This is a genomic window from Microbacterium sp. NPDC058345 (assembly GCF_042723855.1).
Classification (GTDB): domain Bacteria; phylum Actinomycetota; class Actinomycetes; order Actinomycetales; family Microbacteriaceae; genus Microbacterium.
The window spans coordinates 447,370-505,040 of the sequence record NZ_JBHXIG010000001.1 but is presented as its reverse complement, the minus strand read 5'-3'; the positions used below and the strand labels follow the sequence as shown (position 1 = coordinate 505,040).

The window sequence follows — 57,671 nt, the reverse complement described above, 5'->3', positions numbered from 1 at the left end:
ACATCGAGGAGTACGAGGTCGACGCCCGCGACACCAAGCTGGGCAAGGAGGAGATCACCCGTGACCTCCCCAACGTCAGCCCCGAGCTGCTGAAGGACCTCGACGAGCGCGGCATCATCCGCATCGGCGCCGAGGTCCGCCCCGGCGACATCCTGGTCGGCAAGGTCACCCCGAAGGGTGAGACCGAGCTGAGCGCCGAGGAGCGTCTGCTCCGCGCGATCTTCAATGAGAAGAGCCGCGAGGTGCGCGACACGTCGCTGAAGGTTCCACACGGTGAGCAGGGCACGATCATCGCCGTCAAGGAGTTCAACGCCGAGGAGGGCGACGACGAGCTGGGCTCGGGCGTCAACCGCCGCGTCGTGGTCTACATCGCCCAGAAGCGCAAGATCACCGAGGGCGACAAGCTCGCCGGCCGTCACGGCAACAAGGGCGTCATCGCGAAGATCCTGCCGGTCGAGGACATGCCGTTCCTCGCGGACGGCACCCCGGTCGACGTGGTGCTCAACCCGCTCGGCATCCCCGGCCGCATGAACTTCGGTCAGGTGCTGGAGACCCACCTCGGGTGGATCGCCAAGCAGGGCTGGAAGGTCGAGGGCAACCCGGAGTGGGCTGTGAAGCTCCCCGAGGAGGCCCGCGACGTCGCCCCGGACACCAAGGTCGCGACCCCGGTGTTCGACGGTGCCAGCGAGCAGGAGATCTCGGGTCTGCTCGACTCCACCCTGCCGACCCGCGACGGCGTGCGCCTGATCGACTCGTCGGGCAAGACGCAGCTGTTCGACGGCCGTTCGGGTGAGCCGTTCCCGGCGCCGATCTCGGTGGGCTACATGTACATCCTGAAGCTGCACCACCTCGTCGACGACAAGATCCACGCGCGTTCGACCGGCCCGTACTCGATGATCACCCAGCAGCCGCTCGGTGGTAAGGCGCAGTTCGGTGGCCAGCGCTTCGGTGAGATGGAGGTGTGGGCCCTCGAGGCCTACGGCGCCGCATACGCCCTCCAGGAGCTCCTCACGATCAAGTCCGACGACATCCTCGGCCGCGTCAAGGTGTACGAGGCGATCGTCAAGGGCGAGAACATCCAGGAGCCCGGCATCCCCGAGTCGTTCAAGGTGCTCATGAAGGAGATGCAGTCGCTCTGCCTGAACGTCGAGGTCCTCTCGGCCGACGGCACCGCGGTCAACCTCCGCGACACCGATGACGAGGCCTTCCGCGCAGCGGAGGAGCTCGGCATCAACATCTCCAGCCGTTTCGAAGCCGCATCGATCGACGAGATCTGATCCGGCACCATTCGACTAGCGACAGATTTTCTACACAGGAGAACTAGTGCTCGACGCAACTACTTTCGATGAGCTTCGAATCGGCCTCGCGACCGCTGACGACATCCGCGGATGGTCCTACGGTGAGGTCAAGAAGCCTGAGACGATCAACTACCGCACGCTGAAGCCCGAGAAGGACGGGCTCTTCGGCGAGCAGATCTTCGGCCCCTCCCGCGACTGGGAGTGCGCCTGTGGCAAGTACAAGCGGGTCCGCTTCAAGGGCATCGTGTGCGAGCGATGCGGCGTGGAGGTCACCAAGAGCTCCGTCCGCCGTGAGCGCATGGGCCACATCGAGCTCGCCGCGCCCGTGACGCACATCTGGTACTTCAAGGGCGTGCCCTCGCGCCTCGGGTACCTGCTCGACATGGCGCCGAAGGACCTCGAGAAGGTCATCTACTTCGCCGCCTACATGGTGATCTCGGTCGACGAGGATGCGCGTCACCGCGACCTCGCCACGCAGGAGAACAACATCCGCCTCGAGCTGAAGACGCTCGGCGACCGTCGCGACGCGAAGATCGCGGAGCGCATGGCCAAGCTGGAGGATGAGCTCGCCGCTCTCGAGGCGGAGGGTGCCAAGGCCGACGCCAAGAAGAAGGTCAAGGACGCCGCCGAGAAGGAGATGTCCCAGATCCGCAAGGGCGCCGACGACGCGATCGCCAAGCTCGAGCGCGTGTGGGAGGACTTCCGCACGCTCGAGGTCGGCGCGCTGCGCCCCGAGGACGACGTCTTCCACGAGCTGCAGGACCGGTTCGGTCAGTACTTCGAGGCCCACATGGGCGCCGAGTCGATCAAGCGTCGCCTGGAGACCTTCGACCTGACCGCCGAGGCCGAGAACCTGCGCCTGCAGATCTCGGAGGGCAAGGGCCAGCGCAAGATCCGCGCGATCAAGCGCCTCAAGGTCGTCAGCTCGTTCCTGGAGACGGGCATGAGCCCGGCCGCCATGGTACTCGACGTCGTGCCGGTGATCCCGCCGGAGCTGCGCCCGATGGTGCAGCTGGACGGTGGCCGCTTCGCGACCTCCGACCTCAACGACCTGTACCGCCGTGTGATCAACCGCAACAACCGTCTTCGTCGTCTGATCGACCTCGGCGCCCCCGAGATCATCGTCAACAACGAGAAGCGGATGCTGCAGGAGGCCGTCGACGCGCTGTTCGACAACGGCCGCCGCGGACGCCCCGTCACCGGTACCGGCAACCGCGCCCTGAAGTCCCTCAGCGACATGCTGAAGGGCAAGCAGGGTCGCTTCCGCCAGAACCTGCTCGGAAAGCGCGTCGACTACTCGGGCCGTTCGGTCATCGTGGTCGGCCCGCAGCTGAAGCTCCACCAGTGCGGTCTGCCCAAGCAGATGGCTCTGGAGCTGTTCAAGCCGTTCGTCATCAAGCGCCTGATCGACCTCGGTCACTCGCAGAACATCAAGGCCGCCAAGCGCGCCGTCGAGCGCACCCGCCCCGAGGTGTGGGACGTGCTCGAGGAGATCATCCGCGAGCGCCCGGTGCTGCTGAACCGTGCCCCCACCCTGCACCGCCTCGGTATCCAGGCGTTCGAGCCGCAGCTCGTCGAGGGCAAGGCCATCCAGCTGCACCCGCTCGTCTGCGCCGCGTTCAACGCGGACTTCGACGGTGACCAGATGGCTGTGCACCTGCCGCTGTCGGTCGAGGCTCAGGCCGAGGCCCGCGTGCTGATGCTCGCGTCGAACAACATCCTCAAGCCGTCGGACGGCCGTCCGGTCACCCTGCCCTCGCAGGACATGATCATCGGTCTGCACCACCTGACCACGGTCAAGGAGGGCGCTGCCGGTGAGGGTCGTGCATTCGGCTCGGTGTCGGAGGCGATCCTGGCGAAGGACGAGGGCACCCTCGACCTGCAGGCGAAGGTCCGCATCCGCATCCCGGGTCTCACCTTCCTCGAGGGCGAGGCGCCCGAGGGCTACGAGAAGCACGGTCTCGTCGACGCGTCGCTGGGTCAGGCGATCTTCAATGACGCGCTGCCGAAGGGCTACCCGTTCGTGCGCGAGGTCGCCGACAAGGGCAAGCTGTCGCAGATCGTGAACAAGCTGGCCGAGGAGTACCCCAAGGTCGAGACGGCCGCCACCCTGGACCGCATCAAGGATGCCGGTTTCCACTGGGCGACCCGTTCGGGTGTGACCGTCGCGCTGAGCGACATCCTCACCCCGCCGAACAAGGCCGAGATCGTCGCGGGCTACGAGAAGCAGGCCGCGAAGGTCCAGTCGCAGTACGACAAGGGTCTGACCACCGACGCCGAGCGCCGTCAGGAGCTCATCAAGATCTGGACCGAGGCGACCGACGAGGTCCAGTCCGCGATGAAGGCGCACTTCCCGGCGGACAACACCATCAACCGCATGGTGTCGTCGGGTGCTCGTGGTAACTGGCTGCAGATCCGCAACATCGCGGGTATGCGCGGTCTGGTGAACAACCCCAAGGGTGAGATCATCCCGCGTCCGATCATCTCCTCGTACCGCGAGGGACTGTCGGTGGCGGAGTACTTCATCGCGACGCACGGTACCCGTAAGGGTCTGGCCGACACCGCTCTGCGTACCGCCGACTCGGGTTACCTGACCCGTCGTCTGGTGGACGTCTCGCAGGACGTCATCATCCGCGAGCAGGACTGCGGCACGTCGAAGGGCCTCGAGCTCCCGATCGCCGCGCCGAACTCGCAGGGCGTGCTGGTGCGCGACGCGAACGTCGAGAACTCGGTGTTCGCCCGTACCCTGGCCGCCGATGTCGTGAGCGAGTCGGGCGAGGTCCTCGCCGCGGCGGGCGACGACGTGGGCGACGTGCTCATCGACCGTCTGGTCACCGCGGGCGTCGAGACCATCAAGGTTCGCTCGGTGCTCACCTGCGACTCGGCTGTCGGTGTCTGCGCGCAGTGCTACGGCCGTTCGCTCGCGACCGGCAAGACCGTCGACATCGGCGAGGCCGTCGGCATCATCGCGGCCCAGTCGATCGGTGAGCCCGGTACCCAGCTGACGATGCGTACCTTCCACACCGGTGGATCGGCATCCGCCGACGACATCACCCAGGGTCTGCCCCGTGTGCAGGAGCTCTTCGAGGCGCGTACCCCGAAGGGTGCCTCCCCGATCGCCGAGGCCGACGGCCGCATCACGATCGAGGAGACCGAGAAGGCCAAGAAGGTCATCCTCACACCCGACAACGGCGATGAAGAGGTGGTCTACCCGGTGCTGAAGCGTGCGACGCTTCTCGTCGAGGACGGCCAGCACGTCTCGGTCGGCCAGCCGCTGCAGGTGGGAACGCTCGACCCCAAGGAGGTCATGCGCGTGCAGGGTGCCCGCGAGGTGCAGCGGTACCTCGTCGGCGGCGTGCAGGGCGTGTACCGCTCGCAGGGTGTGCCGATCCACGACAAGCACATCGAGGTCATCGTGCGCCAGATGCTTCGCAAGGTCACGGTCGTCGACCACGGCGACACGACCCTGCTGCCGGGTGAGATGGTCGACCTGAAGCGCTACCAGATGATCAACCGCGAGGCCGTGTCGGAGGGCAAGCGTCCCGCGTCGGGCCGTCCGGAGCTGATGGGTATCACGAAGGCGTCGCTCGCGACCGAGTCGTGGCTGTCGGCGGCATCCTTCCAGGAGACGACCCGCGTGCTCACGCAGGCCGCTATGGAGGGCAAGCGCGACCCGCTGGTCGGTCTCAAGGAGAACGTCATCATCGGTAAGCTCATCCCGGCCGGAACCGGTCTCTCCAAGTACCGCAACATCACGGTGGAGGCGACCGAGGAGGCCAAGAGCGAGCGCTACCCGAACCGGATCTTCGCATCCGACGGGGCGTACGCCGACGGCGACTTCGGCTACGTCGACTTCGACGCGTTCTCGACCGACGACATCACCCCCGGCACCTATAACTGAGTGCTGACGTGATTCAGGCCCCGGCCCTCTTCGGAGGGTCGGGGCCTTCGTCGTCGCGGCCGCGCGACCCCGCGAGACTTCTTCTTCGGCATGAGAAGCCACGCTCTGGCCCGTGTCTCGTGTCGCGAGGGAAGTCTCGCGCCCGGCGCCGCGATAGTCTCTCGAGATGAGCACTCAGAGCCCCCGCGCCGTCGTCATCGGAGACGCCCTGATCGACGAGATCCGCGACGAGAACGGCGTGCGCGAGCTCGTCGGGGGAGCGGCGCTGAACGTCGCCGTGGGGCTGCGCCGGCTGGGCGTGCCGGCCACGCTGATCGCCATGGTCGGCGACGACGAGCCCGGCGATCACATCCGCGAGTACCTCTCGGACCACGACGTCGCGCTCATCTCCAGCCCCGCGCCGCACGGGTCGTCGCGCGCGGTGGTGACACGGTCGGGCAGCGGGGAGCCCGAGTACGTCTTCAACGAGGCCGCGCAGCGGCGCAGCATCCGGTACGGCGCCGAGGCGCGTGCGGCGATCGCAACCGCGGATGTCGTGGCGATCAGCTGCTTTCCGTTCGACGTGCCGGCCGAGGTCGATGCGGTGGCGGATGCTCTCGGCGACGCCAGGCTGGTGATCGACCCGAATCCGCGGTCGGGCATGCTCAGCGACCGTGAGGAGTTCGTGCGCGGGTTCGAGCGGCTCGCGGCTCGCTCGGCGCTGATCAAAGTGGGCGCGGATGACGCCGCGCTGCTCTACGACGGGGACCTCGACGCTCTTCGCCGACGCCTGCGGAACCTGGGGGTGTCGGCGGTGCTCGCCACGGCGGGTGCGGCGGGAGCGGTCGTGGAGGCGGATGCCGGCGTCTTCCGAGCGCCGATCGCATCGCTGCCCGGTACGATCGTCGACACCGTGGGTGCGGGCGACGCGACGCTCGCGGCCGTCGTCGCAGGCCTCGCCGCCGGCGACCCGGCCTCGCACGGGAATTGGCAGGCGCTGCTCGATGATGCCATGGCGGTGGCCGCCGCGACGTGCCGTGCCGAGGGCGGGCTGCTTCGCACGCCCGAGTCGCTGGAGGCGGCTCAGCGCGGTGTCCATGGCAGCTGAGCGTCGGATTTCTCGTGCCCGGCCCGGGCGGGTATGCTTGATCTTCGCGCCCCCGGTTGGCTGATCAAGCCGGACGGGTGTGCACTGGCAAGTTGCCCGAGCGGCCAAAGGGAGCTGACTGTAAATCAGCCGCGTAAGCTTCGGGGGTTCGAATCCCTCACTTGCCACCAGACGTCGGAAGGCCCTCGCGAAGCGGGGGCCTTCCGACGTCTATCGAGCGATGCGGGATTCGAACCGGCGGGACGGAGTCCCGCGTGGGTCCGGTCGCGCGGAGGCTCGGCTCGTAGCGCAGCGGCGAGCGGAGAGCGCGACGGCCCCTCACTGCCAACGAAGAGCGTCGACGCGATCCCGGCGACGCGTCGGAAGACGCGGAAGGGGTCCCACGCTCCGGAACGTGAGACCCCATCCCCGAAACTGCGTGTCTGAGCACGCGCCCGCGGCGAGGAGTTGGGGGACAGCTCGGCCGCGGATTACCCGAATCGGGGGATGGCCGATAGGAGGGGATTCGTCTCGGCCTCTCGGAGGCTACGCTCATCCCCGCTGAAACTCAAGTTTCAGATTTCAGTCGGAAAGCACCGGCGGTTGCGACGCCATGCTGGATAATCGGGGCACGGGGACGGGACATGCACACGCGGACGGGGGCAGGATGCCGATACCGAAGACGGAGATCCAGGACGGCGCGCCGCGTCAGCTCGCGCGCGAGCGGGTTCTCACCGAGATCCGCGACGCCATCCTCCGCGGGATCCTGCTGCCGGGTGAGCGCCTCGACGAGGCGTCGCTGCGCGCGTGGCTCGGAGTGTCAGCGACGCCCATTCGGCAGGCGCTGCACGCGCTGGTCCTCGAGGGTCTGGTCGAGTCCGTTCCGCAGTCGCATACGATCGTCGCCGCTCCGCGGCCCGATCGTGTGGTCGCCAACATGCAGACCGTCGGGGTGCTGATGATCGGCATCGCCACGCTCGCCCTTCCCGAGCTCGCTGACGACGAGCGCGCGCGGCTCGCGACGGAGGCCGGCGGGGTCGCGGAGCTGCTCGACGAGCGGCAGGTCACGCTGGCGTCCAGCGCGGCAGGTGAGCTGTTCCTCGCGCTGATCGAGCGCTGCCCGAACGACGTGCTCGTGGGAGTCGTACGCAAGGTCGGCACCTCGCTCGGCTACCAGGTCTTCACCGCGCACAGTGCGCTCGACGGCGCCCTCGAAGCGGTCGCCGATGCGTTCCGGGCGCTGCGGCCGGCTCTGCAGGCGGGCGATGCGGCGGGGGTGCAGACGGCGCTTCGTCGAGCGTTTCTCATCGATCGGCCGGTTTGACGCGTCCGGTTCGTAGACTGAATCGATGCGACCACTCACCGAGGCACAGGTCCGCGAGGCGATCCGGAACGCGGATGCCGAGGAGATCGCGCAGATCGGGATGCCGCACGACTTCATCATCACTGACTGGGACTACCTCGACTTCCTCGCGTGGCGTGACCCGGTCTCGAGCAGGCGCGGGGTCGTGGCCGTCGAGCACCAGGGGCGCGCGACCGGCATTCTGCTGCGATCCACCGATCCCGGTCGCACCCGCTCGGGAATGTGCAACATCTGCCGCACCCTGCAGCCGGGCAATCAAGTGGCGCTGTTCACGGCCCGCCGCGGCGGGGCGAAGGGTGCCAGGGGCGACAGCGCGGGTACGTACATCTGCGCCGACCTCTCGTGCCATGAGAACGTCCGTCTCGCGCATCCGCTCGCGCCGAACGAGGTGCGCTCGCCCGGGCAGGCCGATATGCGTCTCGACGGCACGCGTCTGCGGATGGAGGCGTTCGTCGATCGCGTGCTCAGCGAGGAGTGAGCGGCGAAAGGGCGCGGATGCCGGGCGTGGTTAGTCTGAGAGGCACTGCGGCGACAGTTCGCCGTAGTGCAGGAAGCGCTTCGAAGGAGACGCCATGAGTGATCCCATCCTGTTCAGCGTCGATGCGGGTCTCGCACGGCTGACGCTGAACCGCCCCGCCAGCCTGAACGCGTTCGACGGCGATCTCGCTCATGCCTGGCGCGAGCGCACCGCGGAGGCGGTGGCGCGCGACGACGTGCAGGTGATCCTGATCGACGCAGCGGGGCGCTCGTTCTGCGCGGGCGGCGACGTGCTCGCGATGTCGAAGGGCATGAGCGGCGGCGAGGACATCACCGCCTTCGCCGAGGTGATCAACGACGGCATCCGCTCGCTGACCTCGTCAGCGGTGCCCGTCGTCGCGGCCGCGCACGGCACGACGGCCGGGGGCGGCCTCGGCATCCTGATGTGCAGTGACTACGCGGTCGTCGGCGGGCGGTCGAAGATCGGCAGTCTGTACGCGAACATCGGTCTCACCCCCGACCTGTCGGTGTCGGCGCAGCTGGCGCGGGCGGTCGGTGAGCGGCGTGCGCTGCAGCTGGTGCTGCAGGACCGCATGCTCACGGCAGAAGAAGCCAGGGAGTGGGGACTGATCGCCGAGGTGATCGAGGGGCCGGATGCGGAGAGCGAGGCGGATGCCGTGCGCGAGCGCGCCGGGCAGGTCGCGCGCTTCTGGATCGAGGGTGCCGCCGGCGCCTACGGTCAGGCGAAGCGCCTGGTGCGCTCGCAGCCGTCGCGGACGTTCGCCGAGCAGCTGGCCGAAGAGGCGCGCTCGATCGGCGCCGCGTTCGACACCGCAGAGGCGCAGGCGCGGATCGCCGCGTTCGCCGCAGCATCCGCCAGATCCCCGCGCTGAGCGGACCGTCTTCGCGGCCCGCGGGCGGGCGTTGTCCACAGCGCACCAATGCCGCCGCGAGCCGCGTGGCAGGATGGGGGAAACGCCGAGGGAGGAACCCCATGTCTGACGTCCCAGCGCCTGTCGAACGAGCGGGCATGTCGAAGCTGCTGCGTGGTGCGATCTGGATCGCGATCGGCGCGCTCATCGCCGCCGCGCTCGTCTGCGTCATCTGGGTGCTGATCGGCGACCAGGCGGGCATCATCGGCCGCGCGTTCCTGACGATCCTGCTCCTGGCGGCGTTCGCCGGCATCGCGATCGCCGAATCCCACCTCGCCGCGCGGCGTCCGGAATGGCTGGCGCTGGCGAGCATGGTGACCTGGATCATCGCGCTGCTCGTGGGCGCCGTGAAGATCTGGCTCCCGCAGGACGACGAGTACTTCGGCTGGGCTTCGGAGAGGTTCTTCCAGCTGCTGCTCGTGATCGGCATCCTGCAACTCGCGCTGGTGCACCCGCGCCTGTTCGTCAAGGCCGCACAGCGCTACGTCACCACCTTCACCCGGGTGATCGTGATCGTCACCTTCGTGATGCTCACGGCCCTCGTCGCGCTGCTGGTGTTCTACCTGACCTTCCCCGACCTGTTCCGCTACGACGACCTCTACTGGCGCATCACCATCGCGGTGGGCATCATCGCCGCGGTCGGCACGATGCTGATTCCGCTGTTGAACGCCCTCTTCGCCCCGCGCGCGCGGACGGCTGACACCGCGCCGCACCCGTATGCCGCGGTGACCGGTGCGCCTTCCGCCGTCGCGGCGCCGGTGACGCAGGCCTGGCCGACGTACGCGGACGGCCGCACGCCGCTGCCCGTGATGCCCGACGGGTCGCCGGACTGGAACGCCTACTACACCGGATATCCGACCTACGCGCCGGCGCCGCAGGGCCAGCCGACGGCCCAGCAGGCGCCGCAGCCGCAGGCCTCGCCGCAGCCGGAGCCTCCTCGGCCTCCCGCCGCTGAGCAGCCGCAGCCGCCGCCGCAGCCGCAGGCCGCGCCGCAGCCGGCGCCTCCTCGGCCTCCCGCGCCTGAACAGCCGCAGCCGCCGCTTCCTCCGACTTCGCCGCAGCCGCCCGCGCCGTCGGCGGCGAGCACACCGCCCCCGCAGTTCGTTCCGGGCGATTTCCCGCAGCCGCCGCCGGCGGCTCCGGAGGCGCCTCGATGACCGCAGCGAACCTCGGCGACGGCGTCTCCGCCGCGGATCTCGGCGAGCTCGCCGCCGACATCGCGCGCGAGGCGGGCGATCTCGCACGCCGGCGCCGCGCCGAGGGGGTGGCGCTCGCGGCGACGAAATCGACCCTCGCCGACATCGTCACCGACGCCGACCGCGAGGTCGAGCAGCTCATCCGGGAGCGTCTGCACCGCGAGCGGCCCGACGACGGGTTCTTCGGCGAGGAGTCCGGCGCCGCGCGCGGCAGCAGCGGACTCACCTGGGTGGTGGATCCGATCGACGGAACGGTCAACTACGCCTACGGCATCGCCACCTACTCGGTGAGCATCGCGGTGGTGGAGGGCGAGCCCGATCCGCTCAGCTGGCAGGGTGTCGCCGCAGCCGTGTGCGCACCGGCGCTCGGTGAGCTGTTCACGGCCGCACGTGGCGAGGGCGCCTGGCTCGACGGCATCCGCCTCTCCGTCACCGAAGGCAACCCCGCCGGCGCGTTGCTGGGCACCGGGTTCGGCTACGACCCTGCGACCCACGAGGGTGACCTCGCGCTCGTGCGCCGGGTGATGCGGATGGCCCGTGATCTGCGTCGGATGGGCTCCGCCGCGATCGACCTGTCGTACGTCGCCGCGGGTCGCCTCGACGGGTTCTTCGAGCGCGGGCTCAACCCCTGGGACTTCGCCGCCGGCGCGCTGATCGTCGAAGAGGCAGGGGGAGCGGTCAGCCGCTTCGACGTGGATGCTCCGCGGCCGCTGCTGATCGCCGGTGGGCGGCGGGTTCACGATCGCCTGCGCGCCATCGTCGAAGGTGATGGATCCGCCTGAGATGATGGTGACGGACACATGGCTTTCCCAGTCGTGAGCCTGTAGTGTTTACCCGATCGTTACTTTCGTCCCCCCGGCTGCTGGTGCAGCTGCGAAAGTGACCAAGCCCTCCCCAGCTTGATACGAACCCGAGAGATCTGACTTTTGCTCGCTGAAAGCCCCCAGGTTGCCTCTGCGCCGACGCGCCGATCCAACCGACTTCGCGCCGCGCACGCGGTCGACGGCAGCTCGGCAACCTCGGACGCCACGGCCGCACAGGTCGAATCCGCCGCGACGAGTCGACGAGCCCGTCGTCTGGCCACCGCCGGTTCCCCCGCTGCGCAGCCCGCCACCGAGCCGGCTCCGCAGCCCGGAGCCGACGACGTTGTGACGGTCGCCGTCGCGACGTCGGCCGCGTCCGCACCCTCGGAGTCGCCCGTCGCGGAAGCGCGCACCACGTCTGCGGTCGAAGAGTCGGCGACGCCCGCCGCCGACACGCCCCGGATCGACGCGTTCCCCGCCGACACGCCCCGGGTCGATGCGTTCGCCGTCGCATCCGAGGCATTCGGCTTCGGTCCAGTCGCCGAGGTGACGGTCGCCCCGGAGGCGCGCGTCACCCGTGGTGCGGATGCCGACGACGCGGATGCCGACCCGCAGCGCGACGCCGACGTCGTCCCGGACGCCGCGATCGCACATGTCGCGCCGCGTCGCCCGCGCCCGCTCCGCAAGGTGCTCGCCGCCGGCGCGAGTTTCGGCGTGATGGGCATCGCAGGTCTCATCGCCGTGTCGATGACGCTTCCCGCGAATGCCGTCGCCGCAGTGCAGGGCGGAAGTGCCCCCCTCGCGTCGCTGGTCGCCGCGAAGGACAGCGTCTCGAGCCCCTCGGTCGAGAAGGACGACATCCAGGCCTTCGTCGCGTCGTCCGGCGTGCAGGACGAGGAACTCGCCCGGTCCGACTCATTCTCGGCCATCTCGCTCGCTGATGTGGCCGCCGAAGAGGGCATCAACTACTCCAGCGAGGTCTTCACGAACGACCCGGGCGCTGCGATCCAGTGGCCGTTCATGGTCGGCGTGGGCATGAGCTACGGCTATGGCATGCGCAGCGGCCGGCTGCACGAGGGCATCGACTTCGTGCCGGGCAGCGGCGCACCCGTGCAGGCGATCGCCGACGGCACCGTCCGCATCGCCACCGAGCAGGGCGGCGCCTACGGCGTGACCGTCTACATCGACCACGTCATCGACGGCGAGGTCATCACCAGCCACTACGCGCACATGCAGTACGGCTCGCTGCGCGTGCAGCCGGGCGAGAAGGTCACCGTCGGCACGGTGGTCGGAAAGACCGGCAACACCGGGCGCTCGTACGGTGCGCACATGCACTTCGAGCTCATCGTCAACGGCTCGACCATCGATCCGCTGCCGTGGCTGCGCGAGAACGCGGGGCGCTCCGACGGCGTCACCGCACCGTGATCGAGAGCGGCGGATGAGACGCTCCCGAGCGGCCGCCTCGATTTCGTGAGATCGCCCGAGAGGTGATAATCTCATCTGGTTGCCCGGAAGCGGGCGGCACGCCCCGATAGCTCAGTGGCAGAGCACTTCCATGGTAAGGAAGGGGTCGTCAGTTCAATCCTGACTCGGGGCTCGTAGCTTTCACTCGGCAGAGCGGAAGCCGTGCGGCGGAGTAGCTCAGATGGTGAGAGCGCACGACTCATAATCGTGAGGTCGCGGGTTCGAGTCCCGCCTCCGCTACAGCAGAAAGCCCCCGGCTTGCCCGGGGGTTTCTTCGTCTCCACGGCAGACGGGCGGCGGATGCCGTGCACGGGCAGCCCGGCATCCGTCACTCGGTCAGTCCGCGCGTGCTGTGCGCTGATCGGTACGTCGGCCGAGCAGGATCCCCAGACCGATCATGCCGACGCCGAGCACCAGGTGAAGCCAGTTGTCGGCGTTGTTGACGGGCACGAAGTTGGCCATGGAGTCGTGCGGCACGAGCAGGCCGTAGAGCCACAGCACCAGGTAGACGACCCCGCCCCAGACGAGGTAGTTGCGGGATCCCGAGAAGCTGCGCGCCAGCGCGATCCCCAGGACGCCGACCAGGACGGGGGGCCCTGGACGCCACGATCGCGGCGTATGGGTCACCGCTCGTCGCGCCCGGTGTCCAGCGCGGAGGGCAGCGCACTGACCGGGACGACCACGATGTCCTGCACCTTCCAGTCGAGGGCGGCGATGGCCCGCGCGGCGTCTTCGATCTCGTCCACAGACACCTTGGCTCGGCGAGGTACGACGAACGCCTCGATGTGGAAGACCTGTCCCTGATCGCGCATCCGCACTGCGGCGTCCTCGACCCAGCGTCGAGAGCGAAGCAGATCGACGGCACCCTGGGCCAGCGGATGCGGCGCCTTGTCGTCGAAGGTCCGCGCGCGCTGATCCATGAGGTCGAGCACCGCGCCCTTCGTGTTGCGGAAGCCGTCCCAGATGATTCCGAGCGAGATGAACAGCGCCGCCACGCCGTCGAGCCACCACACCCCGAGTCCGATTCCCAGCACGCCGACGATGGACGCCACATTGGTCTGCCAATCGGCTTTGGCCATGTCGGCGTCGGCATACAGCAGCTTGTTGTGCAGCACCGGGGCGAGCTTCGCCTTCGCGGGACCGTAGATGAAGACGGGTCCGACGACGATCACTGCCATCACGGCGATCATCAGCCAGCCGAGCCACACCGTCTGCCCGAACACTCGCACCGTGCCGATCGTGGGGTGATCGCCCGCGACGAGGCCGGTCACGGCCTCGATGGCGAGGTTCACTCCGACGGCGAGCAGCGCCACGCCGGCGACGAGGTGGCCGACGCCCATCGCGCGGTGCATGCCGTACGGATGCTTTTTGGTCGGCGACCGTCGCACGAACATGAGCGCGGTGAGGAACGCCAGCTGCGGCAGGAGCGACAGCATGTCCTCGATCCATGCCGTCCGCATGGCCTGGGAGTTGCCGACGACGAAGGCCACGACGAGGATCGTCACAGCCGTGTAGGCGATCGTGAAGCACTCCCACCAGGTGGCCTTGCGCAGGGCCGTGAACTGCTCGGGGGGCAGGTCGGTGCGTCCGAACTGATGGATATCGCTCACGGGTCCACCTCCTCGTCGAGGAATTGCTCGAGGTCGGAGAGGAAGGCGTTCTCGCCCGGCGGCACCAGCATGACCAGACTCCGATCGCCGGCGCCGTCGATGCCCTTGTAGCCGCGCGTCGCGCCGGCGTGCTCGACCCAGGGCGTCTCGTCGGTGAACCCGCCGATGACGAGGTCGAGGTCGCCCGTCTCGAGCATCCCGACCAGGGTCTCCTCGCTTCCCACGCTCCACATCGTGTCGGCGTCGAGGGTCTCGGCGAACGCCGTCGCGAGCTCAGGCAGCGACCCGGTCGGCGTCGGTGTGCTGACGTCGACCAGGCCGGGCTCCGAGGTCGCACCGACGCGCAGCTCACCACCGGTGACCGTGTCGAGGGTGCCGTCGGGATCGGCGGGCACCGTCAGCCCGCATCCGGAGAGCACGCCGGCGATCACGAGCGTGAGGGCGCCGGCGAGGAGCCGGCGGAAAGGGCGGACCGGATGCGGGTTCGTCCTCGTTGTCTGCATGACAGCATCCTGCCGTGAAGCGCGCGTCGACGGCACCGTCTTGACGAGCGGCTGCGTCCCCGGCTAAGCGCGCGTGCACCGACCGGGGGCACAGCCGGGTCGTATCCGTCGACCTCGAGCGGCTCAGCGAGGCACCAGAGCCGTTGCCACCGAATCCCGCATGACGAGTCGCTGCTCGAGCACGGTCGTGACGGCTGGCCGCCGAGCGCTGTGGATCCGGCGCAGCAGCAGCCTGGTCGCCTGAACGCCGATCTCGTGGATCGGCTGTTCGACCACCGTGATGCCTGGGGTCGTGAGGCTCATCCAGTCGGCGTCGTCGAAGCCGACAAGCGAGAGCTGGTCGGGGATGGAGAGTCCTCGCGCCTGGGCGGCCCGGAACGCCCCGAGCGCGATGAGGCTGTCGGAAGCGATGATCGCCGTGACCGGGTACTCGCCGTCGATGAGCCGCGCGGCGAGGACGTCGACGCCGTCCCGCCGTGCGTCGAGATGGACGTAGGACTCCGGTCGGGGGATGCCGGCGGCGGCAAGGGTCTCGACGAAGCCGCGGATGCGGTCGCCGACCGCCGACGACGACAGCGCGTCACCGGCGCGGAACTCGCGGCCGTGCGACAGCGTCGAGATGAACGCGATGCGGCGGTGACCCGCTCGCAGCAGCAACTCGGTCAGCTGGCGGGCACCCCAGCGGTTGTCGGTGATGACCGCATCCGCCTCGATCCCTGACACGGTGCGGTCGAAGAGCACGAGCGGCCGACCGGCGTCGATCACCGGCTGCAGGTTCTCGGGTGCGAGAGAAGACGCGGGTGCGATGAGCAGACCGTCCACCTGCTTCGCCAGCTGCACGGCGATGGCCTTGCCCTCGGTCGGCATGTCCTCGTCGGTGTTCGAGAGGATCAGGTCGTACCCGGCCTCGGCGGCGACGTCGGCCGCGCCGCGTGTGACCCTGGCGAAGAACGGGTTCTCGATGTCGCCGACGATGATGCCCAGCGTGTGCGAGCGTCCAGTGCTCATCGTCCGCGCCACGGCGTTCGGCCGGTAGCCGAGCTCCGCTGCGGCCTTCTGCACGCGGTCGCGCACGGCATCGCTGACCGCGCCGTAATCGCCGAGCGCCCGGGCGGCTGTCGCCTTCGACACCTGCGCCGCCCGTGCCACGTCGCTGACCGTCGCCTCGCGCCGATCCACGCCCGGTTCGCTCATTCCCGCTCCTTCGTCGTTGCTTTCCGTCTCCGCCGGAGGCCCGGATGTCAGGGCGTCGGTTGACGTAGACGACCGACGCGTGTAACGTCCCTTGAAACCCAACTGAGACCGGTCTCAACTTAGCATAGTGAGACCGGTCTCAACCCGAAGAAGCATCACAGACCTGGATCCGCCGTTCAGAGAGGAACCTCATGAGCATCCGCACCACCCTGCGCCGAGCCGGCTACGCCGCTGTGGCCGCAGCCGCCGCCATCGCCCTCACCGCGTGCTCGTCGACATCGAGTGACGGGGGAGAAGGAGCTGCCGAGAACCCGTACGGACTCATCACCGCCGGCGAACTCCGCGTGGCCAGCCTCGGCGACGCCAAGCCGTACACGTTCACCGACGCGTCGGGCGAGTTCACCGGATTCGACGTCGAGCTGTTCACGGACGTGGCGCACCGCATCGGAATCGAGAAGGTGGTCTTCACCGGCCAGGACTTCTCGGGCCTTCTCGCGGCCGTCGCCAACGGCCAGTTCGACGTCGGCGTCGCGGCGATCGGCATCACGGACGAGCGCAAGCAGACCGTCGACTTCTCCGACGGATACCTCGCCGGCTATCTGACGGTGATGGCCAGCCCCGACAGCGACATCACCGACGAGGACAGCCTCACGGGCAAGCGTCTCGGCGTCGTGCAGGGCACCCTGCAGGAAGCCTTCGCCGTGAAGAACTTCACCGACACGCAGCTGGTGCGCTTCCCCGACAACAACGCCGCGATCTCGGCCGTCAACAGCGGCTCCATCGACGCGCACTTCCTCGACTACGAGGCCGCGAAGGAGTACGCCGAGCAGTACGGCCTCGAGAACGCGATCGACATTCCCTCGTTCGACGCGCCCGCCGGCTTCGCCATCGCGAAGGGCAAAGACGAGTTCAAGGCGGCGCTCGACGAAGCGCTGCACGAGGCGATGGAGGACGGCACCTGGAAGGAACTGTACGAGAAGTGGTTCCCCGGCTCGCCGATGCCTGACCAGTACCTGCCCAGCGACGAACAAGGCGAGGGCGGCGGCGAGTAACCGCTGAACTCGGGCGCGTGGCTGCGGCTGCCGCTGCGGTCACGCGCCCCGAACAGGAGATCCTCATGGACTGGCTCGACAACATCATCAAGACCTTCCTCGACTTCGACGCGATGCTGCAGGTGCTCCCTCAGCTGCTGGGGACGGGGCTGCTGAACACGCTCGTGATCTCGGTGAGCGCGACCGTGCTGGGCATCGTGATCGGCATGATCCTCGCCGTCATGGGCGTCGCCCGCACCGCCTGGCTGCGCGTGCCCGCCCGCATCTACACCGATATCTTCCGCGGACTGCCCGCGATCCTCACGATCCTGCTGATCGGTCAGGGCTTCGCCCGGATGAGTCAGGAGATCTTCGGTCCGTCGCCGTATCCGCTCGGCATCTTGGCGCTGAGCCTGATCGCCGGCGCGTACATCGGCGAGATCTTCCGCGCCGGCATCCAGAGCGTCGAGCGCGGCCAGCTCGAGGCCTGCCGTGCGCTGGGGATGACCTACGGATCCGCCATGCGCCTGGTCGTGGTTCCGCAGGGCATCCGCCGCGTGCTGCCCGCCCTGGTGAACCAGTTCATCGCCATCGTGAAGGACTCGTCGCTGGTGTACTTCCTCGGCCTGCTGGTCACCGAACGCGAGCTGTTCCGCGTCGGCCAGGATGCCGCGGTGCTCAGCGGCAACCTGTCTCCGCTGGTCGCCGCGGGCGTCTTCTACCTGGTGGTGACGGTGCCCCTGACGCACCTGGTCAACTACTTCGACAACCGCTTCCGGACCGGCCGGCGCAAGCCTGCTCCGCCCAAGAGTGGCCTCGACGAGGTCGCGCAGCAGTCGCCGAGCCTGGCACTCACCCGTGGAGAGAACACATGACGTACACATCCCCTCAACCCGTCACCGATGGCCGCTTCTACGAAGGCTCCCGCCTGCACATCGAGAATCTCGCGATGGCCTACGGCGAGATCGACGTCCTCGACGACGTGTCGATCAGCGTCGAGCCCGGCACCACCACCTGCATCATCGGGCCATCGGGGTCGGGCAAGTCCACCCTGCTGCGTGGCGTGAACCGCCTGCACGAGCCCAAGTCCGGTCGGGTGCTGCTCGCCGACGACGACGCGCTCGCACTCAAGCCGGACGTCCTGCGCCGGCGGGTCGGCCTCGTCTTCCAGCACTTCAACCTGTTCCCCGACCACACCGCTCTGCAGAACGTGGCGCTCGCGCTGCGCAACGTCAAGCGGATGTCGAAGGGCGAGGCAGAGCGGATCGCTCTGGCGCGCCTCACCGAGGTCGGCCTCGCCGAGCGCGCCGACCACCGTCCCCGCGATCTCTCCGGCGGACAGCAGCAGCGGGTGGCGATCGCCCGCGCGCTGGCGATGGAACCCGAGGTCATGCTCTTCGACGAGGCGACCAGCGCTCTCGACCCCGAGCTCGTGAAGGGCGTCCTGAATCTGATGGCCGAGCTCGCTCAGCGCGGCATGACGATGCTGGTCGTCACCCACGAGATGGGCTTCGCCCGCAAGGTCGCCGATCAGGTGGTCTTCATGGACGAGGGGCGCGTCATCGAGGCCGGGACACCGGAGGAGATCTTCGACAACCCGCAGAGCGATCGGCTTCGGCTGTTCCTCTCCGAGGTGCTGTGATGCCGGATGCCGTCGACCGGCCGATCCGCACCGCCGTCATCGGGTTCGGCGTGTCCGGTCGGGTGTTCCACAGTCCGTTCCTCGAAGCGGATCCGGCGTACTCGCTGGATGTGATCGTGACGGGAGACCCCGGACGGGCCGCGGATGCCGCCGTGCGGTACCCGGCCGCATCCGTTCTGGGAAGCGTCGATGACCTGCTCGAGCGCGCTGCGGATCTCGATCTCGTCGTGATCGGCACCCCGCCGGGCACTCACGCCGAGGTCGCGACCGCAGCGCTCGATGCGGGCCTCGACGTGGTCGTCGACAAGCCGTTCACGGTGTCCTCCGCGGAGGGCCGCGCGCTGATCGCCCGCGCCGAGCGGCTCGGCCGCCGGCTCACCGTGTTCCAGAATCGACGCTGGGACGGTGACTTCCTCACCGTGCGCTACCTCGTCGAGAGCGGGCGGCTGGGGGCGGTGCGGCGCTACGAATCGCGATTCGAGTGGTACAAGCCCGAGATCCGCACGGCCTGGAAGGCCGAGGCCACCGCCGCCCAGGGCGGCGGCATCCTGTTCGACCTGGGCACCCACCTGATCGACCAGGCGGTGCAGCTGTTCGGCCGCGTCGCCGAGGCGCGGGCCGAGCTGGCCGTGAATCGCCGCGACGGCGTCGCGGACGACGACGCCTTCGTCGCCCTGCGCCACGAGTCCGGCACGATCTCGCACCTCTGGATGAACTCGCTCGCTCCGCAGTTCGGGCCGCGGTTCCACGTGCTCGGCTCACAGAGCGGATACACCAGCCACGGTCTCGACGGGCAGGAGGCGGCGCTCGACGCCGGCGGATCGCCGACGGATGATGACTATGGCGTCACCCCGGCCGAACGCTGGGGCGTCCTCGGCATCGAGGGCTCTCTCGCTCCGTTCCCGACTGTCCGCGGCGACTACGGCGCGTTCTATCGTTCGCTCGCCGACAGCATCCGCACCGGCTCTCGGCTGCCCGTCGACCCGGCCGATGCCGTCGGCGTGCTCGAGATCATCGAACACCTGCACGCTCAGACGCCGCTGCGCCGCGCATCCTCTCATCTGAACGAAGGAAACTCATGACCAACCCGCACCCCGTCCACGTCATCGTCATCGGCGCCGGCATCCTCGGCACGTCGACGGCCGCGCACCTCGCGCGCGCCGGAGCCCGGGTGACCCTCGTCACGTCCGGAAAGCCGGCCGACGGAGCATCCGGTCGCTCGATCGCCTGGCTGAACTCATCCGGTGCGCGATCGACGGAGTACCGCTACCTGCGCCTCATCGGTCTCGACCGCTACCGCACCTGGCGAGAGCGCCACCCCGAGAGCGATGCGTACCTGCGCTTCGACGGTGCCCTGAAGTGGGGCGGCGAGAACGAGAGCTTCCGTGACACCTTCGCCTACGAGCGAGCCGGCGGATACGACGCCGTCTGGCTGGATCGCGAGCAGGTCGCCGAGCTCACGCCCGATGTGAACGCCGATGCCGTCGCCGAAGAGGGCGCCATCTACAACCGGGGCGAAGGCTGGGTCAACCTGCCCGACCTGATCGCCGCGCTGCTCGCCGAGGCGGTCGCCGACGGTGCCCGGGTCATCGAGAACGCCGGCGACGTGCGCGTCGACGTGCGCGACGGCGCGGCTGTCGGGGTGATCCTCGGCGACGGAACCCCGCTCGCCGCGGATCGCGTCGTGCTCGCCACGGGCGGTCATGTGCCCGGTCAGCTCGCGGCGCTCGGCGTCCCGGTGCCGGATGCGACGCCGTCGGCCTTCGTCGTGATCACCGAGCCCGTCGAGCCGCGGGTGCGGACCGTGCTGAACACCCCGAACGTGGCTGTGCGGCCGATGCCGGACGGTCGTCTGGTGCTGGATGCCGACTGGGCGGAGAAGTCGATCGTCGTCGAGGACGACGGATCGATCACTGTTCCGGATGCGTCGGTCGAGGGGCTGCTCGCGGAGGCGTCACGCGTGCTCGCGGGTCATCCCACGCTGACGGCCGAGCGCGTCGCCGCCGGGCTGAAGCCCATCCCGGGCGACGGAGAACCCGTGGTCGGCGTCGTTCCGGGGATCGGTGGCCTGTCCGTGCTGTTCACTCACTCCGGGGCCACGCTTGGCCTCATCCTCGGCGAGCTCATCGCCGAGGAGATCGTCACCGGGGCGCCCTCCCCGGTGCTGGACGCGTTCCGCCTCGACCGCTTCGAGGCGGACCGTGAGCTCGGCGAGGTCGGCATCGGCGCCTGGGCGCCCGTTACGCAGTAGCAGCCCTTCGCTGCACAGAGGACCCCCGGCGATCGGTTCCACCGTTCGCCGGGGGTTCTGTGGGTGTCGGGGGGAGTGTCGGCAGGGTGGATGAGCCTCGCGGCCGGCGTCACGGCCGCTACTTCTCGTCCCAGAGCTTCCAGCTCAGCAGCGCCGCGCGGGTGGAGCGCTCCTTGCGGGCGTCGTCGATGCCCTGCTGCACGACGTCGGCGAAGATGGTGCCGCCGGCGGAGCGGGGGTGGATCTGGTCTCCGGCGAGAAGCTCGCGGTGCTTCGCGATCGCTTTCGACCAGTCGGCGACCACGACGCCGGTGCGGCCGCGGGCGAACGCGGCGAGATCGCGGTTGACCCCGTCGATCCATTCGCGCGGTGCGTAGGCGTTCACCAGGATCAGATCCCGGTCATGACCCACCGTGTCGGCGATGTGCGCCAGCACGCGCCTGTCGACGGGCCCGTTGGTGCCGAGCGCGATGACCACATGGTCGCGCAGCGACCCCGAGGCGGCGAGACCGTCGACGATGTCGGCACCGGCCCAGATCGAGCGCGACACCTTCGCGTCGACCGCGATGCCGGGGAGGCGCTCGTAGAGGGCGGGCGCGGATGCGAGCATCACCGAGTCGCCGACCGCGATGACCTGCTCGCCGGTCACCTGCTCCGGCGTGGGAACGGGGGCGGGTGTCTGCGCGGCCTTCTTCGCCGCGGCGACCTTCAGGGCGTGCTGGCCGTCGCGGATCGACTGCTCCGACGCCGTCATGGCCGGTGCGCTCGCGACAGCCGCGGTCGTGCCGCCGAGAGCGATCGCGCAGCCGGCGAGGCCGCTGAGCATCGCGAACCGCCGCGCGGGAGGGCCGCCGAGCCGTGTGCGCACGGCACGCAGCGACCGGCGGAATCCGAGGCTGCGCACCGGCTGCTCGATCCACCGGTACGAGGCGGATGCCGCCGCGAGGGTGATCACCAACGCCACCATCCCGGCGATCCAGCCCGAGTCGGCCCGAGCGCCGACCGCCGTCGCCAGCATCAGCACGGGCCAGTGCCACAGGTACACGCCGTACGAGCGGTCTCCCAGCCAGCGCAGCGGCGCGACGTCCAGCGCGGGGCCGAAGACCGAACCGGGCGCGATGCCCGACAGGATCACCAGCAGAGCGCCCGTCGAGGCCAGCAGCAGTGTGCCGGGGAACGTGGCGGCGTCCTGCGTGTCGGGCAGCAGCGCGGCGAGCACGATCAGCCCGAGTCCGAGCATCCCGATCATGACGCCCGCGATGCGGGCGAGGCGACCTCGCATCCATGCCGCATCCGGCATGTGCTGTGTCGCGAAGGCGAGCGCGATGCCCGCGAACAGGCCGAAGGCGTGCGAGTCGGTGCCGAAATAGGCGCGGGTCACGTCGTCGGACGCGAGGACCGCCATCCACCACGCCGAACCTGCGGCGGCCAGCGCCGCGACGGCGACGCGGGCCCATCGACCGGGGAGCAGCAGCACCAGCGGCAGCAGCAGCGGCCAGAGCAGATAGAACTGCTCCTCGACCGCCAGCGACCACATATTGCGGAACAGCTCCGGCGCGGTCGCGGTGAAGTAGTCCGAGCCGCCCGCGATGGCGGCCCAGTTATAGCTGAAGGTCGCCGCCCCCAGCAGCTGGCGGCCGATGCCGACCAGCACGTCCCCGCCGATCGCCCATGCCGCGGTCGAGCACACCGTCAGCACCACCACGAGCGCCGGGAGCAGTCGCCGCGCCCGTCGGCGCCAGAAATGCAGCAGCCGTCGGCCGAGCCCGAGCCGCGTCGGGCGCACCAGCAGGGAGGTGATGAGGAAGCCGCTGACGACGAAGAAGACGTCGACGCCGACGAAACCGCCGTGCAGTGGAGCGGCCGGGAACAGGTGATACACCAGCACCAGTGCGACGGCGATCGCCCGGAGTCCGTCGAGCCCCGCGTAGCGGGGAAGGCGGGAGGAGGCGAGGGTCATCTGAGCGTGCGTGAGTATCGTGTCGGGGGCGATGTGACCCTCCAGTTTAGGCTGGCTTCGTGCGCATTCGCCTGGACATCGCCTATGACGGCACCCACTTCCGCGGGTGGGCGAAGCAGCCCGGCCTGCGCACCGTGCAGGGCACGCTCGAGACCGCGCTGGCGCGGATCGTCGGTTCGGAGGTGCAGCTGGTCGTCGCGGGAAGGACGGATGCCGGGGTGCACGCCGCCGACCAGGTGGCGCACGTCGACCTGGACGAACAGCAATGGGCGCGCGTGCAGGCGCGGCACGGCCAGGCCGCCGTCGATCCGGCGGGTTCCCTTGCGCGCCGCATCCGTGGGGTGCTCGGCGCGTATCCCGACGTGACCGTCACCCGCACCTCGCTGGCCTCTGAGGGCTTCGATGCCCGCTTCTCGGCGGTCTGGCGGCGCTACCGCTACCGCCTCGCGGACGCGGGCACCGGATACGACCCGATGCGCCGCCACGACACCACGACGCTCAAAGTCGCTCTCGACGTGGACGCCATGGATGCCGCCGCGCAGACGCTCATCGGGCTGCATGACTTCGCGGCGTACTGCAAGCCCCGCGACGAGGCGACGACCATCCGCACGCTGCTCGACTACCGCTGGCAGCGCGATGGCGAGGGTGTGCTCATCGCCGAGGTGAAGGCCGATGCGTTCTGCCACAGCATGGTGCGCGCGCTGGTGGGCGCGTGCGCGGCCGTGGGGGAGGGCAGGCTCGCCGTCGAGGATGTGGTGCGACTGCGCGACGACCTCGCCCGCACCAGCGCGTTCAAGGTACTGCCCGCGCGCGGGCTCACCCTCGCCGAGGTCGGCTATCCGGCCGACGAGCTGCTCGCCACGAGAGCCGAGCAGACGCGCGCCCGTCGCGATCTCGGCTGACGAAACCGGTGCCGAACGCAGGAGAAGGCACAACCTTGCATGACTCGCATCCCGGCGCAAGGCGGGCCGCTGATCTTGCGGGCCGGAGGTAACGTGAGCGCATGAGAGTCATCTCGTACAACCTGCGCAAGCACCGGGCGGCGCCCGAGTTGGAGGGGCTGGCCGACGAGCACGATCCCGACATCCTCTGCCTGCAGGAATGCGACACGACGAGCATTCCGAAGACGATCGGCGATCTCGAACTGGTGGACTCCACGAAGGGCAACCGGCTGGGGCTCGCCGTGTACGCGCGGCACAGCACGTTCCGCATCGACGGGGTGCGCACGATCGGCCTGAAGAAGTCCCTGCACGACCGCATGCTCAAACCCGCGCACGAGCGCGTTCTCGGGGTGCGCATGCACGAGATCGACTCGGGGCGAGGCCTCATCATCGCCTCGTTCCACGCCGCCCCGCTCACCGCGCTGAACTCGCTGCGCCGCAAGCAGATCCGCGCCGCGCTCACCGAACTGCAGTCGATGGGGCCTGATCTGCCCGTGCTCATGGTCGGCGACTACAACTACCCGGTCTTCAAGGAGAGCCTCGGCCAGACCGTGCGCGATCACGGTTACACCCTCACCCTCAGCGACGACCGCACCTACACGCGCTACCGGGTGTTCCGCGGACACTACGACTTCGCGACATCGGTCGGCTTCTCGATCGACAGCATCCGCACCCTGCCGCAGCGCACCAGCGACCACCGGCCGATCCTCGTCACGGCCGAGGCGGCGTAGTCCCTGGGTCACGCCCTCCGTCTGAGGTGACGCGCGAGGCTGGGGTCTCGTCCCGGCGGTCGAGGTGTCGCAAATGGTCGCGTCGCGCGGGTGGGATGCGGCGTGTTGCGACACCTGAAGGTGGGCGCGGCCGGCTCTGGTCTCGTCTCGGCCGTCGGGGTGTCGCGAATGGTCGCGTCGTGGGGTGGGATGCGGCGTGTTGTGACACCTGAAGAGGGGCGCGGTCGGCCGAGGTCTCGTCCTGGTCGTCGAGGTGTCGCAAATGGTCGCGTCGTGGGGGTGGGATGCGGCGTGTTGTGACACCTGAAGAGGCGCGCGCAGGCTACGCAGGGGGTCCCGACCTGCTCGGTCAGTGGTGAGGGCGCCAGCCGCGCCGCGCCAGCGCCGCGCGGACGATGGCCGGTGCGGTGCGATGGACGCGGATGTCGGCGGATGTCAGGCGCACGACCTCCCATCCAGCATCCGCGTAGTCCCGGTACTTCGCGATGTCGCGCGCCCACTGTCTGCGAGACGTGCGGTGCTGGTCGCCTTCGATCTCGACGACGACCCGCTGCTCGCGATAGACGATCTCCGAGATGCCGATGCGCCGACGTTGGTCGTCGAAAATCTCGACGTCGAGCTCCGGCACGGGCAGGCGCGCGTCCTCGGCATCCAGGCGGTACTCGGTCTCGAGAGGGGAGGCGCTGCCGACGCGGGCGCGCTCCAGCGCCCGTCGGAGTCGCTTCACGCCCGGGCGGCGGCCGGCATCGACGGCGAGTTCGAGTTGCTCACGCGTGGCGCCCTGCCGCTCCGGATGCAGGTCGCCGAACCGATCGCGAGGGATCTGCAGCATCGCGTCGGCCAGGACGATCAGTTCGCGTTCGGTGAGGTCGCGACCCAGCATCGCCCACGTGCACGCGGACGTGGTGACCGGGATGCCGTCCAGCACTTCGATCTCGACGAGATGCTCGGCGATCTTGCGTCCCCTGACGCCTTTTCCACGCGGCGCGCGCGCGGGCGCGGTGACGCCGATGTCGATCTCGTCGGAACGGCGAACAGGATAGCCGCGCACAGCGGCCGCGCTGATGCCGCACAGGAAACGACCTTCGGTCGACGCGTCGAAGTAGGCGAGCGCTCGCGCACCGACGTCACGGGCGCGGGCGCGGGCGATGGCGCCTGGCTCGGTGTCCTGCGCAGCATCCGTCGCGGCACGGGCGATGTCGCCGCGGGTGCGGCGCACACCATGGAACGGCGAGGCCAGATCCTTGGCGCGGAGTCGACGCCGGTTCACTCCCTGACTCAGCGCATGCGTAGTGCTGAAATGGGGCCCGAGCTCGGCGGGCAGAGGGCCTGGTGGCAGCGGCATCCGTCCACTCTGCGCTCTCCGGAGCGCCCGTTCGCCCGAGAATCCCCGAAGCTGTGGAGGGCTTATCGGGCCGCTCGATTGTGCAGGACGAACCATGATCGTCGAGGTGTCGCACATGGCCGCTTCGCGCCGGTCGGATGCGGCGTGTTGCGCCACCTGAAGGGACAAGAGCTCGCGCTCGGTGAGGCGGCGACAGGGGCCACAGTCGTGAGACGGGGCGAGCCCAGGCGGGCGGGTTGGGCCGCGCTCGCCGGATGCTGTAAGCTGTTCCTTTGGTGCCTGCCCTCCGGTCCGTCCGGATGGCGAGCACGACGAACGTGAGCCCTCCACTGGCGTGTTCCCGGGACCGATCAGGCCGAGAACCACCCCGGAGTGGGATTCACGAACTTCTCCGTTCGAATCAAGAAAGCAGCACTATCGTGACGCGCACTTACACCCCGAAGGCCGGGCAGGTCCAGCGAGACTGGATCGTCATCGACGCCACTGACGTCGTTCTCGGTCGCCTGGCCTCGCACGCCGCCGCAATCCTGCGCGGCAAGCACAAGCCGACCTTCGCTCCTCACGTCGACACCGGCGACTTCGTCGTCATCGTCAACGCCGACAAGGTCGCCCTCACGGGTCAGAAGCTCCAGAAGAAGATGGCCTACCGCCACTCGGGTTACCCGGGCGGTCTGAAGTCCGTCTCGTACGCCGAGCTTCTCGAGAAGAACCCGGTTCGCGCCGTGGAGAAGGCCGTCCGCGGCATGCTCCCGAAGAACACCCTGGGTCGCCAGCAGCTGTCGAAGCTGAAGGTCTACGCCGGTGCCGAGCACCCGCACGCCGCTCAGCAGCCCACGCCGTACACCCTCGACCAGGTCGCCCAGTAAGCGCCGCCAAGACTTCTAAGGACATACTCGTGGCTGACAACCAGGACACCACCGAATTCCCGCAGAACTTCTCCACCTCGACCCCGGAGACCGAGGCCGTGGAGTCGAGCGCTCCGCGTCCCGTGCTCTCCGTTCCCGGCGCTGCCGTGGGCCGTCGCAAGCAGGCCATCGCCCGCGTGCGTCTGGTTCCGGGCTCGGGCACCATCACGGTCAACGGCCGTACCCTCGAGGACTACTTCCCGAACAAGCTGCACCAGCAGCTGATCAACGACCCCTTCACGGTGCTGAACCTGCAGGGTGCGTACGACGTCATCGCCCGCATCTCGGGTGGCGGCGACTCGGGCCAGGCCGGCGCGCTGCGTCTCGGCATCGCCCGTGCGCTGAACAACATCGACGCCGAGAACAACCGTCCGGTCCTGAAGAAGGCCGGCTTCCTGTCGCGCGACGCCCGCGTCATCGAGCGCAAGAAGGCCGGTCTCAAGAAGGCCCGCAAGGCTCCTCAGTACTCGAAGCGCTGATCCGCGCAGTCCCTTCTATGGCACTGTTCGGTACGGACGGCGTGCGGGGGCTGGCCAACGGCCCCCTCACCGCCGAACTCGCGCTCTCCCTGGCCCAGGCGACTGCCGTCGTCCTGGGCCAGGGCCGTATCGCCAACGCTCGCAAGGCGGCTGGCAAGCGGCTCACCGCGGTCGTCGCTCGCGACCCGCGGATCTCCGGCCAGTTCCTCAGCGCCGCGGTCGAGGCGGGCCTCGCCTCCTCCGGCGTGGATGTGCTGGATGCCGGCACTCTGCCGACCCCGGCCACGGCGTTCCTCATCTCCGACATCGACGCCGACTTCGGCGTGATGATCTCCGCATCCCACAACCCGGCGCCCGACAACGGCATCAAGATCTTCGCCCGCGGCGGACGCAAGCTGCCCGACATCGTCGAGCAGCGCATCGAAGAGACCATGCAGTCCGGCACGAAGCTGCAGCCGACGGGTGGCGACGTGGGTCGAGTGGAGCGCTTCTCGGATGCCGAGGACCGCTACGTGCTGCACCTGCTCAGTTCGCTGCCGCACCGGCTCGACGGCCTGCATGTGGTGCTCGACTGCGCCAACGGCGCCGCATCCGGTGCGTCTCCTGAGGCGTTCAACACCGCGGGTGCCAAGGTGACCGTCATCGGCGCCTCGCCCGACGGGCTGAACATCAACGACGGCGTCGGGTCGACGCACCTCGACAAGCTGGCCGCCGAGGTCGTGCGCGTGGGTGCCGACATCGGCATCGCCCACGACGGCGACGCCGATCGCTGCCTCGCGGTCGACGCCGACGGCAACATCGTCGACGGCGATCAGATCATGGCGATCCTGGCCGTGGCGATGAAGAGTCGCGGCAAGCTGCGCGACGACACACTCGTCGCGACCGTGATGAGCAATCTCGGTCTGCACGTCGCCATGCGCGAGCAGGGCATCACGGTTCGCCAGACCGCGGTCGGCGACCGCTACGTGCTCGAGGACATGAACGCCGGTGGCTACTCGCTCGGCGGCGAGCAGTCGGGTCACGTGATCATGAGCGACTTCGCCACCACCGGTGACGGACTGCTCACGGGCCTGCACCTCGTGGCCGAGATGGCTCGCCGCAAGAAGTCGCTGGCAGAGCTCGCCTCGGTCATGACCGTGTACCCGCAGGTTCTCATCAACGTGAAGGACGTCGACAAGACGCGTGTCGACGATGAGGGCGTCGTTGCCGCCGTGCGCGAGTGCGAGGAGCTGCTCGGCAGCACCGGTCGCGTGCTGCTGCGTGCCTCGGGCACCGAATCGCTGGTGCGCGTGATGGTCGAAGCCGCCGACAAGGAGACCGCGCAGGAGTGCGCCGAGAACCTCGCCGAGGTCGTCAGGCAGCGTCTGGCGCTGTAGTCGACACGCGACGGTGCCAGGGTCGCGCGACCGGATGCATCACGCCGGTTCCGACGGGGACAGGTTCGAGGGGTGGGGGGGAACGGATGCCGTATGACGGTCCAGCCGCGCCGCCGCCATCCTCGCCGTCGCGTGCGGTGACCACTGAACCTGAGCGCGCGGCGACCCCTCCGTTCTGGCGGCGGGTGTCGACCTGGGTGGTGGCGTACGGCGTGATCCTGGCGCTGATCGCGTTCTGGCCGCAGCCCGTGGACGCCGGGGCGGGAGACTTCCTGCGCTGGCTGGTCGACCGCGTGCCTCTGCTGACCTACGACCGGCTGGAGTTCGGGTCGAACATCGTGCTGTTCGTGCCGTTCGGTGTCGGGCTCGCTCTGCTGATGCGCAGACTGCGCTACCTGATCATGCCGCTGGCCCTGCTCGCGTCGCTCGCCATCGAATCCGTGCAGGCCGTGCTCATCGCCGAACGCACACCGAGCCTGTACGACATCGTCGCGAACGTGTCCGGTGCCTGCGTCGGTCTGGTCGCGGTCGTGCTCACCGAAGTTCTTCGCAGAAGACGGCCGCGCTGAACTCGTCGCCACACGCGCGGACGTCATCGGGCGTCGTGCGCCCTCGCGAGGGCATGGCGATCCCAGCAGAGCTGGGGACTCGCTGGGATCGCTGACGCAGAGCGCTGGGGACGTTCTACGTCCGGCACGGGTGCTGGGGAGTACCCGCACCGGCGGCCGTTGAAGAACTGAGGCCGCACCACCACCCTAGGGGATGCCGCATCCTCGGTGAGGCACCGCGAGCGGCGATCTCCCGAACCCGCGAGAACACCGAACCGCGAACGCGGGCCGACGTCGTCCGGAAAGGACGAGAACGTCGGCCCGCGACGACCGGCGATCAACCGGCGATGACCCCTGCCGCGACCGTGCGATTGTTGGCCTCGTCGACCAGGATGAACGATCCCGTCTGACGGTTCCGCTGATACGCATCCGCCATCAGCGGGTGCGTGGTACGCAACGTGATGCGTCCGATCGAGTTGAGTCGCAGCGTCCCCGGCGCCTGATCACGGTGCAGGGTGTTGATGTCCAGCTCATACATGATGTCCTTCACCATCGCCCTCGCCGAGCGCGTGGTGTGCTTGATCACGTACTTGCCGCCGATGGCGAGGGGAGTGGAGTCCATCCAGCAGACCATCGCGTCGATGTCCTGCGTGGGCACCGGCTGATTGTTCGGGCGGCTGATCATGTCGCCGCGGGAGATGTCGAGCTCGTCCTCGAGTCGCACGGTGACGGACATCGGCGGGTAGGCCTCCTGCAGCTCGCCGTCGGCAGTGTCGATCGACTTGATCCGCGAGGGAAGGCCGCTCGGCAGCACGACCACCTCGTCTCCTGGCCGCAGCACGCCGCCGAGCACCTGACCGGCCAGGCCGCGGTAGTCGCCCCTGCCGTTCTGCGGGCGGATGACGTACTGCACCGGGAAGCGGACGTCGACGAGATTACGGTCGCTGGCGATGTAGACGTTCTCGAGGTGGTGCAGGAGCGAAGCGCCGTGATACCAGTCCATGTGCGTCGAGCGCTCGACGACGTTGTCTCCCTTCAGGGCCGACAGCGGGATGGTCGCGACGTCGGTGAAGTCGAGCTTGGATGCGAAGTCGACGAACTCGTCACGGATGTCGTTGTACACCTGCTCGGACCAGTCGACGAGATCCATCTTGTTGATGGCGAGCACCACGTGCGGCACACGCAGCAGCGACACGAGCGTCGCGTGGCGACGGCTCTGCTCGAGCAGACCCTTCCTCGCGTCGACGAGGATGATCGCCAGGCCCGCGGTCGACGCACCGGTGACCATGTTCCGCGTGTACTGGATGTGGCCCGGGGTGTCCGCGATGATGAACTTGCGCCGCGGCGTGGAGAAATAGCGGTACGCGACGTCGATCGTGATGCCCTGTTCCCGCTCGGCTCGAAGGCCGTCGGTGAGAAGCGCCAGGTCGGTGTAGTCGTCGCCGCGCTGCGCACTGGTGCGCTCCACGGCTTCGAGCTGATCGGTGAAGATCGACTTCGAGTCGTAGAGAAGGCGGCCGATGAGCGTGCTCTTACCGTCGTCGACCGAGCCCGCGGTCGCGATGCGAAGGATGTCCATCAGAAGTAGCCTTCCTTTTTGCGGTCTTCCATCGCCGCTTCACTCACGCGGTCGTCACCACGGGTGGCGCCGCGTTCGGTGACACGGGTCGATGCGACCTCTTCGATCACGGCTTCCGGAGTGGTCGCCTGTGACACCACGGCGGCCGTGAGGGTGGCGTCGCCGACGGTGCGGTAACGCACCGTCTCGCGGAAGACCTCCTCGCCCTCCCGGGGCTGGCAGTGCTGATTGACGGCGAAGTACATCGAGTTCCGCAGGAACACATCCCGTTCGTGCGCGTAATAGATGGACGGCACCTCGATGCCCTCGCGGGCGATGTAGTGCCAGATGTCCAGCTCGGTCCAGTTCGAGATCGGAAAGCATCGGATGCTCTCGCCCGGGTGGATCCGCCCGTTGTACAGCGCCCACAACTCCGGCCGCTGATTCTTCGGGTCCCACTGACCGAACTCGTCGCGGAAGGAGAACACCCGCTCCTTGGCCCTGGCCTTCTCCTCGTCACGGCGCGCTCCGCCCATCAGAGCGGTGAGCCCGTTCGTCTCGGCGGTGCGGAGCAGCACGGGCGTCTGAATGCGGTTGCGTGAGCCGTTGGGCTCTTCGCGCACCAGGCCGGCCTCGATGGCTTCCGGGACGGAACCCACGATCAGTCGGACTCCGAGCTCGTCGACGCGGCGGTCGCGGAACTCCATCACCTCGTCGAAGTTGTGCCCGGTGTCGATGTGCACGACAGGGAACGGGATGGATGCCGGTGCGAACGCCTTCGCGGCGAGATGGAGCATGACGACGGAGTCCTTGCCTCCGGAGAACAGCATCGCCGGACTCTCGTTCTCGGCGACGATCTCCCGAATGATGAAGATCGCCTCCGCTTCGAGGTAGTCCAGGTGCGTGAGGCCGTATCGACGCGCCTCGAGGGTGTCCATCATCACAGTGCCCTTTCGTTCAGCTCGTCCACCACGCGTCGCAGGTCGTCGGCGATCAGCGGGTTGCAGACGATGAGATCCGGGAGGTACGGGTCCGCATTGTTGTACTCCAGCGCGCTCCCGTCGATGCGCGACGTGAACAGCCCGGCGGCGCGGGCGACCGCGACGGGCGCCGCGGAGTCCCACTCGTATTGACCACCGGTGTGCACATAGGCATCCACCTCGCCGCGGATCACCGCGCATGTCTTGTATCCCGCCGAGCCCATCGGCACGAGCTCGGCGTCCAGCGCGTCCGCCAGGGCGGATACCAGCGGCGTCGCCCTGGTACGCGAGACGGCGAGCCGGATGCGGTCGGGCCGCGTCCACGCCGCCGCCGTCATGCCGGTGCTCAGCAGCTCGTCGACGCCCGGCAGCGCGACCGCGGCCGCCGTCAGCTCTCCGCTCTCCCAGAGCGCCACGTGGACCGCCCAGTCGTGGCGGCCCTCCGAGAACTCTCGTGTGCCGTCGAGCGGATCGATGATCCAGACCCGCGAGGCGTCGAGTCGACGAGCGTCGTCGACCGCCTCCTCAGAGAGGACGGCGTCGCCGGACCTGTTCTCGGTCAGCTTGCGCGAGAGATAGTCCTGGCTGATCCGGTCGCCGCGGTCCTTCAACTCCGCGGAGCCGAGCTCCTCCTGTGTTGCCTGCTTCTGCACTTCTCGCAGCAATCGGCCCGCCCCCTCGGCGAGCGACGCGGCGATACCCGTGTCGTCCATTCCCCAGATATTCCTTTGCATCCCCCAATGCAGGAGTCATACCCCGAACGCGCACGCTGCCCCTTCGCTGCGTGACACGCCGACTCCCGGTGGCCTGTGGCCACGGGCGGCAAGCGCCCTCCCCAATGCACACGATATAGGACGATCGCCTGCGAAGCGAAGGTTCTCTTTCGAATGACTCTGAAATCGGTCCTGAACCGGTTGGATCCGCGCCCTGGGCGCACGGAAAGCGTTGTGCCATGATACGCAACATGGACATGGGGCTTGTCGTGGGGGCGTTCGCCGTGGGAATCGTCGTGGGATTGACGGGGATGGGCGGGGGCGCGCTCATGACCCCGATGCTGGTGCTCTTCTTCGGAGTCTCGCCGCTCGCCGCGGTGTCCAGCGACCTCGTGGCGAGCGCGGTGATGAAGCCGGTCGGGTCGGTCGTGCACCTGCGACGGGGCACGGTCAATCTCAAGCTGGTCGGCCTGCTCTGCATCGGATCGGTGCCATCGGCGTTCGCCGGCGTGCTGGTCCTGAAGGCGCTGGGGGACGGTGAGCAGGTGCAGCACGCGGTGAAGCTGGCCCTGGGCGTCGCCATCCTGTTCACCGCCTCGATGCTGATGGTGCGGGCGTACATGCGCCTGATCGAGCGGGCCAGATCTCGTGACGGCCGGGGCGCGCCGTTGCCGCAGGAGCGCCCGGAGGTGCAGGTCAAGGTCGTTCCGACGATCCTGCTCGGCGTCGTCGGCGGCCTCATCGTGGGCATGACATCGGTCGGCTCCGGGTCGCTCATCATCATCGGCCTGATGATGATGTACGCCGGGCTGAAGGCCAGCCAGCTCGTCGGCACCGACCTGGTGCAGGCGGTGCCGCTGGTGATCTCGGCGGCGATCAGCCACGCCATGTTCGGCGATCTCGATCTGGCCATCTCGCTGCCTCTCATCATCGGCAGCGTCCCCGGCGCGTTCCTCGGCGCTCAGCTTTCCGCCAGGATGCCGGGCGGTTTCATCCGGCGCGCCCTGGCGTTCGTGCTGCTCGCGTCCGGGCTGAAGTTGCTCGACGTGGGCAACATCGAGACCGGCATCATCCTGCTCGTCGCGCTCGTCGCCGGGCCGCTGACGTGGATGTACATCCGGCGTCGGCACGGCTTCCCCGCGCTGGCCAGCACCGAGAAGCGGCATCGGCTCGCCGAGGAGAGACGTCTCGCAGGCGACGGCCGGAGCGATCTGACCGCACCGTCCGGAGACGGAGCATGACCTCGGCCTCACGCAGCATCGTGCTCTCGGGTCCCCGGCTCGACGGGCTGGAAGTCATTCTCACCGGACTGCTCCATCCTGTGGACGGCTACCGCCTGCCGGGAGACGTGCCGGAAGGCTGGCCCCTGGCGCCGAATCTCGAGGTCGCCGATCCGCTCACGCCAGGAGAGCGACTGCTGCTCGAGGATCCCGACCGCACCCCGCTGGCCGTGCTCGACGTGCAGCATGTGCGCGAGTCGGAGAGCGGACGGCGGTGGGTCGGCGGCACGCTGCGCAGTCTCCGCAGACCCGAGCACGGCCTCGCGCGAGAGCTGCGGGCGACGCTCGACACGGATCTGCACGGGCGGCGAGTCGCCCTCTTCGCCGGCAGCATCCGTCCCGCTGACGTCCTCTCCGCGGCGCATCTCACCGGATCCGGTCCCGTCGACTTCGTCTTCGTGGGTGCATCGAACGCACCGACGACGGCCCGCGGCATCCGGGATCTGACCGACAGTGCCGCGCAGTTGCGGGATGCCAGGGTGATCTTCGTCCCTGAGGCCGATCTCGGCGCGGAGGAGGACGTCGCGGCCGTCATCGTCCGCAGGCTGGGCGGTACCGACGTGCATGACTTCCGGCGTCCCGCCGAGCAGGGTGCCGGCGCCGTCGTCCTGTTCACCGGGCTGTCCGGCGCCGGCAAATCGACGCTCGCCCGCGCGCTGGTCGAGCATCTGCACGCGCACAGCGCGCAGCCGACCGTCCTGCTGGACGGCGATGACGTGCGCCGCGAGATCGCGGGGGAGCTGGGGTTCGGGCGGGAGGATCGTGACCGCAACCTGCAGCGGATCGCCTGGGTCGCCGCCCGGATCGCCGAGGTCGGCGGGCTGGCGGTGTGTGCGCCGATCGCGCCGTTCGCATCCTCGCGCGACGCGATGCGCGCGAAGGTGGAACCAGCATCGCCGTTCGTCATCGTGTACGTGGCGACGCCCCTCGCGGTGGCCGAGTCGCGTGATCGGAAGGGTCTCTACGCCAGGGCACGGGCCGGCCTGATCCCTGACTTCACCGGTATCGACTCGCCCTACGAGGAGCCTGCCGACGCCGATCTCGTGCTCGACACCTCGGTGTCGAGCGTCGACGACGGCGTCGCGCAGGTCGTGCGGATGCTGGCGGAGCGCGGAGTGCTCGCGCATGCCGGCATCACCGTCGAGGAACCGAAGCAAGGAGCTGGGGGGCAGCGATGACCGAAGACCCGAAGGCGCTGCCGTCCGTCAGTGTGGTGATCCCCGCACACAAGCGGCCCGTGGAGTTGCGTGCGGCGATCGCCGCCGTCGTGACGCAGGACTACGCCGGCCCTGTCGACGTCGTCGTGGTCTTCGACCGCGCCGAGCCCGACCTCACCCTGACCGCCGACGGGAGCCGGCCCGTGCGCGTGCTGAGCAATCAGCGGACCGCCGGTCTCGCGGGGGCGAGGAACACCGGAATCCTCTCCAGTTCGGGCGAGCTGGTGGCCTTCTGCGACGACGACGACGTGTGGTTGCCCGAGAAGCTGTCCCGGCAGGTGACGCTGCTGGATCAGCATCCGGATGCCCCGATGGCCACGACGGCGATCGTCGTGGACTACGGCGACCGCTCCACCGTCCGGCTGGCCGGCACCGACACGGTGACGCACGACATGCTGCTCGCCTCCCGGATGTCGATGCTGCACTCGTCCAACTTCCTGTTCCGCCGGTCGGCGCTCGAGGGCGCGCTCGGCCTGATCAACGAGCAGATCCCGGGCAGTCAGAACGAGGACTGGGACATTCTGCTTCGCAGTTCCGCCCTTCATCCCGTGGTGCACCTCGACGAGCCGCTCGTCCGCGTGCTGTGGGGAAAGTCCTCGCACTTCTCTCGTCGATGGGACACGAAGATCGCGAGCTCGGAATGGATGCTCGACAACCATCCGGATGTCGCGAAGCACAGAACCGGGGCGTCCCGTCTCATGGGGCAGATCGCCTTCGCCTATGCCAGTGAGGGCAGGCGATCCGGCGCATGGCGGTGGGCCGGCCGTTCGCTGAAGCGCAATCCGCTGCAGTGGCGGAGCTGGGTCTCGCTCGCGGTCGCGGTCGTCCCGGGCTCGAGCGAGCGCGTGCTCGGCACACTGCACAGGTGGGGCCGCGGGGTATGACCGGTTCCGTCGGTTTCGTCGCGTCGCCCGGGGGACACGTCGACGAGGCATTCGAGATCGCGGAACGCTTCGCTCCCCGCGCCGATCGTTTCTGGGTGACGGCGCGCACGCCGCAGACGGAATCCCTCCTCGCCGCCGAGACCGTCGTCTGGGTGCCGGAGGTGAAGTCGCGGCAGGGTTTGAAAGCCGCCCGCTCGCTCGCCGGCGCCGTGCGAATCATGCGGCAGACACGTCCTCGGTCGGTGGTGTCCACGGGCGCCGCCCTGACGGTGCCGTACATGCTGGCTGCACGGGCCCTGCGCATCCCGCTCACCTACGTCGAGAGCGCGACACGGTTGACGTCGCCGTCGCAGACCGGGCGGATCATCGAACGGGTCCCGGGGACCCGGCTCTTCCACCAGGGGTCGGACTGGGGCAGAGGCGCGTGGCAGCAGTTCGGCAGCGTCTTCGACAATTTCGAGGCCCACCCCGCCGAGCCGCGCACGGTGCGTCGCGCCCTCGTGACCCTCGGTTCCGAGAAGTTTCCCTTCCCCCGAGCGTTGCGAGAGTCGCGCGATGCGCTCTCCGCCGCGGAGGTCGCCTGGCAGGTCGGCAACACTCCGGCAGAGGACGCGACCCTCACCGGTGATGTGCGCCAGTGGTGGCCGGGGGATGAGCTCGCGGCGGCGGCGAGATCGGCGGATGTCATCATCACCCACGCCGGAGTCGGGTCGATCCTGATGGCGCTGCGCGCCGGGGTGTGCCCGGTCGTCCTCGCGCGCACCGCACGCCTCGGCGAGCACGTCGACGATCATCAGGTGGAGCTGGCCGCCCGTCTTGATGAGCGGGGTCTGGTCACCTTCGCCCGGCCGGGGGATGCGCTCGCCGATCACGTACAGGCCGCTCAGGCGCGGCGAATCGTGCGACGGCCGCAGTAGCGGAATCGGTCGCTTCAGAGGCCGACCCGGGCGCTCACAGGAATTTCTATTGCCAAACCGGCCCGGTGTCGGTCACACTTATCAGGTTCTCCTCTGCGAATGGGGTCGAGGAGACATCGGAGCTGGGGAGCTTGTCATGGGGACTGGGGTTTCTTCTCTGCTGTCCGGATCACGTCGTCGTGGTCTGGTGGCAATGATCATCGCTGCGGCGTTCGTCGTCACGGCTCTCGTCACGACGCCGGTGACGGCGTCTGCGGCGGTGGGGGATGGCGTGGTCACACGCGTGCATTCTGCTGACCCTCCGACGCCTCTCGACATACCGAGTCAGGTGCCGTCCACGGCGACGCCCGCCGTGGACGACGGAGATGTGCGGGCGATCGCGGAAGTCGGCAACACGATGGTCATCGGCGGCACGTTCACGCGCGTGTCCAACACCGCCCGCGCCTACCTCGCGACGTTCAACAAGTCGACCGGCGCTCTGTCCTCGGTGAACTTCAACGTCAACGGTGTCGTGTATGCGCTGCATCCGGGACCGAACAACAACACCGTCTACGTCGGCGGCAACTTCACCACCATCAACGGCGTCTCCCGCACCGACATCGCGCTGGTCGACATCACCACCGGCCAGGTCGTCACGTCATGGGCGCCTCCCGCGACGAACTTCGGCTTCGTCAACGCGGTCGTCGCGCGTGGCGATCGCGTCTACATCGGTGGAACCTTCACCCAGATCGGTGGCTTCAACCACGGTGGGCTGGCCGCACTGAGGGCGTCCAACGGCGCTCGCGACACGTTCATGCGCGTTCAGCTGACCGGCAATCACAACGATTCCGGGTCCGGCGCACAGGGATGGATCGGACCCGTCGCAGTCGACATCACCAAAGACGGCAGTGAGCTCGTCGCGGTCGGGAACTTCAAGTTCGCCGACGGATTCCTGCGCGATCAGGTCGTGCAGATCGACCTGTCGGGTGCCGCGGCGACCGTCCGCGCGGACTGGGCCACCGACCGGCTCAAGGACTACTGCTACTCATGGGCGTTCGACAGTTGGGTGCGCGACGTCTCCTACTCGCCGGACGACGACTTCTTCGTGGTCTCGAGCACCGGTGGTGGCGTGCGCGACACGCTCTGCGACGCCGCGGCGCGCTTCGAGCGCGAGCCCTCCGGCACGAACGTCCAGCCCACCTGGGTGAGTGAGACCGGCGGTGACACCGCATGGGCCAATGCCATCACCAGCAACTCGGTGTTCGTCGGTGGTCATCAGCGCTGGGGCAACAACCCGTACGGCGTCGACTACGCAGACGCGGGCGCCGTGCCGCGGCCGGGAATCATGGCGCTCGACCCCATCAGCGGGCGCCCGCTCGCCTGGAACCCCGGCCGCAACCCCGCCGGCGTCGCGGTGTACGCGCTGCTCGCCACGGCGAACGGTCTCTACATGGGGTCGAACAACAACTGGATCGGCAACCGCGAGTACAACCGTCCACGCATCGCGCTCTTCCCGTACACCGGCGACAAGGTGCACACCACCGCGACGGCGGAGCTCGACGGCCGGGTGTACCTCGGGTCCACGTCGGGCGGGACGACGAATGTGCTCTACCGCGTGAATGCGGGCGGCTCGGCCGTGGCATCCAGCGACGCAGGTCCCGACTGGATCGACGATTCGGGGCCCGACAACCCGTACCGCAACGGCGGCAGCAACGCGGCGGCGTGGGACAGCAACCGCACGGTCGACGCAACCGTGCCGGCGTCGACGCCGGCCGCGATCTTCGACACGGAGCGCTGGTCGCCGAGCGACAACCCGCGGATGAGCTGGGCCTTCCCGGTGGCTTCGGGGACGCCACTGGAGGTGCGGCTCTACTTCGCCAACCGCTGCACCTGCACGTCTGACGCGGGCGATCGCTCCTTCGACGTCGCGATCGACGGGCAGCCTGCGCTGATGAACTTCGACATCGTGCAGGAGGTCGGAGACCAGCGCGGCACGATGCGCTCGTTCGACATCACCAGCGACGGCACGGTCAACATCGACACGACGCACGTCGTCGAGAACCCGCTCATCAACGGCATCGAGATCGTGCGCACCGACGTCCCGTCGGGCGGCTCGACGAACAGCCTCGCCTCGGTCTTCCTCAAGGAGGACGGCACGAGTGCCGGCGGCCTGCGCACCGATGACCCGGGCGGGGTCGACTGGGGTACCACCCGCGGCGCGTTCAAGGTCGGGAACACCCTGTTCTACGGAATGACCGACGGCTTCCTGCACCGCAGAACCTTCGACGGCACGACGTTCGGCGCCGACCAGGTCATCAACCCGTACAACGACCCGAAGTGGAAGGACGTCAGCAACAACCTCGGGGGAACGTACAACGGCCGCGTGCCTTCGCTGTACGGTCAGATGTCCAACGTCACCGGCATGACCTACGACGACGGCTGGCTGTACTACACGCTGCGCAACGATTCCCGGCTGCTGGCACGGTGGTTCTCGCCCGACAGCGGAATCATGGACGAGCGCATCCGCGTCGTCGACTCGAACCAGTCGTTCGCAGACGCGCGAGGCATGTTCGTCAGCGACGGCAAGCTGTACTACGTCCGCACCTCCGATGACTCGCTGTATGCCGCATCCTTCGACGGCGGCGCGGTGACGGGGTCGGCGGCGCGGGTCAGCGGTCCGGCGGTGGACGGGATCAGCTGGGCCAACCGCTCGCTCTTCCTTCACGACGAGGACGCGCCGAACGCGACTCCGGTGGCGGACTTCACCTTCTCCTGCGACGACGAAGGCGCGTGCGCTTTCGACGCTTCGGGGTCGACGGACCCGGACGGGTCGATCGCCGGCTATGCGTGGGACTTCGGCGACAACGGAGCCTCGACCGGGGCTGCTCCTTCGCACCAGTTCCTGGCGTCGGGCGACTACGAGGTGACGCTCACGGTCACCGACAACCGCGGGGCGACGAGTACGGCGACGGAGACGGTGCAGGTGACCGTCCCGGAGCCCGAGAATGCCGTGGTCTACGTGGGTGCCGCGCACTCCGCATCAGGGGCGGCGACGTTCAAGGCTGCGACGGTTCCGGCCGAGGTGCAGGCGGGCGATGCGCTGCTGATGTGGCTGACGACACCGCCGACGGTGAACTGGAGCGCACCCACGGGCGTGACCGGGTGGACCGAGGTGAAGAGCTTCACCAACGGCTCGGCGAAGACCACGCTGTGGGCGAAGTCGGCGGCGGCGGATGACGCGGGCAAGACGGTGCGGGTGAACGACACGACCGGATACCGGATCGGCACTCTCTCGGTCGCGGCGTATCGGGACGTGGACGTGGCGGCGCTGGTGGCGGAGGTCGTCGGCAGCACGTCGACGACGTCGCACACGAGCCCCACGGCGACGGCTGCTGCCGGCGACTGGGTGCTGTCGTACTGGGCCGACCGGTCGGTCAACGGCACCCAGTGGACGGTGCCGGAGTCCCAGACGGTCCGTGACATCACCATGGCGACGGGCACGGGCTACCAGTTCTCGTCGGTGATGGCAGACTCGGGTGGACCGGTTCAGGCCGGAACCGTGGGCGGGATCACCGCGACGAGCAGTGCCATCAGCGACCGCTCCGTCGCGTGGACCATCGTGCTGCGAGCCGACGTACCCGAGGCACCCAACGCAGATCCGGTGGCGAGTTTCACATCGTCCTGCGATCAGAACGGTTCGTGCTCGTTCGACGGCTCGGCATCGTCGGACTCGGATGGCACGATCGCCGGCTTCGCGTGGGACTTCGGCGACAACGGGACCTCGACGGCGGCCGCCCCCTCGCACCAGTATGTGGCGTCGGGCGACTACGAGGTGACGCTCACGGTCACCGACAACCGCGGAGCCACGAGCACGGCCACGGAGACGGTGCAGGTGACCGTTCCGGAGCCCGAGAATGCGGTGGTGTACGTGGGTGCCGCGCACTCCGCGTCCGGCGCGGCGATGTTCAAGGCCGCGACGGTTCCGTCCGATGTGCAGGCCGGCGATGCGCTGCTGATGTGGTTGACCACACCGCCGACGGTGAACTGGAGCGCCGCGACGGGTGTGACGGGTTGGACCGAGGTGAAGAGCTTCACCAACGGCTCGGCGAAGACCACGCTGTGGGCGAAATCGGCCGCCGCGGATGACGCGGGCAAGACCGTGCGGGTGAACGACACGACCGGGTACCGCATCGGCACCCTCTCGGTCGCCGCCTACCGGAACGTCGACCTGGCGTCGCTGGTGGCGGAGACCGCCGGCAGCACGGCCACGACGTCGCACACGAGTCCCACGGCGACGGCCGCAGCCGGCGACTGGGTGCTGTCGTACTGGGCCGACCGGTCCGCCAGCGGCACGCAGTGGACGGTCCCGGCGCCGCAGGTGGTCCGTGACGTCTCGATGGCGACAGGCACCGGTTACCAGTTCTCGTCGGTGATCGCGGACTCGGGCGCACCGGTTCAGGCCGGTGCCGTCGGAGGCATCACCGCCACATCGAGCGCCACGAGCGACCGCTCCGTCGCGTGGACTGTCGTCCTGCATCCGGCAGGATGACCGTCCTGGTGGGACGTATCAGCGCAGAGTCTGGGGGAGACATGCCGAAACGACAGCAGAGGGTCGGACACGGGATCGGCGCGATCACGGTCGCGATTCTGACCACGGTGCTCCTGGCCGGATGCACGGGCGACCAGGACGAGCCCGAGGCCGCGGCGAGCAGCAGTCCGCCGCCGGCAGCCGGGGTGCAGACACCGCTCGATCCCACCGAGGTGCCGCCGATCGAGACGGAGCCGCCGGTGATCCCGACCGACGAACCGGGTCGACAGGACTCGGTGCTGGACAGGCTTCCCGGTGAGGCCGGCTCGGGGTGCGTCGCCGTGAACGACGAGCGGGATGTGCGATCGGGAACGATGGCGGCGGGCAACTTCGCGGAGGCCCGAGCGCAGTACTCCGATTCCGCGGAGTCGGAGATGTCGTTCTACTTCATCCCGGCAGCCCTGGAGGGCGATCCTGAGCTCGTCATCCGGCTGACGCAGGTGAACGGCTCGGGGGAGAAGGAGATTCGCAGCGCCGCGATCGAAACCGCCGATGAGTGGCGATTCTATCCGGTGCGCTTCGCGATCCCCGAGGAGGGCACGTGGCGCATCGAGGCGACCGCCGGTGACGAGAACCGCGGATGCTGGGAGGCCACCTTCCAGGGGTGACCCCGCGGCCGGAGGCTGTTCGGGAGACCGCGTTCCTGGGCGGCGGAGCCTTGCGACTCCCAGGGAACTGTGACATGGTTTCTGCCGGTTACGCCGCCCCTCCCCTCTTTCCCCTCCGGCGCCGTGGCGTAGCTAGGTCCGTGAATGTTCAGATGGTGTCTGTCGCGCGACTTCGGCGCGAAAGGAGAACCATCCGTGTTCAAATCTGTCAGACCTCCCCGCCGACGGTGGTTGTCGATCCTGACGAGCGTGGCCCTGATCGGTGGTGGAGCGGTCGTCGCGGCCCCCGCCGCGACGGCGGCCACCAGCCCGCAGACCCTCGTCTTCGGAGCGGTGGGCGGTGACTTCGCGCCGCTGGACAAGGCGGCAGGCGAGACCGTCGCCCGTCACGTGTACGGAAACTTCCAGGGCAGCGTGCCCAAGGGCGAGATGATCACCGTGAACGCGCAGAACCTGTCCTGGCGGCAGATCTCGTCGGTGACGTCATCGAGCTCGCTGTATCAGGACATCGTGCGCTGGGCGGATGCGCTCAAGGCGCGCGGCGGCACGATCGAGCTCGCGTTCGGGCACGAGCCCGAGGCCTCATCGAAGGCGTCGCGTGGTACGGCCGAGGAGTACAAGCAGGCGTACCGCAAGGTCGTCGACATCTTCAACGCTCGCGGCGTGAACAACGTGCAGTGGGTGCTGCAGATGACCGACTGGTCGTTCCGCACCTCCACGACGGACCGCAACTACGCCGGCAAGTGGTACCCGGGCGACGCGTACGTCGACATCATCGGCGCGGACGCGTACAACTGGCACACCTGCGGTGAGGGACTCGGGCGAGACGTTCCGCTCTCCACCGTCGCCGGTGGCGTGGTGACCTTCGCGAAGGCGCACGGCAAGAAGGCGTCGCTTCCCGAGTTCGCTGCCAACAAGACGGTCCAGCGCGCCGACTGGCTGCGCGAGGGCTACGCCTGGATCAAGGCGAACAAGGACGTCTTCGTGTCGGCGTTCTACTTCAACCACCCGCCGACCAACCCCAACAACCAGGACTGCTCCTGGCCGCTTTCGAGCAGTGCCGAGTTCACCGCGTTCGGCGAGATCGCGCGCGACGAGCTCGCGCTCGCGGCGCCCGACGCCGACGCTCCGGCGAAGCCTGCTCCCAGCGAGCCCGCTCCCAGCGAGCCCGCTCCCAGCGAGCCCGCTCCGAGCGAGCCCGCGCCCGGCGAGCCCGCTCCTGACGACGCTTCGATCCTTGTCGGCGGCACCGTCGACACCGCGTCGCTGGACAAGGCGGCGGGTGAGACCGTCGGCCGTCACGTGTACGGGAACTTCCAGGGCAGTGTGCCCAAGGGCGACATGATCACCGTGAACGCGCAGAAGCTGCCGTGGCGTGAGATCGCGTCTGCGACGTCGTCGAGCGCGCTGTATCAGGACATCGTGCGCTGGGCGGATGCGCTCAAGGCGCGCGGTGGCTCTGTCGAGGTCGCGTTCGGGCATGAGCCCGAGGTCTCGTCGAAGGTGTCGCTGGGTACGGCCGAGGAGTACAAGCAGGCGTACCGCAAGGTCGTCGACATCTTCAACGCCCGCGGCGCGACCAACGTGCAGTGGGTGCTGCAGATGACCGACTGGTCGTACCGCACCGCCACGACGGCGCGCGATCACGTCGCGCAGTGGTACCCCGGAGACGCGTACGTCGACATCGTCGGTGCCAGCGTCTACAACCGGCACACCTGCGCCGGCGGTCGCGGCAAGGATGTCCCGCTCGCGACGTCGGCCAGCGGCCTGGTGAAGTTCGCCAAGGCGCACGACAAGAAGGCGTCGCTGCCCGAGTTCGCCGCGAACAAGACGGTCCAGCGCGCCGACTGGCTGCGTGACGGCTACGCGTTCATGACGTCCAGCGACGTGTTCGTGTCGGCGTACTACAGCAACAAGCCCGCGACGAGCACCGCGCCCGACGCGTGCAGCTGGTCGCTCAGCACGGACGCCGAGAAGGCTGCCTACGCTGAGATGGTTCACGGCGGCTGACGCCGGCCGGCTGCGACCGGCACTGAGGGGGTCGACGTCCCGCACGGACGTCGGCCCCTTCGCATGCCCACCGCACCCTGATCCCACGAGTTCTCCTTGACCCCGGGCACGTGGACCCCTAACCTCAGCGCATGAGCCCTGTGCGGATCCGCAGCCTGGTCTTCTACGCCGTGGTCGTCGTCGCGCTGCTCGTGCTCGTCTTCCGGCTGCAGTATCTGGTCGTCTCCGAGGGGCTGGGCGCGCGGATCGGCCACAACAGCGAGGCACTGGGGCTGGTTCTCCTGATCTGCCTCCTGGTGCAGTACGTGCGCCCGTGGGCGCAACGGTCCGCGCGGCTGCTGCGAACCCTTCTCATCCTGGCTGCGCTGGTCGGCGTCTACCTGATCCTGCACTTCGCGGTCCCGATCACCAGCGTGTCGACGCTGGACGAGTGCTTCAGCGGGGCCGCGTACATCTGGGTGTACATGATGGTGCCCAAGCGCTTCCGCGTCGCCCCGGCATGGGCTCTGGTCATCCTCGCGGTGATCATCGTCTTCTTCCACACCCAGTTCGTCCTCGAGCAGGCCGAGAGCCTGATCCCGCTGCTCATCGCTCCCATCGCGCTGGACATCATGGACAGGACGATCCTCGACCCCGACCTTCCCGACCGACGGGTGCGGCGCATCGTGTGGATGATCGTCCTCGCCCTCGTGGGACTGACCTTCATGATGGTGGCACCCTGGGCGCGAGACGACCTCGACAGCGTGTTCACGCTCTTCATCGATTACGGTCAGCGGGCGTCCGAGTCGTACTGGGCCTGGATCCTCGTTCATGCCTATTTCGGGTTCTTCGTCACGCCGAGGCTGCGCGCGAAGGAACATGAATCCGTCGCCGACGAGACGACATCTCGCACTGCTTCCTGAGAACGAGCCGACGGCTCTCCTCATTTGATGGCCTGATTCTGCGCGATGAACTATCATCATCGATAAGTTCGCTTCGCCGGATTCGGCGAACGGATGTGAACCACTGGGGAGGGGTTTCTTCAATGCTGCGTGAGCGAATTCCGCGGCCGCTTCATGGGGTGGCGAGAGCGACGTACTATCGGCTGGGGCAGGCGACGTCGGGTCTCCGGATGCTGCCGTCGTTCATCGTCATCGGTGGCCAGCGATGCGGGACGACGACGCTGTTCAAACACCTCGCGGAGCATCCGCAGGTCCTGCGCCCGGGTATCGAGAAGGGCATCGACTACTTCAGCCTCCATTACCAGAGGGGGATGCAGTGGTACCGGGGGAACTTCCCGCTTCAGAGGACCGCGGAGCTCCGCACCCGGGAGTGGGGAGCGCCGGCGGTGTTCGAGGCGTGCACCTATTACATGTTCCACCCGTTCGCCATCGAGCGGCTCGCACGCGATCTGCCGAACGTCCGACTGGTCGCCATGCTCCGCGACCCCGTGGAGCGCGCCTTCTCCGCCTACAAGCACGAACATGCCCGCGGTTTCGACACCGCGACGACGTTCGAAGAGGCGCTCGAACTCGAAGATGAGCGTCTCGCGGGCGAGGTCGAGAAGATGGCCGCGGATGCCGGTTACGAGAGTCACGCGCACCGGCACCATGCGTACCTCCGCCGCAGCCAGTACGCCGAACAGCTCGAGCGAGTGTTCCGGCACTTTCCTCGTGAGCAGGTCCATGTGCTCGACAGCGAGACGTTCTTCGCCGACCCGCACGGCGAGTACCAGAAGGTGACCGACTTCCTCGGCCTCGCCCGGTGGCGGCCCGAAGTGATCGCGCAGCACAATGCGCGGCCGAGCCTGCCGCTGTCCGACGCATTGCGACGTCGCCTCGATGAGCACTTCATCCCCCACGATGATGCGCTCGCCCGCCTCCTCGGCCGACCGCCGGGCTGGCGGCGCTGACGCGCGTCACGACGGCTCGAGGGGGACGGAATGAGCGAAACATCATCGGGGGCTTCGCCGAGGGGGCGGAGCAGGATCCTGGTCACCGGCATGCCGCGATCGGGGACGACATGGCTGGCCCGGCTGCTCGCGGCGGCGCCGGGGTCGGCTCTCACGGGGCGCGAGCCGATGAACCCGCGCGGTCGTCAATGGGCGCTCGCGGGCAGTCTCGACGGCTGGAGCCGACTGTCGGAGCCCAGCGATCGCCAGGTGCGCGCGCTGCGCCGGGCTTACCGCGCTCTGTCGCCGAGCGTGTACAGCCGCTATGGCACGCGGCAATGGCTCGCTGCGCTGCCATGGACGCGACTCATCGTGAAGGACCCTTTCGCGATGCTCTCCATTCCCGCGATCCATTCCGTCACCGGCGCGCGTCCGGTGCTGATCCATCGGCATCCCGGCGCCATGCTCGTGAGCTATCGACGGATGCGGTGGGTTCCCGACATCGAAGAGATGACGCCGATCGTCGCCGCATTCGAGCGCACGAATCCTGACCTCGCCGCACGGATCCCGTGTCTCCCGACTGACGCCCCTGCCGACGGCGCCCTCGCCATGGGCTGGTTCTGGTCGTCGCTGTACGTCATGGCACTGTCCGATCTGGAGTCGATTCCCGGGGGAGTCGTCGTCCCTCACGAACTCGTCGCGACCGACATGGAGTCGTGTCGTCTTCTGCATGAACGACTCGACGTGCCGTGGAGTCCGGCGGCAGAGGCGGAGTTCCTCCGTGAGGCGTCGGGGCAGGTCGACCCCGAGAAGCTGCACAACTTCAATCGTCGACCGGCCGACGCGGCCATGGCATGGCGGGGGCGCCTGCCCGAGGCCGAGGTGTCCGAGATCGAACGCGCGACGGCTTCCGTGCGCTCGCTGCTCGACGAGGCGGCATCCCAGCTGCGCGCGGGATGAGACCCACGGTCATGAACGGAAACCGCGTGCTGAGCGAAACCGAAACGGGTTCGCCGGCTGTCGACCGATCCGCCGGAGTTCCCGGCGGCCGACGGGACGCTGCGCCGGAACGGCGGAAGTCGCTGTTCCAGCCCGGGTGGCCGATCACCTTCGCGTTCGCGGGGTTCCCGTTGTGGTGGCTCCTCGGCATCAGCAGCTTCGTCGGGCACATCGCCGCTGTGCTGCTTCTGCTCGAGCTGCTCCGGCGGCGGCGGATCCGCGCGCCTCGCTCCTTCGGCCTCTGGCTGCTCTTCCTCACCTGGGTGGCGGCGGGTGTGCTCCTCCTTCAGGTCGATGCGCCCCTTGCCGCACCCGTGACGTCGGCGGGCACGTACTTCACCTGGCTGTACCGCTTCGGGTGGTACCTGTCCGCCACCATCTTCATGCTGTACATCGGCAAGATGCGCGACGAGCTTTCGTCGCAGCGCATCGCCGACTCGCTGTCGATGTTCTTCCTCACGATCGTCGCCGGGGGATGGATGGCCATCCTCACCCCGACGCTGGAGTTCCCCTCGCTGCTCGAGGTGCTCCTGCCCCGGGGGATCGCGCAGGTCGACTTCGTCAACTTCCTCATCCATCCCACCGTGGTGCAGGACTACGAGGCGTCGGTCGCCGGCCACGCACGCCCCAGCGCTCCCTTCGCCTATGCGAACTTCTGGGGTCTCAACTTCGCCTGCACGCTGCCGTTCTTCATCCTGTCGTGGTTCGGATCCGCCGCCGGCTGGCGCCGGCGTGCGCTCGGCGTGCCGATCCTGCTGCTCGCCGCAGTGCCGGCGATCCTGTCCTGGAATCGCGGACTGTGGCTCGCCGTGATCGCGATGGTCGCCCTCGTCGCCATCCGATCCGCCGTCCGAGGCCACCTCAAGACCCTCGTCGTGCTGGTCTCCGCCACCGTCGTCATCGTGGTGGGCATCCTGATGTCACCGCTGGGCGAGGTGATCCAGAGCAGGCTCGACAACCCGACCAGCAACAGCACGCGCACGCAGCTCGCGACCCTGACCACCGACAGCGTCGTGGCGGGCTCGCCGCTCGTCGGCTTCGGAAGCACCCGGGACTCGGCCACATCCTTCTACTCGATCGCGGGTGGAGACCGACCCACCTGCCCGGACTGCAGCCCGCCCGCCATGGGGACGCAGGGACAGTTCTGGCTGGTGATCTTCGCACAGGGCGTGCTCGGCATCATCTTCTTCTACGGGTTCCTGGCGATCTGGTTCCTTCGCGGGCTGCGCACCCGATCGCCGGTGAGCACGGCCGCGCTCGGTGCCCTGCTGGCGCACATCATCACCATGACGGTGTACGACTCCCTGGGCATCGGGACGGTGGTGCTGATGGTGGCCATCGGACTGCTGTGGCGCGAGTACGACGACACCCATCCGCCGGGACCGGCCACCGGCGGCGTGTACACGCTGCGCGGCTACTACCAGCTCGTTCGGCAGAACGTCCCGATGATCGTGTCGGTGGCCGGGATCGGTGCGGTGCTCGGCGTCATCGTGCAGCTGGGGATCGGGAACCCCGCGGTCGCGAGAACCAGCGTCATCGTTCCGGTGGAATCGGCGAGACAGTTCCCGGGATTCACCACGTCACTGGACACGCTGAACCATGTCGCGCAGAGCGAGGAGGTCAGCCGCGCGATCACCGCCGCAGCGGGCGGCGACGCCGGCGACCTCGTGGTCACCGCCACGTCGAACTCTCGAATCCTCAACCTGAGCTACACCGACACTGACGTCGGCTCCGCCCTCGCGGGCGTCACCGCGGCGGCAGACGCACTCCTCGCGGCGCATCGTGCGTCGCTGGAGAGCGAAAGGGACGCGATCGTGGAGAGCCTCGACACCGAGTACGTCTCCTCGCTGCGATCGCTCGCGACGGTCGACGCATCTCTCGCCGCGCTCAGGGAATCGGACGCCGACGCCGACGTGGCCCTGCTCGAATCGACACGCGAGGCGATCCTCGCGGCGGGGGCGGATGCTGCCGACGACAGCGCTCGCGTGGGGGCGCTGACCTTCGAAGGGGGTCGGGCCGCTCGCCCGGCGACGGCCCGCATCACCTACGATCCGCTGATCGTGAAGGCGGTCAGCGGCCTCATGGTCGGGCTGCTGGTGGGTGTCATGGCGGCGAGGCTGCGCGATATGCGCGTCCGGCGCGTCGGTGATCTCGGCGACGTATCCGGCGCGCTGGGCATCGACGTCGTCGGGCGCATCGACGCCGTCATCGCGCAGAGCCTTCTGGTCGGCCGACGCGATCCCGAGCGGATGGACGGCCTGCGTGCCCTGTCAGACGTGGTGCGGCGTTCGAGCGCCGCCGCCGTCATGACCGCAGACGACAACCCACTGACGCGCCGGATCGCGAACCGCCTGGATGCCGAGCTCGTCGAGGCCCGGTCGCAGAGCGTCGCCGCCGCCCATCCCGCGCCCGGGCGTGGGATCACGCCGCAGGTCATCCTGGTGGTCTCCGAGGAGACACGATTCGGCATCCTCACCTGGCGAGTCATCCGCAACCGTCGCATCGGCCTCGACGTCTGCGGCATCATCCTGGTCACAGACCTCGACCATTCCCGACCGCATCCGACACACCGACGACTTCGTCACCTATCCTCGCGACAAGAAAGGGGAGCAGCTCATGGAACCACTTCCCACTGAAACTGTGAGAATGAGCCTCGTCTCCGATGCCCTGCGCAACCGGATCCTGGCCATCCTCGGCATCGCGCTGGCGACGACCGCAATCGCGGCTCTCGTCGCGTGGAAGTGGCCCGACAGCTATACCTCGAGCGTCGACATCATGCTGACACCGAGCGTCGGCAACGCCCTCGCTCCCGACTCCGCACGAAGCGGGGATCAGATCAACGTGGCGATGCAGACCGAGGCGGGTCTCATCGCCTCGCCGCCGGTCGCTGAACTGGTCGGCGCGGAGGTGGGGGCCTCCATCGAGCCCGGCGACGTGAACGTGACGGCCACCGTTCCCGCCAACACGCAGATCATCCGCGTCGAGTATGTCGCCGAGACCGCTGACTCCGCTGTCGAGTACGCCGACGCCTACGCCCGCGCTCTTCTCGAATCCCGAAAGCAGCGCTCCGAGAACGACGTCAAAGGCCAGCTCGACGCGCTGAAGACGCAGGAGGAGGCCGCGCTCGCCGGCCTGAAGGAGGCGAGCACCGCCGCGGTCGACGGGAACTCGCCGGAAGCCGTCGGCATGGTCCAGCTGTACACCAACCGCCTCGCGACCATCCAGGACAGCGTCGGCACCCTCGAAGCCACTCCCACGTCACCCGGTTCGGTGATCTCACCGGCGAGCACTCCGAGCTCATCGGATGCACTTCCGGCGCCGCTTCTCATCCTCGCCGGCCTGTTCGCCGGCATCCTGATCGGCGGCGTCTGGGCGATCTGGCGGGAATGGAACGACGATCGGATCCGGGCGACGCTCGAAGGCATGGTGGACGAGCACCAGGTGATGGGCATCGTGCCCTCGGGGCCGGATGCCGTCGGCGCTGACGCGGATGCCTACCGGACCGTCCGCACGGCGGTGCTCGCCGCATCCGCCCCACCGTCCACGATCGTCGTCGCCGCCGTCGATGGGACGCTGATCGACGACGCGCAACAGGTCGCGTTGAGCACCGCATCCGCACTCTCCGCCAGCGGCTACACGACGTGCCTCATCGACGCCACATTGACGGAGGGTCCGATCGCGGGGGCCCCCGGTAGAAAGAGCCGGAAGGGCCTGGCGAGTGCCCTCGTCGCGGGGTCGATGTCGGGGGTGGCTCCTCGAGTCGCGGATGGATTCGAGATCCTCGACGGCGAGAATGCCAACGATGAGACCCGCGAACTGTTCGGCAGCGCCCATATGCGCGCCGTGCTGACCGAGCTCTCCACCCGGTACGACTATGTGCTCGTCGCGTCGCCCGACATGTCGTCGGCGGAAGCGAGCCAGCTGGCCCTCGCCGCCGACGGCGTGATGCTGGTCGCTGCGGAACGCGTCACGACGCGCGAGAGCGTCCGCCGCGTGACCACGCGTGCCGAGCAGCTCGGCATCACCTTCCTGGGTATCGTCGCGGCGAAACGCGGCGCCAGGGTTCGTGGCTCGCGACGGGTCGCCGACGTGGACGCCGAGGCCGAGGCCGATCCTGAGCCTGCCGACATGTCAGTGGTGCACGGGGAGGATGCCGTCACGGCTCCGCGCGGTCGGGTAGCCGAGAAGTGACCACCGGGCGGGAGCAGGTGGCTGCCGGCCGACGTGCCGACCGACCGGGACTCGACTACCTCGAGAAGGTGTTCTCGCTGATGTATCCGGGCTCGCCCGTGGCCCTGCGCCGGGCGCCGGGCGGGCGCCATTCGGTCGCGTGGGCTCTCGTGCCGACCGCCAGGAACCCGTCGATGCTCGTGCCGATCGGACCGAGGGCCGCGTCCGTGGCGTCACTCGACGAACTCTCGAAGCGCGGGCGCGGCCGTCTCGAGAGAATCGCCCGCATCGTGAGCCGCTTCGGCGGGCTGAACCTGGTGCCCAGGCTCACGGTGCGTCGCGGCGGCGACGACGTGCAGTCGGTCATCGCGCGGACGCTGTCTCACGACGACGTCGCGCTCAGCATGGTCATCGGGCGCACCCGTGCGCTGCAGAAGCCGGTCTTGCGCGTGCTGAGCGAAGACGGTGCGACGGTCGGGTTTGCGAAGATCGGCATCTCGGAGGTGACTCGAGCTCTCGTGCGCCACGAAACCGAGGTGCTGCGGGGTTTCGAAGCCGATCCTCCGCGACACTTCTCTGCGCCGTCGGTGCTCGGCGCCGTGGACTGGGGAGAGCTGACCGTGCTCGTTCAGGAGCCGTTGCGCGTCGGAACCCGGCCGGACGGCGAAGCCGTGCGCCGCGCCGCCGTGGAGATCGCGGCACGCGGAGCCGTGGAGACCCGGGCGCTCGCCGACAGCCGCTCATGGGCCGAGTTGAAGGCTCGGGTTACGGAGTTGCCTGCCGCGCACCCGTTCACACCGGGGCTCGCCCGTGCCGTTGCGCACGTGGATCGGGAGTGGTCGCGCACGCCGGTGCTGTTCGGACTCTGGCACGGCGACTTCGCCGAGTGGAACATGACCTCGGACGGCGCGGTCCTGGAGGTGTGGGATTGGGAGGGATGCATCGGGCCCGTGCCGGCGGGGTTCGATCTTCTGCATCATCGCTTCCAAGGAGACGTCGTCATCGGCGGTCGGCATCCCGAGGCGGCATTCGGGGACCTGCTCGATACCTCATCTGCCGTGCTGTCGCCCTGGAGTCCGGCCGATCCTCATCTGATCGTGGCGCTCTACCTGATCCATCTCGTGACCGGGCTGATCGAGACCGGCGACGTCGAGACCCGCATCTCCCGACTCGACGATTGGCTGCCGTCGGCGTTGCAGAGCATCATGGACCGGCGGCGATCGGAGTGAGCGCGCCGGAGGGAACGCTCTCGTCGGTCGGGGGCACCGCCCGAGGGGGTGCGATCAACATCCTCGGCGCCGTGGCGACGGCTCTGCTCACCTTCGGGGTCACGCTGGCGATCACGCGCGGGCTGCCCAAAGAGTTCGCCGGCGTGTTCTTCACGGCCACATCGGCGTTCCTTGTCGTCGGGGGAGTGGCGCAGCTCGGAACGAACACCGGGCTGGTTTACTTCATCGCGCGCACGCGCGTGCTGGGCAGGGCGAACCTCGTCCCCGCCTATCTGCGATCCGCGTCGATCCCCGTCCTGGTCTGGACGACCGCGCTCGTCGTCGTCCTGTGGCTGACGGCGCCGCTGATCGCCGGATGGATCAGCCCCGACCAGGTCGAGATGTCGGCAGCGTCGATCCGCATGCTCGCGCCGTTCCTCTGGGCTGCTTCGCTCGAGAACCTCGCGGCGTCGGCGACGCGCGGGCTGGGCACCATGAAGGCGGCGGCGCTGACGACGCTCGTGCTGCGGCCGGTCGCGCAGCTCGTCTTCGTGGTGTTCGCGGTGTGGTTCGTGGGCTACGAGTTCGCGGTGATCGGGTGGGGACTGGGATACGTCGTGTCCGCACCCGTGGCGCTGTGGTGGTCTCGTCGGCTGCTTCGAAGCGGGATCGTGGGCCGCGCAGTCACCCCGGTCGGTCGCGAGTTCTGGCGCTTCACCGCACCTCGCGCGCTCATGACGGTCGCACAGATCGCGATGCAGCGCCTCGACATCGTGCTCGTCGGCGCTCTCGCCGGTGCGGCTCCCGCGGCGATCTACGCGGCGGCGACGCGGTTCGTCGTCGCGGGGCAGATGGGAACGCAGGCGGTCTCGATCGCGGCGCAGCCGCAGTTCACCGAGCACCTGTCCAGCGATGACACGAAGGGCGCGAGCCAGCTCTTCCGCACGTCGACGGCGTGGCTCGTGCTGATGACCTGGCCGCTGTACCTCGTGCTGCTGGTGCACGCCGGCCTGGTGATGTCGATCTTCGGCGACGGCTACGCCGACGGGGCGATCATCATCATCATCCTCGCGCTGGCGCTGATGTTCTCGACGGCACTCGGCATGGTCGACGTCGTGCTGATGATGTCGGGCCGATCGATGTGGACGCTGATCAACAGCCTGATCGGGCTCGGTCTGCAGATCGGGATCGACATCTGGCTCATCCCGAGCCACGGAGTGCTGGGCGCCGCGATCGGCTGGGCGGTCGCCATCATCGTGCGCAACGTCGTCGCGCTGGTGCAGGTCATGATCGCCCTGCGGATCCATCCGTTCGGTGCGGCGACTCTTCTGTCGTGCGGTCTGGCGCTGATCGCCGGCGCGGTGCCTCTGGTGCTCGGCCGAGTGGTGTTCGGAGACGGCCTCGGCGGTCTGCTCAGCGGCGGCATCGTCGCGATGATTGCGTACGGCGCCGGCGTGGTCGTGCTGCGTCGCCGGCTGCACGTCACCGAGTTCGTCCGGTCGCTTCGCCGACGCAAGACAGCGCAGTGAAAGCGCGCGAGCTCAGTACGCGCCCTTCGGCTGCACCATGACCCTGGCGGTGCGCCACATGATCTGCAGGTCGCTCATCACCGACCAGTTCTCGACGTAGCGCAGGTCGAGCCGCACGCTCTCATCCCACGACAGGTCGCTGCGCCCCGACACCTGCCAGAGCCCGGTGATGCCCGGCTTGATGTACAGCCGGCGGAACACCGTGCCGTCGTACGCCGTGACCTCGCTCGGCAGCGGCGGACGCGGGCCGACCACGCTCATGTCGCCCGCCAGCACGTTCCAGAACTGCGGCAGCTCGTCGAGTGACAGCTTGCGCAGAATGCGGCCGACGCGGGTGACGCGCGGGTCGTCCTTCATCTTGAACAGCAGGCCAGAGCCCTCGTTCAGGCTCTGCAGCCCGGCGAGGCGCTGTTCGGCATCCGTGCGCATGGAGCGGAACTTGACCATACGGAAGCGACGCCCATCCCGGCCCACGCGTTCCTGGAAGAAGAACACGGGGCCGGGAGAATCCAGCTTGATCAGCAGCGCGAGCACCGGGGTGATCAGCGCGATCGGGATCAGCGCGAGCGCCGACACGGCGATGTCGAGGGCGCGCTTGAGCACGTGCTGACCGCCGTCGTAGGTCGGGATCTGCACCCGGATGAGCGGTAGCCCGTCGACCGGCGCGAACGACATCCGGGGGCCAGCCACATCGGCGAGACGACTCGAGAGGATGAGCTCGTCGGCGGTGCCCTCCAGCTGCCAGCTGAGCCGCTTGACGAAGTCGGGATCGCCGTCGGGGCGGCTCGCGACGATGATGGTGTCGGTGCGCAGCTCGGCGGCGACCGCGGCGACCGAGGTGGCGTTGCCGAGCACCGGCACCGCGCCGTCTTCGGTGAGGAGCTCTCGCGCATTGGCGTCGAGCAGAGTGGCGCCGACGACCTGGTAGCCGCCAGGCCCGATCGGCTGCAGCGTCCGCACGACGTAGTCGACGTCTTCGCGATTGCCGACGACGAGCGTGCGAGACGTGAAGAGACCGTGGCGGCGCCGGCTGCTCAGCCAGCGCCGCCAGGCCCACCGGCTCATCACCAGGCCCAGGAGGCCTGAGGGGAGGGTGATGAGCACGGTGAGTCGCATCGCATCCCAGTCGAGCAGGACGGACGCGATGGCAGTGATGCCGATCGCCAGACCGGTGGCGTGCGCAACGCCCCGGTACTCGTCCACGCTCGGCCGGAACAGCGCCGCGTCACGGGTGCGCGTGAGCCACAGCGTGGCGAACCACGCGATGATCAGCAGCGCGCCGTGAAGCGCGACGTCGGCGGGCGGCTCACCTTGGTGAAGCTGGATGCCGGATGCGGCGCCGACGGCGGCCGTGATCACAGCTGCATCCGTCGCCACGAGACGGGCGCGGTGGCCCCGCTCCCAGTGATGACGCTGCTCCAGCGAGGCCGAGGCGCGCGGTGATGACACCGTGACCGTCTCGGCGTTGAACGCGCGCGGCGTCACCGCTGACAGCAGCGATGCTCCCTCGCGCGTCAGGCTCAGGGCGCCCTCGACGGACGTCACAGTACACCCCGAACCGTGCATGCACGCATACCCCAGTGCGACATTGCTTCCCCAGTTTCATTCCCCAGCCCGCGCGCATCGGCACGGAACGTTCGCAACGCCGACCCCTCGGCGCGTCCGATCTCGTGATCCCCATTACTGGCGTCTGCCACTCCCACGCGGCGGACGCATCCCGGACTATGCGAACGTGGATACCATATCGGAATGCCGAGCCGAGCGAAAGCGGTTTTCTGAGATTTCTCTGAGTTCTCGGCGGCGGTCGGCTCGGCGTGATCGTCAGGGGCGGGCACTATCCTGAGTCGGTACGTGTCGCGACCGCTGAAGGGGCAGACCATCACCGATTCGACTCCACCGCGCACGCGCCGAGAGGCGCGGAACTTCGGTACGCTCTCAGACCTCGACCGCACCCTGGAACTCGATTTCGGGTCCGGCGATGAGAACGGCGGTGACGACGACGGGGCCCGCGGCTCACGCCGTCGCCGCCGCTGGCCGTGGGTGGTGCTGATCGTCTTCCTGCTGCTCGTCGCCGCGGCGGCGGTCGCCGGACTCTTCGCCCTGCAGGCGCTGCAGGTGAAAGACGATCTGGCCGCGGCGAAGAGCCGGGTCGCGAAGATCGTGCCGATGGTCAAGGACGGCGATGTCGAGGGCGCGAAGCGCCTCTCGGACGAGGTGCTCACGCTCACCGCATCCGCCGACGAGACGGTGAACGGACCGCTCTGGGCCTTCGCGAGTCAGATTCCCTGGGTCGGCGCGAACGTCACCGCCGTCAGCGAGACGACGCAGGCCACGCACATCCTCGTGCGGGACGCGATGCCGCTCGCCCTCGAACTGCTGCCTCTGGCGAACGTCGAGAACTTCAAGGTCGAGGGAGGAGGCATCAGCCTCGAGCCGTTCCGCGCCGCGCAGCCCAAGCTGCCCGCGCTGCGGCAGGTCTTCGACGAGGCGAAGTCGCACGTCGACCGGATCCAGCGCGACGAGATCCACCCCCTCGTCGCCGAGAGCATTCAGCAGCTGGTCGACATCGTCGATGACGCCGGGCCGACGATCGCGTTCGCGGAGCAGAACCTTCCCCTCGTGCTCTCCGTGCTCGGCGGCGACGGCCCGCGCTCGTACGCGCTGATGTTCCAGAATCTCGCTGAGACGCGTTCCACCGGCGGCAACCCCGCGAGCGGCGTCGCGCTGCTCGTCGACGACGGCAAGGTGACCCTGCGTGAAGACCCTGCGGCGCTGCGCTACCTGACGGCGGGGCCAGGCGGGGCGTACCCGCAGTATCTCCAGCCCGACGAGAAGAGCCGGCTCTTCGAGTCGGACACCTGGAAGTACTGGCAGAACTACACGCGCCCGCCGGACTTCTCGGACACGGCTCACATGATGGCGGGGCTGTGGGGCGACACGATCGGCGGCAGCGTGGACGGCGTCATCTCGCTAGATCCGGTGGTGCTCTCGTACATGCTCAGTGTGACCGGCCCGGTGACGGTACCCGGTGAGGGGGGCGAGATCACGGCGAAGAATGCCGTCAAGCTGCTGCTGAGCGACACCTACGAGCGCTATCGCGCCGACGGCAGTCTGGCCGACGCCTACTTCGCCAAGGTCTCGGCGGCGGTGTTCTCGAAGGTGATGAGCGGCGGATGGGACCCGCTCAAGATGATCGAGCAGCTGCAGAAGGCGGCTGATGAGCAGCGAGTGTACGCCTGGTTCGCGAACGAGAACGAGCAGGCGATGGCCGTGGAGCTCGGCATCGACGGGGTGGTGCCCGCCGACAGCGAGACGGTCACGCAGACCGGCATCTATCTGAACGACGCCGCATACTCGAAGTTGGAGTACTACCTCAGCACGTCGATGAAGGTGACCTGCTCGGCCGAGAAGCGCACGATGACCACGTCCGTCACGATGAGCAACGCCGTTCCCGGGTCGGACCTGAGCGGTTACGTGCTCGGTGCGCGCAACTACCGCTGGGACTACCCTCCGACGACGATGCTGTTCGACGTGATCGGGATGTCGCTGCCGGGAGGCGAGCTGCTGGGCAGCTCGCCATCGGCGGGTGAGCGCTCCGATAAGGACCGCACGGGCGTCTACAACGGACGGCAGACGAAGAGCATGGTCGTGTCGGTGCCGATGGGGGAGTCGAAGACCGTGTCGTTCACATCGAGCATCCCGGACGGGACGTCGGCGCCGCTCGAGGTCAGGTTCACGCCGACGGTGACCGAGACGCCGGTGACGGTCGACGCGTCGTGTGGCGAGCTGTTCCCCGAAAACCGGTAGTTCGAACGGTCGTCGCGTGCTCACCGGCGCGCGGCGGCCACCTCGGCATCGGGGAGCGCGGAGCGGCGCGAACCGCCCGCCCCGCTGAGCCATGCGAGCATCGCCTCAAGCGGACCGCGACGGCGAAGCGCCGCGAGCACGACGCCGATCAGCAGCACGGCGGCGAGCTGCACCAGGAAGATCGCCGTGCCGCGGCCGTACCAGGGCAGGCTCGGGGACACGGTGTCTACAGCGGCCTGCACAGCGAGGTGATACAGGGCTGCGGTGGCGACGACATGCGTGGTGTAGATGGTGAGCGGCGCGGCACCCGCCGCGCGGATCGACTCCCACACGAACCT

Annotated in this window: 46 protein-coding genes and 3 tRNA genes (2 of these 49 only partly in view); 38 read left to right on the top strand and 11 right to left on the bottom strand. The window is 68.6% G+C overall.

Going from position 1 to position 57,671, the window contains the following annotated elements; all coding sequences use genetic code 11:
* From ACFWH5_RS02485 to ACFWH5_RS02430, 12 genes are all read left to right on the top strand, one after another.
* Positions 1–1,277: the end of a DNA-directed RNA polymerase subunit beta gene (locus tag ACFWH5_RS02485; protein ID WP_378831370.1), read on the top strand. Its footprint begins 2,227 nt before the window's first position; 1,277 of the gene's 3,504 nt are visible here — the last part of the coding sequence; its start codon lies beyond the left edge, outside the window; the stop codon is at positions 1,275–1,277.
* Positions 1,278–1,323: 46 nt separating this feature from the next.
* Positions 1,324–5,199, top strand: a complete 3,876-nt coding sequence (rpoC, locus tag ACFWH5_RS02480; RefSeq protein ID WP_378831368.1) for a DNA-directed RNA polymerase subunit beta' — start codon at positions 1,324–1,326, stop codon at positions 5,197–5,199.
* A 166-nt stretch (positions 5,200–5,365) separates the two neighbouring features.
* A complete protein-coding gene (locus ACFWH5_RS02475; protein ID WP_378831366.1) occupies positions 5,366–6,286 on the top strand; it encodes a PfkB family carbohydrate kinase in 921 nt (306 codons plus the stop codon).
* Positions 6,287–6,372: 86 nt separating this feature from the next.
* Positions 6,373–6,456: transfer RNA gene (locus tag ACFWH5_RS02470), tRNA-Tyr, on the top strand.
* A gap of 476 nt (positions 6,457–6,932) precedes the next feature.
* Positions 6,933–7,589, top strand: a complete 657-nt coding sequence (locus tag ACFWH5_RS02465) for a GntR family transcriptional regulator (RefSeq protein ID WP_378831363.1) — start codon at positions 6,933–6,935, stop codon at positions 7,587–7,589.
* Positions 7,590–7,614: 25 nt separating this feature from the next.
* Positions 7,615–8,106: an FBP domain-containing protein gene (locus tag ACFWH5_RS02460; protein ID WP_378831360.1), complete on the top strand. Its 492-nt coding sequence runs from the start codon at positions 7,615–7,617 to the stop codon at positions 8,104–8,106.
* A gap of 94 nt (positions 8,107–8,200) precedes the next feature.
* On the top strand, positions 8,201–8,998 hold the full coding sequence (locus ACFWH5_RS02455; RefSeq protein WP_378831358.1) for an enoyl-CoA hydratase/isomerase family protein: 798 nt from the start codon (positions 8,201–8,203) through the stop codon (positions 8,996–8,998).
* 137 nt (positions 8,999–9,135) lie between these two features.
* Entirely contained in the window at positions 9,136–10,194 is a 1,059-nt protein-coding gene (locus tag ACFWH5_RS02450) for a hypothetical protein (RefSeq protein WP_378831356.1), read from the top strand.
* A complete protein-coding gene (locus ACFWH5_RS02445; protein WP_378831353.1) occupies positions 10,191–11,015 on the top strand; it encodes an inositol monophosphatase family protein in 825 nt (274 codons plus the stop codon). The genes ACFWH5_RS02450 and ACFWH5_RS02445 overlap by 4 nt, the downstream gene beginning before the upstream one ends.
* A gap of 366 nt (positions 11,016–11,381) precedes the next feature.
* The gene (locus tag ACFWH5_RS02440; RefSeq protein WP_378831351.1) at positions 11,382–12,461 is read left to right on the top strand and encodes a M23 family metallopeptidase; all 1,080 of its coding nucleotides are present in this window, start codon (positions 11,382–11,384) and stop codon (positions 12,459–12,461) included.
* Positions 12,462–12,561: 100 nt separating this feature from the next.
* A tRNA-Thr gene (locus ACFWH5_RS02435) sits at positions 12,562–12,633 on the top strand.
* A 33-nt stretch (positions 12,634–12,666) separates the two neighbouring features.
* Positions 12,667–12,740, top strand: a tRNA-Met gene (locus ACFWH5_RS02430).
* 96 nt (positions 12,741–12,836) lie between these two features.
* On the opposite strand, the gene ACFWH5_RS02425 is transcribed toward ACFWH5_RS02430, so the two are convergent.
* From ACFWH5_RS02425 to ACFWH5_RS02410, 4 genes are all read right to left on the bottom strand, one after another.
* On the bottom strand, positions 12,837–13,127 hold the full coding sequence (locus ACFWH5_RS02425) for a DUF4383 domain-containing protein (RefSeq protein ID WP_378831349.1): 291 nt from the start codon (positions 13,125–13,127) through the stop codon (positions 12,837–12,839).
* The gene (locus tag ACFWH5_RS02420; protein WP_378833510.1) at positions 13,124–14,101 is read right to left on the bottom strand and encodes a cation diffusion facilitator family transporter; all 978 of its coding nucleotides are present in this window, start codon (positions 14,099–14,101) and stop codon (positions 13,124–13,126) included. Before ACFWH5_RS02420 ends, ACFWH5_RS02425 begins: the two co-directional genes overlap by 4 nt.
* A 5-nt stretch (positions 14,102–14,106) precedes the next feature.
* Complete coding sequence (locus tag ACFWH5_RS02415; protein WP_378831348.1) at positions 14,107–14,613, bottom strand: hypothetical protein; 507 nt, start codon at positions 14,611–14,613, stop codon at positions 14,107–14,109.
* Positions 14,614–14,736: 123 nt separating this feature from the next.
* Entirely contained in the window at positions 14,737–15,807 is a 1,071-nt protein-coding gene (locus ACFWH5_RS02410; protein WP_378831347.1) for a LacI family DNA-binding transcriptional regulator, read from the bottom strand.
* A gap of 191 nt (positions 15,808–15,998) precedes the next feature.
* On the opposite strand from ACFWH5_RS02410, the gene ACFWH5_RS02405 reads away from it, so the two are divergent.
* The 5 genes from ACFWH5_RS02405 (at position 15,999) to ACFWH5_RS02385 (ending at position 20,731) form a co-directional block, all read left to right on the top strand.
* Positions 15,999–16,859 carry an ABC transporter substrate-binding protein gene (locus ACFWH5_RS02405; protein ID WP_378831346.1) on the top strand — a complete coding sequence of 287 codons (861 nt, stop codon included), beginning with the start codon at positions 15,999–16,001 and terminating at the stop codon, positions 16,857–16,859.
* 65 nt (positions 16,860–16,924) lie between these two features.
* On the top strand, positions 16,925–17,713 hold the full coding sequence (locus ACFWH5_RS02400; RefSeq protein WP_378833508.1) for an amino acid ABC transporter permease: 789 nt from the start codon (positions 16,925–16,927) through the stop codon (positions 17,711–17,713).
* Positions 17,710–18,480 carry an amino acid ABC transporter ATP-binding protein gene (locus ACFWH5_RS02395; protein ID WP_378831344.1) on the top strand — a complete coding sequence of 257 codons (771 nt, stop codon included), beginning with the start codon at positions 17,710–17,712 and terminating at the stop codon, positions 18,478–18,480. Before ACFWH5_RS02400 ends, ACFWH5_RS02395 begins: the two co-directional genes overlap by 4 nt.
* Positions 18,480–19,562, top strand: coding sequence for a Gfo/Idh/MocA family oxidoreductase (locus ACFWH5_RS02390; RefSeq protein ID WP_378831343.1), 1,083 nt, complete (start codon positions 18,480–18,482; stop codon positions 19,560–19,562). The genes ACFWH5_RS02395 and ACFWH5_RS02390 overlap by 1 nt, the downstream gene beginning before the upstream one ends.
* Positions 19,559–20,731, top strand: a complete 1,173-nt coding sequence (locus ACFWH5_RS02385) for an NAD(P)/FAD-dependent oxidoreductase (protein ID WP_378831340.1) — start codon at positions 19,559–19,561, stop codon at positions 20,729–20,731. Before ACFWH5_RS02390 ends, ACFWH5_RS02385 begins: the two co-directional genes overlap by 4 nt.
* A gap of 118 nt (positions 20,732–20,849) precedes the next feature.
* On the opposite strand, the gene ACFWH5_RS02380 is transcribed toward ACFWH5_RS02385, so the two are convergent.
* Entirely contained in the window at positions 20,850–22,691 is a 1,842-nt protein-coding gene (locus tag ACFWH5_RS02380; RefSeq protein ID WP_378831337.1) for an acyltransferase family protein, read from the bottom strand.
* Between the two features lie 59 nt (positions 22,692–22,750).
* On the opposite strand from ACFWH5_RS02380, the gene truA reads away from it, so the two are divergent.
* Both truA and ACFWH5_RS02370 read left to right on the top strand, forming a co-directional pair.
* The gene (gene truA / locus ACFWH5_RS02375) at positions 22,751–23,593 is read left to right on the top strand and encodes a tRNA pseudouridine(38-40) synthase TruA (protein ID WP_378831335.1); all 843 of its coding nucleotides are present in this window, start codon (positions 22,751–22,753) and stop codon (positions 23,591–23,593) included.
* A 101-nt stretch (positions 23,594–23,694) separates the two neighbouring features.
* A complete protein-coding gene (locus ACFWH5_RS02370; RefSeq protein ID WP_378831333.1) occupies positions 23,695–24,363 on the top strand; it encodes an endonuclease/exonuclease/phosphatase family protein in 669 nt (222 codons plus the stop codon).
* A 349-nt stretch (positions 24,364–24,712) separates the two neighbouring features.
* Here the strand turns inward: ACFWH5_RS02370 and ACFWH5_RS02365 are convergent, their stop codons facing one another.
* Positions 24,713–25,633 (bottom strand): hypothetical protein, encoded by a 921-nt coding sequence (locus tag ACFWH5_RS02365; protein ID WP_378831331.1) that lies wholly within the window; start codon positions 25,631–25,633, stop codon positions 24,713–24,715.
* A gap of 494 nt (positions 25,634–26,127) precedes the next feature.
* Here ACFWH5_RS02365 and rplM point away from each other — a divergent pair, with 494 nt between their 5' ends.
* The 4 genes from rplM to ACFWH5_RS02345 all read left to right on the top strand — a co-directional run bounded on the left by rplM (position 26,128) and on the right by ACFWH5_RS02345 (position 29,037).
* Positions 26,128–26,574: a 50S ribosomal protein L13 gene (gene rplM / locus ACFWH5_RS02360; RefSeq protein WP_309127633.1), complete on the top strand. Its 447-nt coding sequence runs from the start codon at positions 26,128–26,130 to the stop codon at positions 26,572–26,574.
* A 98-nt stretch (positions 26,575–26,672) separates the two neighbouring features.
* Positions 26,673–27,092 carry a 30S ribosomal protein S9 gene (gene rpsI / locus ACFWH5_RS02355; protein WP_378833507.1) on the top strand — a complete coding sequence of 140 codons (420 nt, stop codon included), beginning with the start codon at positions 26,673–26,675 and terminating at the stop codon, positions 27,090–27,092.
* A 17-nt stretch (positions 27,093–27,109) separates the two neighbouring features.
* Positions 27,110–28,468, top strand: coding sequence for a phosphoglucosamine mutase (gene glmM, locus ACFWH5_RS02350; RefSeq protein ID WP_378831329.1), 1,359 nt, complete (start codon positions 27,110–27,112; stop codon positions 28,466–28,468).
* Positions 28,469–28,605: 137 nt separating this feature from the next.
* Positions 28,606–29,037 carry a VanZ family protein gene (locus tag ACFWH5_RS02345; protein ID WP_378831326.1) on the top strand — a complete coding sequence of 144 codons (432 nt, stop codon included), beginning with the start codon at positions 28,606–28,608 and terminating at the stop codon, positions 29,035–29,037.
* 316 nt (positions 29,038–29,353) lie between these two features.
* Here ACFWH5_RS02345 and ACFWH5_RS02340 read toward each other — a convergent pair whose 3' ends face one another.
* Genes ACFWH5_RS02340 through ACFWH5_RS02330 form a run of 3 tightly spaced genes read right to left on the bottom strand, consistent with a single transcriptional unit; the run spans position 29,354 to position 32,267 of the window.
* On the bottom strand, positions 29,354–30,595 hold the full coding sequence (locus ACFWH5_RS02340) for a sulfate adenylyltransferase subunit 1 (protein WP_378831324.1): 1,242 nt from the start codon (positions 30,593–30,595) through the stop codon (positions 29,354–29,356).
* On the bottom strand, positions 30,595–31,515 hold the full coding sequence (gene cysD, locus ACFWH5_RS02335; protein WP_378831322.1) for a sulfate adenylyltransferase subunit CysD: 921 nt from the start codon (positions 31,513–31,515) through the stop codon (positions 30,595–30,597). The genes ACFWH5_RS02340 and cysD overlap by 1 nt, the downstream gene beginning before the upstream one ends.
* Complete coding sequence (locus tag ACFWH5_RS02330) at positions 31,515–32,267, bottom strand: 3'(2'),5'-bisphosphate nucleotidase CysQ (protein ID WP_378831319.1); 753 nt, start codon at positions 32,265–32,267, stop codon at positions 31,515–31,517. Before ACFWH5_RS02330 ends, cysD begins: the two co-directional genes overlap by 1 nt.
* A 239-nt stretch (positions 32,268–32,506) precedes the next feature.
* On the opposite strand from ACFWH5_RS02330, the gene ACFWH5_RS02325 reads away from it, so the two are divergent.
* The 14 genes from ACFWH5_RS02325 to ACFWH5_RS02260 all read left to right on the top strand — a co-directional run bounded on the left by ACFWH5_RS02325 (position 32,507) and on the right by ACFWH5_RS02260 (position 53,526).
* Positions 32,507–33,508, top strand: a complete 1,002-nt coding sequence (locus ACFWH5_RS02325; protein WP_378831317.1) for a sulfite exporter TauE/SafE family protein — start codon at positions 32,507–32,509, stop codon at positions 33,506–33,508.
* Complete coding sequence (cysC, locus tag ACFWH5_RS02320) at positions 33,505–34,725, top strand: adenylyl-sulfate kinase (protein WP_378831316.1); 1,221 nt, start codon at positions 33,505–33,507, stop codon at positions 34,723–34,725. The genes ACFWH5_RS02325 and cysC overlap by 4 nt, the downstream gene beginning before the upstream one ends.
* Positions 34,722–35,648 (top strand): glycosyltransferase family 2 protein, encoded by a 927-nt coding sequence (locus ACFWH5_RS02315; RefSeq protein WP_378831313.1) that lies wholly within the window; start codon positions 34,722–34,724, stop codon positions 35,646–35,648. The genes cysC and ACFWH5_RS02315 overlap by 4 nt, the downstream gene beginning before the upstream one ends.
* Positions 35,645–36,565 carry a glycosyltransferase gene (locus ACFWH5_RS02310; RefSeq protein WP_378831311.1) on the top strand — a complete coding sequence of 307 codons (921 nt, stop codon included), beginning with the start codon at positions 35,645–35,647 and terminating at the stop codon, positions 36,563–36,565. Before ACFWH5_RS02315 ends, ACFWH5_RS02310 begins: the two co-directional genes overlap by 4 nt.
* Positions 36,566–36,758: 193 nt before the next feature.
* Positions 36,759–41,093 (top strand): PKD domain-containing protein, encoded by a 4,335-nt coding sequence (locus ACFWH5_RS02305; protein ID WP_378831309.1) that lies wholly within the window; start codon positions 36,759–36,761, stop codon positions 41,091–41,093.
* A 41-nt stretch (positions 41,094–41,134) separates the two neighbouring features.
* Positions 41,135–41,740: a hypothetical protein gene (locus ACFWH5_RS02300; RefSeq protein WP_378831307.1), complete on the top strand. Its 606-nt coding sequence runs from the start codon at positions 41,135–41,137 to the stop codon at positions 41,738–41,740.
* Between the two features lie 249 nt (positions 41,741–41,989).
* On the top strand, positions 41,990–43,750 hold the full coding sequence (locus tag ACFWH5_RS02295; protein WP_378831305.1) for a glycosyl hydrolase: 1,761 nt from the start codon (positions 41,990–41,992) through the stop codon (positions 43,748–43,750).
* 131 nt (positions 43,751–43,881) lie between these two features.
* A complete protein-coding gene (locus ACFWH5_RS02290; RefSeq protein WP_378831304.1) occupies positions 43,882–44,652 on the top strand; it encodes a hypothetical protein in 771 nt (256 codons plus the stop codon).
* Between the two features lie 158 nt (positions 44,653–44,810).
* Positions 44,811–45,641, top strand: a complete 831-nt coding sequence (locus tag ACFWH5_RS02285; protein ID WP_378831301.1) for a sulfotransferase family protein — start codon at positions 44,811–44,813, stop codon at positions 45,639–45,641.
* Between the two features lie 30 nt (positions 45,642–45,671).
* Complete coding sequence (locus tag ACFWH5_RS02280; RefSeq protein ID WP_378831299.1) at positions 45,672–46,580, top strand: sulfotransferase; 909 nt, start codon at positions 45,672–45,674, stop codon at positions 46,578–46,580.
* 11 nt (positions 46,581–46,591) lie between these two features.
* On the top strand, positions 46,592–49,255 hold the full coding sequence (locus tag ACFWH5_RS02275; protein ID WP_378831296.1) for a hypothetical protein: 2,664 nt from the start codon (positions 46,592–46,594) through the stop codon (positions 49,253–49,255).
* Positions 49,256–49,265: 10 nt separating this feature from the next.
* Positions 49,266–50,810 carry a hypothetical protein gene (locus ACFWH5_RS02270; protein ID WP_378831295.1) on the top strand — a complete coding sequence of 515 codons (1,545 nt, stop codon included), beginning with the start codon at positions 49,266–49,268 and terminating at the stop codon, positions 50,808–50,810.
* Positions 50,807–52,018, top strand: a complete 1,212-nt coding sequence (locus ACFWH5_RS02265) for a hypothetical protein (RefSeq protein WP_378831293.1) — start codon at positions 50,807–50,809, stop codon at positions 52,016–52,018. The genes ACFWH5_RS02270 and ACFWH5_RS02265 overlap by 4 nt, the downstream gene beginning before the upstream one ends.
* On the top strand, positions 52,015–53,526 hold the full coding sequence (locus ACFWH5_RS02260) for a lipopolysaccharide biosynthesis protein (RefSeq protein WP_378831292.1): 1,512 nt from the start codon (positions 52,015–52,017) through the stop codon (positions 53,524–53,526). The genes ACFWH5_RS02265 and ACFWH5_RS02260 overlap by 4 nt, the downstream gene beginning before the upstream one ends.
* 12 nt (positions 53,527–53,538) lie before the next feature.
* Here ACFWH5_RS02260 and ACFWH5_RS02255 read toward each other — a convergent pair whose 3' ends face one another.
* Positions 53,539–55,071, bottom strand: coding sequence for a sugar transferase (locus ACFWH5_RS02255; protein ID WP_378831290.1), 1,533 nt, complete (start codon positions 55,069–55,071; stop codon positions 53,539–53,541).
* A gap of 306 nt (positions 55,072–55,377) precedes the next feature.
* On the opposite strand from ACFWH5_RS02255, the gene ACFWH5_RS02250 reads away from it, so the two are divergent.
* Positions 55,378–57,333 (top strand): DUF4012 domain-containing protein, encoded by a 1,956-nt coding sequence (locus tag ACFWH5_RS02250; RefSeq protein ID WP_378831287.1) that lies wholly within the window; start codon positions 55,378–55,380, stop codon positions 57,331–57,333.
* Between the two features lie 20 nt (positions 57,334–57,353).
* Here ACFWH5_RS02250 and ACFWH5_RS02245 read toward each other — a convergent pair whose 3' ends face one another.
* Positions 57,354–57,671, bottom strand: the end of a protein-coding gene (locus ACFWH5_RS02245; RefSeq protein ID WP_378831285.1) for a heparan-alpha-glucosaminide N-acetyltransferase domain-containing protein. The gene runs 951 nt beyond the window's last position; only the last 318 of its 1,269 coding nucleotides appear in the window; its start codon lies beyond the right edge, outside the window — the gene reads right to left on this strand; its stop codon occupies positions 57,354–57,356.

What these genes read in the sequence shown, in the direction of transcription:
- ACFWH5_RS02475 (WP_378831366.1), top strand. Translation starts at nt 5,366, where the DNA reads ATGAGCACTCAGAGCCCCCGCGCCGTCGTCATCGGAGACGCCCTGATC.
- ACFWH5_RS02465 (WP_378831363.1), top strand. Translation starts at nt 6,933, where the DNA reads ATGCCGATACCGAAGACGGAGATCCAGGACGGCGCGCCGCGTCAGCTC.
- ACFWH5_RS02460 (WP_378831360.1), top strand. Translation starts at nt 7,615, where the DNA reads ATGCGACCACTCACCGAGGCACAGGTCCGCGAGGCGATCCGGAACGCG.
- ACFWH5_RS02455 (WP_378831358.1), top strand. Translation starts at nt 8,201, where the DNA reads ATGAGTGATCCCATCCTGTTCAGCGTCGATGCGGGTCTCGCACGGCTG.
- ACFWH5_RS02450 (WP_378831356.1), top strand. Translation starts at nt 9,136, where the DNA reads ATGTCGAAGCTGCTGCGTGGTGCGATCTGGATCGCGATCGGCGCGCTC.
- ACFWH5_RS02445 (WP_378831353.1), top strand. Translation starts at nt 10,191, where the DNA reads ATGACCGCAGCGAACCTCGGCGACGGCGTCTCCGCCGCGGATCTCGGC.
- ACFWH5_RS02415 (WP_378831348.1), bottom strand. Translation starts at nt 14,613, where the DNA reads ATGCAGACAACGAGGACGAACCCGCATCCGGTCCGCCCTTTCCGCCGG.
- ACFWH5_RS02410 (WP_378831347.1), bottom strand. Translation starts at nt 15,807, where the DNA reads ATGAGCGAACCGGGCGTGGATCGGCGCGAGGCGACGGTCAGCGACGTG.
- ACFWH5_RS02405 (WP_378831346.1), top strand. Translation starts at nt 15,999, where the DNA reads ATGAGCATCCGCACCACCCTGCGCCGAGCCGGCTACGCCGCTGTGGCC.
- ACFWH5_RS02400 (WP_378833508.1), top strand. Translation starts at nt 16,925, where the DNA reads ATGGACTGGCTCGACAACATCATCAAGACCTTCCTCGACTTCGACGCG.
- ACFWH5_RS02395 (WP_378831344.1), top strand. Translation starts at nt 17,710, where the DNA reads ATGACGTACACATCCCCTCAACCCGTCACCGATGGCCGCTTCTACGAA.
- ACFWH5_RS02390 (WP_378831343.1), top strand. Translation starts at nt 18,480, where the DNA reads ATGCCGGATGCCGTCGACCGGCCGATCCGCACCGCCGTCATCGGGTTC.
- ACFWH5_RS02385 (WP_378831340.1), top strand. Translation starts at nt 19,559, where the DNA reads ATGACCAACCCGCACCCCGTCCACGTCATCGTCATCGGCGCCGGCATC.
- ACFWH5_RS02380 (WP_378831337.1), bottom strand. Translation starts at nt 22,691, where the DNA reads ATGACCCTCGCCTCCTCCCGCCTTCCCCGCTACGCGGGGCTCGACGGA.
- ACFWH5_RS02370 (WP_378831333.1), top strand. Translation starts at nt 23,695, where the DNA reads ATGAGAGTCATCTCGTACAACCTGCGCAAGCACCGGGCGGCGCCCGAG.
- glmM (WP_378831329.1), top strand. Translation starts at nt 27,110, where the DNA reads ATGGCACTGTTCGGTACGGACGGCGTGCGGGGGCTGGCCAACGGCCCC.
- ACFWH5_RS02340 (WP_378831324.1), bottom strand. Translation starts at nt 30,595, where the DNA reads ATGGACATCCTTCGCATCGCGACCGCGGGCTCGGTCGACGACGGTAAG.
- cysD (WP_378831322.1), bottom strand. Translation starts at nt 31,515, where the DNA reads ATGATGGACACCCTCGAGGCGCGTCGATACGGCCTCACGCACCTGGAC.
- ACFWH5_RS02330 (WP_378831319.1), bottom strand. Translation starts at nt 32,267, where the DNA reads ATGGACGACACGGGTATCGCCGCGTCGCTCGCCGAGGGGGCGGGCCGA.
- ACFWH5_RS02325 (WP_378831317.1), top strand. Translation starts at nt 32,507, where the DNA reads ATGATACGCAACATGGACATGGGGCTTGTCGTGGGGGCGTTCGCCGTG.
- cysC (WP_378831316.1), top strand. Translation starts at nt 33,505, where the DNA reads ATGACCTCGGCCTCACGCAGCATCGTGCTCTCGGGTCCCCGGCTCGAC.
- ACFWH5_RS02315 (WP_378831313.1), top strand. Translation starts at nt 34,722, where the DNA reads ATGACCGAAGACCCGAAGGCGCTGCCGTCCGTCAGTGTGGTGATCCCC.
- ACFWH5_RS02310 (WP_378831311.1), top strand. Translation starts at nt 35,645, where the DNA reads ATGACCGGTTCCGTCGGTTTCGTCGCGTCGCCCGGGGGACACGTCGAC.
- ACFWH5_RS02305 (WP_378831309.1), top strand. Translation starts at nt 36,759, where the DNA reads ATGATCATCGCTGCGGCGTTCGTCGTCACGGCTCTCGTCACGACGCCG.
- ACFWH5_RS02300 (WP_378831307.1), top strand. Translation starts at nt 41,135, where the DNA reads ATGCCGAAACGACAGCAGAGGGTCGGACACGGGATCGGCGCGATCACG.
- ACFWH5_RS02290 (WP_378831304.1), top strand. Translation starts at nt 43,882, where the DNA reads ATGAGCCCTGTGCGGATCCGCAGCCTGGTCTTCTACGCCGTGGTCGTC.
- ACFWH5_RS02280 (WP_378831299.1), top strand. Translation starts at nt 45,672, where the DNA reads ATGAGCGAAACATCATCGGGGGCTTCGCCGAGGGGGCGGAGCAGGATC.
- ACFWH5_RS02275 (WP_378831296.1), top strand. Translation starts at nt 46,592, where the DNA reads ATGAACGGAAACCGCGTGCTGAGCGAAACCGAAACGGGTTCGCCGGCT.
- ACFWH5_RS02270 (WP_378831295.1), top strand. Translation starts at nt 49,266, where the DNA reads ATGAGCCTCGTCTCCGATGCCCTGCGCAACCGGATCCTGGCCATCCTC.